Raw genomic sequence first — 45753 nt, 5'->3', positions numbered from 1 at the left:
ATTAAAGTCTTTTGCTCCTTTTTCAATATAGTCTTCGACCTCAACTCGTTGATAATCTAAGCCGATAAATGGGGTGACTTTTGCCTGTGGATTCACTTGGAACGCTCTATTTAAGGTAATGCCAGTACGGAAATGGTTCGCTTTCATCTCACTTTCTGCAGTACGTCCTAAGAAACTAAGATGGCGTTTACCGTCTAAATAGGCTTGTCCAATACCGGCATAAAAATCAATATCCCATTGTGGCGTTAATGCAGTATTACCATATACGCCAACCTGCCAAGTATCGGCTTTTAAGTTATGATTTGCTGCAGAATCATAACTATCCGCATCGGTTTTGAGATAACCCGCGGTTAAACCTAATTTGGTGTTCTCGGTGACACAACGTTCACTACCAATAGCAATACCGCTATGAGTAGCTTGATAGCCAGATAATCCAGATGAGCCATCTCGTTCATTCCATTCTCCTAACACTTTTGCCCATACTTGATTATCACCAGCATCCGCTAAACAACGTCCTGTTGGTATTGCTTTGGTTAAAGTATCAGTGGCTTCCATAATTACTCGGCTGGTACGAATACCTAATAGTGGTTGAAGTTGTTCTACCGCATTCACTACCTCTTTTTCACTGGTTAATGGCATTAATCCTAAAGCAATATCATTTTGAGCTGAGGCTTGAATAATCTTATCTAAACCTGCCGCCATTGGGGTTAAACAATTATCACAAGCTTCTTTCACCAAATGTTCAATTAACCCTGGTTTTGGTTCAGGACTCGGAGTTGGTTCAGGTTCTGGAGCTGGAACCGCTTTGGCATTTAAGTGCATCGCTTGTGGCTCATATAGTGCAGTAAAGTCGAATAAGGCACTATTATCTTCTACTTTCGGATTAAAACGCCCTTTAAGCTCTCCATCAGTAGTTAAGACATTTAAGAAAGTATCATCACCACCACGAAGTTTATCCGCATACACATAAAGTTTGCTGCCCTCTTCAATCACAATATCTTTTGTACTATGTAATTGGCTGTAATCGTTATGGCTATTCACATCGACTTGATAAGTGCCTTTAATTGCTAGCGAATCAACGAGTTGTTTACCACCTGCTTGGGAATACAAAATACCATTTGGATTAACCACCATATCAGTATGAACAATGGTATTTGCTGCTAATGCAATAGTTCCTTCGTTAATAGAAAAGGCAGGACTTGCCGGAATAGTGATATCTACAAAGGTACTAGGAGGATAATTAGCATATAGCTTTTCCTCTTCATGACCAGTAATAATCCCTTCCTCTAACGTACCAAAAAGCGTCCAAGTTCCCGGTCCTTCCTTGGTAATTGTATCGAAAGCAAAAAATTTTTTACCTGGGGTATACTCTACTCCTGATGCATAATATCCAGTTATCTCAATATCTTTAGTAATATTACCAAATTGAGATAAATTAAGAGGGAAAGTCTCCTTACCACTAAGTATTAAGGTATTGCCATTGTTCAAATTACTCTCATCATCTGATCTAATAATCCCTCTAATACTTTTATCTGGATCTGCTGCAAGATTTAAAATTTGACGTTTAGAATAGCTGTCAGATAAATAAGCGCTATTTTGAGGATAAGAAATAAAATGAATAGCAGTATCAGTAAATGGTATAATCTCAGCTGCTCCAGCTACAGTGATTATACTACCGTTATAGGCTCGAATTGCTCCTTGATCTCCATAATCTCCTTGCCAATCAGGTTTTATTATATTCAGTTTACCACCCAAAATATTTACAGATGAATTAATAGACTCTATTCTACCTAATTTATCTCCTATCCCAGAAATAATTAAATTACTGTTTCGAGTCACCCAAAGATCGTTATATATATTACCAGTAAAGTTTTTCCCAAAAATTAGTGTACTTTCATTATGAGCAATAACTTTATAGGATAATATATCAATCTTCCCGTTAAGGGTTATTTCTGAACCATTTACTACTTCAAGTGTTAAAAAACTACCATTTCCTTCAAAAACTACACCAGTAACTTTAGGATGAGCATCGCCTATTCCATTACACTGTCCATCAATCATATAAGTAGTATTAGGTTGTAGACGTATATAATCAGGACATTCCGCAAAAACCGGCAATGACAAACAAGTTAATAGTATTGTAGCAATGAGATTAAAAGAAAATTTTTGAGATTTAGTTAGATAATGAACTGATGAGGGGGGGGGTAATTTGATTATTGGCGACAGTTTTTACTGAGCCTGATTTGCCTTTAGCTCGCGTATTTTCCGCAGCACACTGCCATAACTGCCTAACGGCGTTCCAAACTACACGATAGGTATGATTCATAATCGCTCCTTGTGTTGTGTTACTAAATTGGTTGTAAAAAGAAAGTTAAGTAAATTTGTTGTAACTTATAGAAATAAATTAAAATTAACTAATCTTTATTATCATACGCTTATTTTTTAGTCTTTTGTCAATTTTTTAACAACAAAAACGCTCTTTTTTAAATTTTTTATGAAATACAACACAATTTCTTCACAAATAATGGTAATAGCGAAAAAAAGCAAATGACAAGTACAATCCTTTTGCAGACAAGTACCAGTTTTAGCAAAACAAGATTTTCCTTTTTTAGTACTGCAGAAAAATCTTGTTGGCATTGTAAGATAAGAAGAAAAGAAAATTAGAACAATTGCGCCGTATAGTGTAATTTTTCGATTGCTTGGATTAGCTGTTGATTGGTAACGGTTGGTTTGGCAATAATTTTTACTGTATGTGCATTCATATCGGCTTTAGTTTTTACCACACCATCAAGCGCACGTAGCTCTTTATTCACCAAATAGACACAAAGTTGGCAGGTCATCTCTTTAATATAGAACGATACTTCACGTTCGCCAGTTTGTGTTGTTGCTGCTTGCGCAGTGCTTACATAACTCACATTCAACACTGAAATTGCCAACAATAAACAGCTGAGTATTTTTTTATACATACACTTCTCCTATTCTAAAAACCAAGGTAATACCGTTGGATATGTCAGGAAGAATAAAATCACAATAAACACGATCCAATAAAGAGCAATTAACCATTTACGCGATAAATATTTGGTACAGATAATTTTCTTAGAAAAAATTAACAACCAAAAGCCATAGCCAAAAGCAGCTAACGACAGGATCAACATCGGAATGCGTAAATAGTCAAAGCGATTTAATTCGATTAGCCAAGTAGAAGAAATACCAAACACCAAATAGATCAATGGTGCGATACAACAAAGGGTTGAGGTTACTGCTGCAACCACAGCAGTAACACAACTCACTAAAAATTGATTATTTGATTTCTTTAGAAATGAACTCATAACCAAATTCTTTCGGACTATATGAATTTAATGGATCACCGCCAACTTCTGCATACGGATAACCAAAATTGTTAATTGGTTTTAACTCTGGCGCTGGATAGAGATCAAAATCACGTGCGTGATTAAAGCCGACCCAATTCGCTTCCCAGTTACCAAATAGATATTTCGCGACTGCTTGTGTATCTTTATCATTAACTGATTTTTTCTCTGCTAAACGCATTTTCGCTACATCCGCAGAATCAACTGGCACCCAACCGAAACCAGCTAAATAGAATTCTGCACGACAATGTTGTCCACCATTCTCATTAGCAACACCATCTTTTGCACTACCAAAAGCGGTTTTAGAGTATTTTGACATCTTAGGTGCGGCACCAAGACGAATACCAAAAATTTCACGAGCAGGAATATTAGAAGCACGCGCTAAGGCAACAAAGACTGAATTAATATCAGTACATTTACCTTTTAGCACACCAGTAGTAAGAATTTTTTCTACATCGCCATCACCGCAACCTAATACCGAATTATCACGTTCCATATTGTTAACGATCCACTTGTGAATTAGCTCTGCTTTCTTCAATGGATTGGTTTCTTTACCAACAATTTTGTCAGCATATTCTTTCACAATACCGTCAGTTTTAATGTGCGCAGTTGGTTTTAAATAAGTTTGCACATCAACTGGATATTGAATCTCTTTTGGTGCTTTATAGTTCTTTAATAACCCGGCTGCCATTGGCTCACGATCTTGAGTTTCGATCACCATTTTTACTTTGAGAATACGTTTATCCGCTTTTTCACCCCAATTCGAATAGAGTGTTTTCGCACCATATTGGTTATTTTCGGTGATATACGCATTGCGATAATTCCCTTCAAATTCAATTGATTTCAAGGTTTGATAATCGTTATTAAACGGTAACGGTACCCATAAATTGGTTTCACCTTGTGCCCCTTTTGGCACAACGAGATCATAACTATTGGTAAATTCGTAAGTATGAACAGTAGTATTCGGATTAGTGTAAGTAGAAGGAGATGGATTTGATGCACATGCAACAGTTGAAGCTAGCATTGATGCTAAGAAAACTTTTTTCATCATATTGTAGTACCTTAAAATAAACATAACTTGCTATATTTTAGCGTCCGCAAAACGAACCCAGTTAGGATACTCAGATTTGTAAAAAAAGAAAGGGGTATTTTGTGTAAAAGTGATTGATAAAAAGATTGATAAGAAAAAAGTGCAACAATAAAAACTCTAAAATAGAACCTTTATTGTTGCACTTTGGTAATCGTGCTTAACGTGTTTCGCTTTGCGTTGATAACTGCCTTTACCTTTGCGCTTGCGTTCAATACGTTGTCTAAACAGTTTATCGCTCACTAGTGCTTTGATTGCACTCTCTTGAATTTCACCTCGTTGGTGTTGATAGTTTTGTTTCATACTTTTTCCTTCTTGAGTCATTTAATTTAACACAATAATACCGCCGACTATGCGGCGGTGCGTATTATGGCAAATTTGAGTTTATTCGGCTATAAAATTTCCAATACATTTTCCGGTGGACGCCCAATTCTCGCCTGTTTACCATTAATGACAATCGGACGTTCCAGTAAAGCTGAATTATCGACAATCGCTTGCAATAATTTTTCTTGTTGTTCTGGAATAGTTGGATCAAGACGATCTAATTGTAATAATTTATACAAATCATCTTTCGTTCTCATCATTAAACGCGGATCATCAATTCCCAATTTGACCATTAATGCTTTTAATTCCGGTAATGAAAAGTGATGTTGTAAATAAAGCACCACTTCTGGCTGTACTTGTCGTTCTTCCAATAATTGTAAAGTAGCTCGGCTTTTTGAACAGCGTGGATTATGCAAAATTTGAATTGTCATTTTTCACTCCTTTTTATTAAATAAGCTCATCTACTCTATCACGCCTTTATAAAAATCAAAAAATAAAACAGAAAAATAAAATTTAGCATAGTTTTTTCATTTTGCTTCCTGTATAATCTTGCGACCCTGTTAATTACATCGGTTTTTCCCGCCATGTAATTTTTTTATGCTTAAAATACACTCGAAGGGGTGCTGATTGAGAGCGAAAAGGTGTGTTCAAATTGTTGAACACAGGGTGTTAAATTATTATTTTGGTAATTAATTAATGAAAACTTTTGTAGCAAAACCAGAAACAGTAAAACGCGACTGGTATGTAGTTGATGCGACAGGTAAAACTTTAGGTCGTTTAGCTGCAGAAATCGCAAGCCGCTTGCGTGGTAAACACAAAGCTGAATATACTCCACACGTTGACACAGGTGATTACATCATCGTTATCAATGCAGATAAAGTTGCTGTAACCGGCCGTAAAAAAACTGACAAGATTTATTACTGGCACACTGGCTACGTTGGTGGTATCAAACAAGCGACTTTTGCTGAAATGATTGCTCGCCGTCCAGAACGTGTGATTGAAATCGCAGTTAAAGGTATGTTGCCTAAAGGTCCTTTAGGTCGTCAAATGTACCGTAAATTAAAAGTGTATGCAGGTAGCGAACATAATCACGCTGCACAGCAACCACAAGTTTTAGATATTTAATCACGAGGTTTAGACTATGGCAGATCAAAACTACGGCACAGGCCGCCGCAAAAGCTCTTCAGCTCGTGTATTTATTAGACCGGGCACAGGTAAAATTACTATTAATCAACGTGATATCGACGTTTACTTCGGTCGTGAAACTTCACGTATGATTGTTCGTCAACCTTTAGAATTAGTTGATATGGCAGAGAAATTTGACCTTTATATCACTGTTAAAGGTGGCGGTATTTCTGGTCAAGCAGGTGCAATTCGTCACGGTATTACTCGTGCATTAATGGAATATGATGAAACTTTACGTCCTGCATTACGTGCAGCTGGTTTCGTTACCCGCGATGCTCGTCGTGTTGAACGTAAAAAAGTGGGTCTTCGCAAATCACGTCGTCGTCCACAATACTCAAAACGTTAATACGATTTGTACTATCAGAATCAAAGAAAAAGGGTCGTTATTACGACCCTTTACTTTTTGCTTCTTTTCAAACTTATTCTTTATCTTTTTTCAACATTTCAGCATGCAATTTAGTTTGCTCTTTCATCGCTTTGCTGATTTCTTTACGTTGTTTAGATGCTTCAGCATTACGAATCATATAATCATCAACACGAGCTTCATAATCTTCACGCATATTTGCAATAATGGCACGAATATCCGCTACTGACATATCATCAGTGATGTATTGATTTAAGTTATCTAATAACAACACACGTTTTTGGTTATCGCGGATTTTACGATCATTATCAGCAATATCACGCAAAAGTTTATTCTTTTGACGATACATACGCACATACTCCAAAACATCTTCAAAACATTTTTTGCTTACATTTTCCATAATAAACGCTCTCTTAATGTAATAAATAAAATTCTGCCGCTTACTGTAACGGTTTTTTATGGCATCGTCAAAAAGATATCACCCTTTTTCGTATAGATTACAGTAGCGTGAACAATAATTAACAAACAATACAGAAAGCCGTTGATAATTCATTTCGCTAGTGTTAAAACTAGACAAATTTTAACGAATAAAATAAAGAAGGTAACTATGACAGAAGTCTTTAATTTTAGTGCTGGTCCAGCAATGATGCCAAAGGAAGTGTTACAACGTGTACAAGCAGAATTACTTGATTGGGAATCTTTAGGAACTTCCGTAATGGAAGTTAGCCATCGCGGTGCTAATTTTATGGCATTAGCAAAACGCTCTATCGAAGATTTACGTAAATTGTTTAACGTACCGGAAAACTATCAAATTCTATTTGCACAAGGCGGTGCAAGAGGCCAATTTGCCGCTATTCCAATGAATCTCCTTTCTGAAAATGGCAAAGCACTTTATTTAACCAGTGGACACTGGTCTGGTGCTGCAGCAAAAGAAGCAAGACTATTTGGTGATATTGATGAGATTAATATTCTAACTGAACAAGATGGTAAAACTGGAGTAAAAGAACTCGATTTCAGTGATATTGCAGATCAATATGATTATGTTCATTACTGCCCAAATGAAACCATTAGCGGTGTAGAAATTTTTGATGTGCCTAATGTTGGTAATACGACATTAATCGCTGATATGTCATCCAATATCCTTTCTCGCCCAATTGATATCAGCAAATTTGGTATGATTTACGCCGGCGCACAAAAAAATATGGGGCCAGCGGGAATTACCTTAATCATTATTCGTGATGATTTAATTGGCAAAGCTCGCCGCAGCACGCCATCTGTTTGGAATTATCAAATCCTTCGTGATCACGATTCTATGTTTAATACTCCACCAACTTTTGCTTGGTATCTCTGTTCTTTAGTTTTTGAAAATCTATTAGCGAATGGCGGTCTCGAAAGTGTCGAATTAAAAAATCGTGCTAAAGCAGAATTATTGTATCAATACATCGATCAAAGTCCGTTCTATCGTAACAATATCGCCGAAGCTAATCGTTCATTGATGAACGTTACCTTTACTACTGGTAATGATGAACTTAATGCGAAATTTGTCAGTGAAGCCAATGCTGCCGGTTTACGTGCTTTAAAAGGACATAAAGTATTAGGCGGAATGCGTGCTTCAATCTATAACGCAATGCCAATTGCGGGCGTTGAAGCGTTAATCGCTTTTATGGATAAATTCGCACAAGAAAACCAATAATTATTAATTCATTACAGGAAATATTATGAAATTTTTAGACGTCGCCAATCAAGGCGTGAAGCAGCTATTGCCTTATCAAGCTGGCAAACCAACTGAAGAATTAGAACGAGAATTAGGTATTCACAATATTGTGAAATTAGCATCCAATGAAAACCCATTTGGATTATCAGAAACTGCTAAACAAGCTATTTTAAAAGAGTTAAATCAACTTACACGCTATCCGGATTCAAACGGCTTTTATTTTAAACAAGCAGTAGCAAATAAGTTTAATTTACAAGCTAACCAAATTACCCTTGGTAACGGTTCAAATGATTTACTTGAACTAATTGCTCACACTTTCGCTAGCGAAGGTGATGAAGTCATTTTTTCCCAATACGCTTTCATTGTTTATCCGTTAGTTACTCAAGCGATTAATGCAAAAGCTGTTGTTGTACCAGCGAAAAATTGGGGTCATGATTTAGATGCCTTTTTAGCAAATATTACGGATAAAACTAAATTAATCTATATTGCTAATCCAAATAATCCAACTGGAACATTCTTAACCAGTGCAGAAATTGAAGCTTTCTTAGAGAAAGTCCCTGCACATATTATTGTGGTCTTAGATGAAGCCTATACCGAATTTACTGACGAACAAGAACGTGTGCCATCATTTGCATTACAGAAAAAATTTGCCAATTTAGTCGTTTGCCGTACGCTTTCTAAGGCTTATGGCTTAGCTGGATTACGGATTGGCTATGCTGTATCAAATCCAGAGATCGCCGATCTTTTTAATCGTGTCCGCCAACCATTTAACTGTAATAGCTTAGCGTTAGCAGCAGCTACCGCAGTCATTTATGACGAAGAGTTTTTACATAAAGTAGCCGACAATAACCGCAAAGGAATGCAACAGTTAGTACAATTCTTTGAACAACAAGGATTAGAATATATTCCTTCTAAGGGTAATTTTATTACCGTTGATCTGAAGCAACCTGCACTACCAATTTATAATGCGTTATTACATAAAGGCGTTATCGTACGCCCAATTGGCGGTTACGGTATGCCAAATCATTTACGTATCAGTATCGGATTACCTGAAGAAAACCAAGCCTTTATCAACGCTTTGACTGAAGTTTTAGCCAATTAATCGCTGACCAGAGGACGTTTGTAGTTTATGAATTCTATTACCCTGAACCCCATTGCCCATATCAATGGGGAGATTACTTTACCCGGTTCAAAAAGTTTATCTAATCGTGCATTGTTACTTGCAGCACTCGCAAAAGGAACTACCACTATCACGAATTTATTAGATAGTGATGATGTTCGTCATATGTTAAATGCTTTACGTGCTTTAGGCATCAAGTACCAATTATCTGAAGATAAAACCACTTGTGTTGTCGAAGGTAATGGCGGAGCTTTCCAATGGCAAAATGGATTGAGCCTATTTTTAGGTAATGCAGGTACTGCAATGCGCCCTCTTACCGCTGCACTTTGCCTAGCAAGTAAAACAGGCAACGTTAGTGAAATAGTGCTAACCGGTGAACCACGTATGAAAGAGCGTCCAATCAAAGATTTAGTGGCTGCTTTACAACAAATGGGCGCAGAGATTGAGTATTTAGAACAGGAAGGCTACCCACCACTAGCTATTCGTAATACCGGATTACATGGTGGTAAAGTAGCCATTAGTGGTGCGATTTCTTCACAATTTCTCACTGCATTATTAATGGCAGCTCCTCTTGCACCACAGGATAGTGAAATTCATATTATTGGTGATCTTGTTTCTAAACCTTATATTGATATTACCCTGAAAATGATGGCAATTTTTGGTGTGGAAGTTTCTCATCAAAACTATCAAGTTTTCCATGTTCCAGGTAACCAGCAATATCAATCACCAACCACTTTTATGGTTGAAGGTGATGCTTCCTCGGCTTCTTACTTTTTGGCCGCGGCGGCGATTAAAGGTAAGGTAAAAGTAAAAGGCATTGGTAAAAATAGTATCCAAGGTGATAAACATTTTGTTGATGTGTTAGAAAAAATGGGCGCTAAAGTCCATTGGAGCGATGAATTCGTTGAAGTTGAACAAGGTGAATTACATGGCATTGATATGGATATGAATCATATCCCTGATGCAGCAATGACGATTGCAACCACTGCTCTATTTGCTCAAGGCGAAACTATTATTCGCAATATCTATAATTGGCGTGTAAAGGAAACCGATCGCTTAACAGCAATGGCAACAGAATTGCGTAAAGTAGGCGCAGAAGTCGAAGAAGGTGAAGATTTCTTACGAGTACAACCATTGGCTTTAGAACAATTTAAAAACGCAGAAATCGCCACTTATAACGATCACCGTATGGCAATGTGTTTTGCTCTAGTTGCACTCTCTAATACGCCAGTAACTATTCTGGAACCGGAATGTACCGCAAAAACGTTTCCTACCTTTTTTGATGAATTTACCAAAATTGCTGTAAATTAATTAAGACGCAAAAAACACTTTATCACCAAAGATAAAGTGTTTTTTTGTATAGAAAAAAGATTGTTGGATTACGGTAAAAAATTTAATTTCACCACCTGCTCCGCAATTTTTTGATCAATAAAATCATAAATTTGCACTCCCGCTACTGGCTTTCCTAACATTTGTTGCCATAATTGCACTGTTCTGCTATTCAGCTCTTGAGCATAAACATCGGGATAAGCTAACTCACCATTAGTCGCACTAATATGATTAAGAAATAATTTATCTTTTACCAAACAAGATTGCGCTACATTATGCTGAATAGCGTTAAATTTATCTTCGAGTATTGGCCCATCCCAATCATCTTGCAATGAAATCCATGGATTTTGATGCCAAGGTAACGCCCATTGTTGCTCACCAAGTAGATAAGTTTGCATTGACGGTGGCGAACATTCTAAAGCGACAACTTTTCCAGCCACTTGCGCAAGCGTTGGAAAAACGAACGTTTGCTGATCTTGTTGCCAATGATAAAAGCAAGATTGATATTGTTGAATTTTATCTAACAGCGCTTGTTTATACTCATCAAAGTCGTCTTTTGCTTCATTCGCATTCTGTAAACGAACTAGTATAAACTCTTGTGGATAGCGCTTTAAGAATTGCAAAATTGTATCAAAAATTATCTCTGCACTAATATCGCTAATCCATTCACGATGTGCTGCGACCATTTCTCGCCGTAGACGAAGATCAAAAAAACGCACACCAATTTGAAGTTGTTCCTGTAACGATAACGCCTGTGTTTTATAGTAACGCTGATCACAATCAGCCGTCATTGTATCATGCGTACCCGGAATAAATAATCGATGAATTTGTAGATCTGGTCGGCAAGCCGCCAACCAATTAGCTAAAGAAATAGTGTGCATAGTTTTATCCATTTTTCTGCTTTAATCTGATCATGAGATGTGACATTAATGCAGCAACCAATGCTAATACCGCTAAACCAATAAATGCAGAAGCTAAAATATGAGTGTCTGTTAGGAACTGGGTTGTAATATTACCAGCACTATCTTTTTCTGGTGAAGTTACTAATTTACCCAAAATAGCTGGGGCAATTAATGCTGGGAAATATCCTACAGTAATAGCAAAAGACATTGCTGATGATGAATGTTTCTTCGGTACATTAAATTCTCCAATTGGTGCATAATAAACACCTCGAATCATAAAAATAATGGCTGAACAAACCAACATTAATACAACCAATAACCAAAACATTGTCGATGAAATTAAGTCTGCAGGAGGATTGTCCGGTGCATAAGCCTGTACTTCAGGATGATTAGTAAAGAAGATAAAAGCAATTAATCCTAAAATAATTGCCAAGAAAATTTCAAATGTTCGCATAAAATGCATTGTAGATTTGAAAACTTTCTCTACTAAAATTGTTGAAACTAACGGCAGCATCCGCAATGCAATTACTGTTGTTGCAAATACTGCTGCAACTACTGCGGTAGTACCATAGCCAGCTTGTAGATAACGAGCAAAATACGTTCCCGCTGCAATAAATGAACCATAAATGCAGAAAACATTAATACCTACTAACCATACAATCGGCAATTTTGCAACGTGTCCAACCCCTCTAATTGCTTCCATAGTTGAAGATGTACTAGCATCATCATCTCCTACTTTTTGGTCTTTAGGTACTGCAAAATAAACGACTAACCCCGTTACAATAATTAAAATACAGCTTGTTGCCATCATAGTATGAGCATTTAATTTCATTGCTAACATCACTGTCCACAAAAGAGAAACTAGAAATGCCAATAAACCACGTCCAAACTCAAAGAAACCAAATACTGCACCTTGATGTTCAGCTGTTGTTGAGATTCTTAAAGCTTTAAAATTTGCTGGCTTAAATAATACTTCACTAAAAAATAACATTGAGAAAAAACACGCCAATAAAACAGGCATACTTAATCCTGGTGAGTTTAATGTCAAAAATAGTGAAATAGCCCCTACACCAATGGTAGAAATCAGCATAATATTACGAATAGAAAAACGATCTCCTACCCAACCTAACGCAATCGTTCCGACGATAATGACCAATCCTTGCATTGAATAAAGTTGTCCTGCTTGAGCATCTGTTACGCCTAACGCTGCAGGAAAACCACCTGGTACACTATTCCGAATATCCCAAAATGCATAAATTAATTGTGCATTAATTGTGATAAGAATAATTTGAAAGAAAACTAATGGTGTTAAACCATATTTATTAAGGAAATTTTTCATTGTTGCTCCTTATCGCACTAAAACAGTTACTAACAACAATTATGGTAAAAGTTTTGTGGGAATTGAGATGCTGCATAGCAGCATACTCATAAAGTAATATGTTGAAATTAGTGTGATTTTCTCTTTTCTTGGAATACAACTAAAATTGAGAATAATATTGCCGCAACTACTGACATGAAGTCTGCACCAATCCAGAAATAAGATAAACTTTCAAAGTCATAAACTTTAGCTCCATTCACAATAGTCGTGGTTTTATCAATCATAAATCCGGTTAAGAATTCACCTAATGAAGCACCTGCATAGCCAAATAATCCCATCATACCGAGTGCAATTCCTGATGCTGATTTATGTGAAACATCTGTTGCTAATAAACCACCTAAGAAACATAATTGGATACCTAAAGTAATGCCAAAGATAGATAAAGCAATAATTGAGAACCAAACATTACCACTTGGTGCAAATAAAAATGCTGCCAACGAAATAGTGTTAATTAACGCCACAACCACTGTCATCATATTACGTTTACCATGTAAAAAACGATCTGATAACCAACCAGATACAATAGTACCTAAAATACCAACAATACTATTGACACTGATAATACTTGCAGCCTCTACTGTAGTATATCCCTTCCCATTTTCAAGGAAAAAAACGCCCCAACTATTTACACCATAACGTCCAATATACATACAACAAGATGCTACTGCTAATAACCAAATTGCAGGATTCTTCACAACATCCCATTGATGTTTTAATACTTCTTTGTTATCTAATTTTTCTCCTGTATTCTCCATATGAATAATAGGTTTAAAACCTAAACTAGCTGGTGAGTCTTTCATCCATAAAATAGCAATTAACATACCTAATAAGCCGACAACACCTGAGAATGCAAAACCTAATCTCCATCCAAAATAGGAAATCACTGCTGCAGTAACAACAAAAGTAATTCCTTCACCAACATTATGAGCAACTGACCAATAGCCATAATAAGAGCCACGTTCTTTATCATCATACCAACGAGAAAGAGCTACAACACAAGGTCCAACACCCATAGATTGGAACCAGCCATTGATCCCCCAAATTACCGCTAACACAATCGCGCTAGTATTTAATCCCATCGCAAAATTACAAATAGCAGAGATAAATAAACCAAAAGAGAGAAAACGGGTAATATGTGAATGATCTGCAATCGCGCTATTAACAAATTTACCTACTGCGTAAGTAACAAAAATAGCAGCCCCAATAATCCCTAATTCCGTTGGCGTCACTACCCCTTCTTTCACTAATACTGGTTTTGCAACATTAAATGATAAACGACAAACATAGAACGTTGCATAAGCAATAGAAAATGCCCAAAAGCTTTTCCATCTTACTGATTTAAATGCTTGTTCTGATAAATTTTTCAATGGAATAGCAGGTGATGCTGCAAAGAAACGAAAAATAGACATAATATCCTCCTATTACATTGCTCTCATTAAATCAAGCTGTTGATATACTTGTTGATTTGCAGCTGCTAATACAAAATTACCTTTTAGCAAGCCATCATTTTCTAAAATATTATTGGCTGTACCGCCAGCTTCACGCACAAGTAGCATACCCGCTGCACAATCCCAACAATTCATATGTGGTTCATAATAAGCAAGTAATCTACCAGCAGCGACTTGTGCTAGACTCAATGCACCTGAACCATTACGAACATACATACCACCATCAACTAATAATTGATGTATAAAAGGTAATATGGTTTTTGGTGGTACACGATGTGACATACCTAGGCCTACTAAACCATCTTGAACACTTTCTGCTGGCTCCACAGTATGCATAGGAACATCATTAAGATAGGCGCCACCGCCTAATTGGGCATGAAATAATTCATTATGTAAGGGATCAAACACCATCCCAATCACAATTTCATTTTTATGTAAAACCGCGATAGAAATGCACCAGGCATGTAAACCATTTAAAAAGGGACTAGTGCCATCAATAGGATCAACAATCCAACAAAACTCACTATCTAATCCTGAATAGCCTGATTCTTCACCAAGAAACCCATCTTCTGGAAATTTTTCAGCGATAGCTTGACGGATTTTAGCTTCAACAGATTTATCTGCCATACTAACTTGATCTTGCTTATCACCTTTTTTGCATTCAATCACTAGTTCATTTCTATTGAGATAATAGGATAAAGCGATACTCCCTGCTTGTTTAATAAGATCAATAGAGAATGTATAACGATTTTGAATATTTTCGTTCATAACATCCCTCCTAGGAATAAATAATCTAAAAATTATTGCTAAAAACTAGCAACATTAAAGATACTAGTCCTGAAAACAGAATAATTAAAGAAAATTTTTTCCAAAATGAGATAATGATCAAATAAATTTTCCAAAATTATAAAATTAATTTTTCTATATTCTGTTATAGATGTTAAATAACTCTGTTTTTGGAAAATCTTTTCTGCTCTTAAATTAATTTTGAAGTCAATCACTTACCATAAAGGGGTATCTTTCACTCCAAGATCAAAAAAGTCAGTACTTTTGTTTGCGACTTGTTACCAGATTATTTAAAATTCTTACCGTTTTGATTTTTTTGTTTTTTAATTTGTGGGAATAGCGAAATTTTCGCTGAATTAAAGAGTGATTTATGGCAATTTTGGTGTTAGGTATTAACCATAAAACAGCAACCGTCGCGTTACGTGAAAAAGTAGCATTTAATGATGAGAAACGTCAGGTTGCATTGCAGCAATTACAGACTTCTCTAGCGGAAAGTGCAGTAATTGTATCAACATGTAACCGTACTGAAATTTATCTACATAATCGACAAATTTCACCACTAGAAAATAGCGAACAAAATCAGCAATGGTTAGCCGAAATTAAATTATGGTTTGCACAATTACACCATTTAAGCTTAGAGGAATTGCAAACTGCATTATATATGCAGCAAAATCAACAATGTGTGACGCATTTAATGCGAGTTGCTTGTGGTCTTGATTCTTTGATTTTGGGAGAACCACAAATTTTAGGGCAAGTAAAACAAGCCTATCAATTTAGCGAAACATTCTATCAGCAACAAAATAGAATGATCTCAACTGAACTATCTCGCTTATTCCAAAAAACATTTTCTACTGCTAAACGTGTGCGTACAGAAACTGAAATCGGTGGTAATGCTGTATCAGTTGCTTATGCAGCTTGCAGCTTAGCTCGACAAATTTTTGACTCATTTAAACGCTTACGCATTCTATTAGTTGGTGCAGGAGAAACAATCGAATTAGTTAGCCGCCATTTATTCCAACATGGAGCTAAGCATATTATGATTGCCAATCGTACCCTTGCTAATGCTGAGGCGCTTGCTGAAAGAGTTGGTGGGCAAATGGATATTTTGTCTTTAAACCAATTACAAGAAGGTTTAAATCTCGCTGATATTGTGATTTCTTCTACCGGTAGTTCGGATATTTTAATTACCAAAAATATGGTGGAAATTGCGCAAAAACAACGCCGTTTCGATCCAATGCTAATTATTGATATTGCTGTGCCACGCGATGTCGAAGAGAGTGTACATCAACTAGAAGCTGTTTATCATTACAGCGTCGATGATTTGCAAAATATCATTCAGCATAATATGCAGCAACGTGAGCAAGCTTCTTTAGCTGCAGAAGAGATTATTCATGAAGAGTGTGCTGATTTCTTTTTATGGTTGAAACTACACCAATCATCCAACTTAATTAAAACGTATCGCCAACAAGCAGAACAAATTCGTTTAGAACTATTAGACAAAGCTGCGCTTTCACTACACCAAGGCGTGGATAGTGAACAAGTTTTGCAAGAGCTAAGCTATAAATTAATGAATAGATTACTGCATACGCCAACACAAGTAATGCAAGAATTAGTTAAAGCCGGTGAAACGAAAAGTTTGCAACTTTTTTCTAAATCATTAGGTTTAGATGAGAAAGAGGAAGAGTAAATATGTCAGTATCTCCATTTATTGGTTTTCATCATGTTGCATTAATTGTTTCTGATTATGCATTATCTAAGCATTTCTACGTTGATATTTTAGGCGCAGAAATTATTGAAGAAACTTATCGTGCTGCACGTGATAGTTATAAATTAGATTTGCGTTTTGCTGACGGTAGTCAAATTGAATTATTCTCTTTTCCTTCACCACCCGCCAGACCGACAACACCAGAAGCCTGTGGGTTACGCCATTTAGCATTTAAAGTTGAAAATATTGAAGATACTATTCAGTATTTACAACAACGTGGCGTTAGTTGTGAACCGGTTAGAATTGATGAACTCACTGGAAGAAAATTTACTTTTTTCCGCGATCCTGATGACTTACCACTAGAAATTTATCAATGGAGCGCAGCATAAGCGCTCTTTTTCTTTTATTTAGCAATATTTTTTAAGATCAGTTTAATTCTGTATTATCAGAAATATATCTATACTGACCATTAACCTCTTGCCCAAAATACAGACAAAAAGAAAGCCCCTTGCGGGGCTTTCCAAAGAGTATCTAAAAACGTTCAGATTAGTATGCTAATACTGCACGACGGTCTTTAGCGTAGTCAGCTTCAGTGTGACCTAATACAGCTGGTTTTTCTTCACCGTAAGAGATGGTTGATAATTGACCAGCTTGAACGCCTTTACCTGATAAATAAGTTTTAACTGCGTCAGCACGACGTTGACCTAACGCGATGTTGTATTCTGGAGTACCACGTGGGTCAGTGTGACCTTCGATTTGTACTTTAGCAGAAGAATCTGTTAAGTATTGTGCGTGAGCATCTAATAATTGAGCATATTCTGGTTGGATATCGTATTTATCGAAACCGAAATATACTGTGTTGTAGCGTTGTTGTAATTCTTGAGCAGTCATATTACCGTATAGTTTACCTTGTTGGTCAGCTGCTTTATCTGAGCTGCTACAAGCTGCTAACGCTAATACTGGTGCTGCAACCATTAACACTTTAGCTAATTTTTTCATTTTATTCTCCTTAATTTTGAGTTAAATATGGTGACCAAGCAGGGAATTTAATTTGTCCACCCCCTGAACCTGGTAACCTTGCTTTGAAACGTCCATCAGAGGACACTAATTGTAACACCTTACTTACACCTTGTGTAGAACTATAAATTACCATAGTTCCATTTGGTGCAAAACTCGGGCTTTCATCTAGGAAAGTTGAAGTTAATGCTGTAATACTTCCACTTTCTAAATCTTTTTTCACCAATTTATTACCGTTCACCATAACGACTTCTTTACCATCTGGTGACATCTCTCCACTATAACTGTTACCTGGAGGGCTAAGTAGTGTTGCACCACCACCATTTGCACTCATCATATATACTGCCGGTGCACCGCCACGGTCTGAAGTGAAGATAATAGATGAACCATCTGTTGACCAGCTAGGTTCTGTATTATTACCACTGCCACTAGTTAGTTTTACTGGTGAACCACCACCAACGCCCATAACGTAGATATTTAACACGCCGTCTTCATTAGACGCAAACGCGATACGTGAACCATCTGGTGAAAATGATGGTGCACCGTTATGACCTGGTAATGATGCAATAATTTTACGTGATTTACTAGCAAGATCTTGCAAAACAAGCAAAGATTTTTTCTTTTCAAACACGCTATACGCCAATCTCTTACCATCAGCTGACCAAGCTGGTGACATAATTGGTTGTGAACTGTGGAACACATTGAACGCATTATACCCATCATAATCAGATACTTGCAAATCATAAGAACCTGAATTGTTTTGAATAACATAAGCAATTCTAGTTCTAAATGCACCACGAATACCTGTTAATTTTTCAAATACTTGGTCACTAACAGTATGAGCACCCCAACGAATCCATTGTTTAGTTACAGTATATGAGCCTTGTGCCAATACTGCACCTGGTGTTCCAGAAGCGCCTACTGTATCTACTAATTGATATGAAATTGTGAAACCACCACCTGCTGGAGTAACTTGTCCGACCACAATCGCATCAATACCTAAAGCAGACCATGCTTGTACATTAACTTCACCAGCTGAAGTTGGTTGTTGTGGCATTCTATCTACCGGAATCGGATTAAATTTTCCACTAAAACGTAAGTCAGAAGAAACAATATCTGCAACATCCGCCGGCGGTGTACCCGGTGCATTCCATTTAAATGGCACTACCGCAATTGGTCTTGCACTATCAACCCCTTCATCGATCACAATACGCACTTCAGCAAATGCTTGTGTCGCTTGCATTATTAAGCAGGTAACGCCTAATATCCATGTATAAATAAGCTTTTTCATCATGAGGATTCTCTTCCTATGCCTAATTATCTTAATTTAAAGTCAATCACTGGATTTTGATATTTTCTATACACTGCATCAGATGGTGGCTCTGGCACTTTCTTAGTCAGTGCAACCGCTCTTAACGCAGAAGTACAAATATCATCTGGACCAGAAACTTTATGATAGCTCAAGATTGTTCCATCTCTCGCTAATTCAATTTGTACAGTACAAACTTTATTAGCAAAACTTGCATCTTTCAACCAACGACGTTGAATTTCTCGCTTAATAATCGCGGTATATTGATCACCAACGACATCGCCTTCGCCAGCACCATTACCACCGCTAGAGCCTTCGGAACCCTTACGGCTTTGGTTGCTGCCTTTACTGCTACTTCCGCCACCAATATCGCCATTATTTAAGAAGTCATCCAATGCATTTTGTTGCGCTTGGCGTTGTGCTTTAGCTTCAGCATCAGCTTTGGCTTTAGCGGCTGCTTTTGCCTCTGCTGCCGCTTTCGCCTTAGCTTCGGCTGCTGCTTTAGCTTTTGCTTCCGCATCAGCTTTTGCCTTAGCTTCAGCTGCGGCTTTTTCTGCTTTTTCTTTAGCTTCTTTCTCAGCTTTCGCTTTTGCTTCTGCTGCCGCTTTTTCAGCCTTTTCTTTTGCTTCTTTTTCTGCCTTCGCCTTCGCTTCCGCAGCTGCTTTTTCTGCCTGTTCTTTTGCCTCTTGTTCAGCTTTCGCTTTTGCTGCTGCCGCTACTTTCTCTGCCTTTTCTTTCGCTTCTTTTTCAGCCTTAGCTTTCGCTATTGCAGCTGCTTTTTCCGCTTGTTCTTTTGCTTCTTGCTCTGCTTTCGCTTTTGCTTCTGCTGCAGCCTTTTCTGCCTGCTCTTTTGCAGCTTTCTCTGCTTGTTCCTTCGCGGCTTTTTCTGCTTTTTCTTTAGCTTCTTGCGCCGCCTTTTCTTTCGCCGCTTGTTCCGCTTTCTCTTTAGCTTCTTGTGCTGCTTTTTGTGCTTCTTGGCGCTCTTTCTCTGCTAGCTCTTTACTTTGTTGCTCTCTATCTTTATCTGCAATTTCTTGCTTAGAAGGTGGATTACCTTTTTTCTCTTGTTGTAATCTACCCCATTCTTGAGCAGCAGCACCAGTATCAACCATTATCGCACCTAAAACCTCGCCATTTCCTTCACCGCCACCCATTGGACGTACTTCTTCCAACCTTGATCCAATGAACAGTAATGCAAAAAGCAAGACGTGCAAGACAATTGAAATCAAAACTGCTTTTTTGAATTTCTGTTGCTGATTATATTGCACAATTTTATCCTAATTCTCTTATAGTGGATCTGTCATTAAACCCACACTTTTTATTCCTGCAGTATGCAGTAAATTTAACCCTTTAATGATTTCTTCATATGGCGCATCTTTTGCTCCACCCACTAAAAATAGTGTAGTGTTATCTTTCTCAAAAGCTTCTTTTGCCATTTGAACAACCATTTCTTCTGTCAATTTTTCATTGCGCACACCATCAATCGAAAGTGTATATTCATTCGTTCCATCAACTTCTAAAATGACAGGAGTCTTATCTTCATTTGAAACCGTTTGGCTATCGGTAGAATCTGGTAAATCTACTTGTACACTCTGACTGATAATCGGTGCAGTAGCCATAAAAATTAATAACAAAACCAACAATACATCAAGAAATGGCACAATATTAATTTCAGATTTAATTGATCGGCTCTGACGACGATTGTATTGCATAATGTCCTCTACTTACGACTTCATTAATTAATTATGAAAGTTATTTTGACCAAATACTTTACGGTGCAAAATTGTCGTAAATTCATCAATAAAGTTCGCATAATTTTGTTCAAGTTTATTTACTCTCAAACTTAAACGGTTATATGCCATTACCGCAGGAATTGCAGCAAAAAGTCCGATCGCTGTTGCAATCAATGCTTCTGCAATACCTGGAGCAACCATTTGTAAGGTTGCTTGTTTTACATTACTTAATGCCATAAATGCGTGCATAATTCCCCATACAGTACCAAACAACCCAATATAAGGACTTACTGAAGCCACAGTAGCAAGGAATGGTACAGTATTTTCAACATCTTCAATCTCACGATTCATCGCTAAGTGCATCGCTCTTGAGCTACCTTGAATAATAGATTCAGACGCATTCGGATTAGCTTGTTTTAAGCGTGAAAACTCTTTGAAACCAACAAAGAAAATTTGTTCGCTACCAGATAAACCATCACGACGATTTGATAAACCTTCATAAAGTTTAGTGAGATCTTCACCTGACCAGAAACGTTCTTCAAAACTCATCGATTGTTTTAGCGCCTTAGATAAAATTTTACTACGTTGGATAATAATCGCCCAAGAAATGATCGAAAAGGTGATCAAAATTGAGATCACTATTTGTACAACGATACTTGCCTTAATAAATAAATCGAAAAAATTCAATTCAGACATTTAATACTCCATAATTGTCTATTACGGTCTTTCATATTTAAGTAGTGTTTTGATTTCTTGAGGAATAGCGGTGGGTTTCATGAGAGTTATTTTTACGCAAGCTATGCTAACCTTTGCCGAACAATAAAGTTGGTCACCTTTAGTCAACTTTTGTGTAAAAATCAAACTGGCGTTTTTAACTTCAACTAAAGTCGTTTCGACGGTTAATAAATCGTCTAAGCGAGCTGGGTAGCGGAAATCAATTTCCATCTGTTTAACAACAAAAGCAATATCTTGCTGTTGAATAAGTTCATTTTGAGAGGCACCTTTTTCTCTCAAGAATTCTGTTCTAGCTCGTTCAAAAAAATGAAGATAGCGTGCATGATAAACAACGCCTCCCGCATCTGTATCTTCATAATAGACGCGTACTGGGAAAATAGAGCGATTATTCATTGCTGTGCTATCTGTTTTCTCTATAACAAAAAAGTTTCGCTATTCTAATGAACGGCAAAATTAACTGCAATAGGCTATCAAAAAATTTTTTAATTTTTAAACTAAAAAAAGTAAATCAGCCCTAACGCTACAATTGCAACCACATAAGCAATCATCGGCATAAACAGTAATTTCCAAATCGTTCTATAGATATCTAAACCAAAACCATGAATCCATAATGTTACCACACTCCAAAAGATAATTAAGGTATAAATTGGCGAAATTCCACCCAAATTTAGTGCAAAAATTTCTTTGTGGGTAAAAATAGAGGCGGTTAGCACTAGCGCTAGTACGAACGAAAGGGCTCGTAACGAGCCCTTATTAGTTAATTGATAAAGTGATTGAATCATACTTTCAGATTACTCATCAAATTTTCCAGTTTTTTCAATACTGATATTAATGATTGCAGTTAGACAAACTGCTAACAATACGCCCAAAACCCAAGTTACATAAAACATATTTTTCTCCTTAGTATAATGAGTGTTTGTTATTTTCGATGAAGCTTTCATCGATACGTCCAAACATCTTAATGTATGACCAAATGGTATAGCTCAATAGGATAACTACAAATACAAGTGCAAAACCTAACATTAGAGTTAAGGTTAATTTACTTGAGCTTGAATCCCATAGTAATAAGCTCATTTCTGGATGAGTAATTGATGGCATTAAGAATGGGAACATTGAAACGCCACAAGTTAAAATAATGCCTGCCATTGTCAATGAAGAGAAGAAGAAGGCAAATCCAGAACGGTCTGCTTTAGAAAATACAATATTTAATAACGCAGAAACCACAGCTAATACAGGGAAAATCCAAAGTACTGGCATTTCTTTGTAGTTATTGAACCAAGCACCAGTTTGTACAGCAACTTCTTTACCAAATGGTGAAGTCGGTGCATTGTGATCAATTGCACTTGTTACTACATAACCATCTTTGAATAACAACCATACGCCAGCTAATACAAAAGTCACTAATGTCACAATTGCACCAACTTGAGTCACTACTCTTGCACGATTACGTAAATCTGCAGTGGTTTTCATTTGTAACCATGCTGCACCTTGAGTTGTTAACATTGCCAAGCTAATCACACCGCAAAGAAGCGCAAATGGATTTAATAATTCAAAGAATGTGCCGGTATATTTCACTTGTACAATTGAAGTGAATTCAAATGGCACACCTTGTAATAGGTTACCAAATGCTACCCCAAATACGAGTGAAGGAACAAATCCACCAACAAATAGTCCCCAATCCCAAGCTGCACGCCATGTTGGATTGTTAATTTTGGCACGATATTCTAATCCAACTGGACGGAAGAATAACGCAGCTAAAACTAAAATCATCGCAATATAGAAGCCTGAGAATGATGTTGCATAAATAAGTGGGAATGCAGCAAACATCGCACCACCAGCAGTTAATAACCAAACTTGGTTACCATCCCAGTGTGGCGCAATTGAGTTAATCATAATGCGTCTTTCCACTTCTCTCTTTCCTGCAAAAGGTAGAAGGGTTAATACGCCCATATCAAATCCATCAGTAACTGCAAATCCGATAAGCAACACACCTAAGAGGATCCACCACACAAATCGTAGAAATTCATAATCAATCATGATTTAGGCTCCTGCTTATTTAGTTGATTGTTCAAAATAATAGCGACCTGTTTTCAATGCACTTGGACCAAGTCTGCTGTATTTAAACATAAGATACATTTCAGCAATTAAGAAGATGGTATATAACAAACAGATTAAACCGATTGAGAACCAAAGATCTCCAGTGGTTAATGCTGAGTTCGCTACACCTACTGGTAACACTTCATAAATTGCCCATGGTTGTCTGCCGTATTCAGCCAAGAACCAACCGGCTTCAATACCAACCCATGGAAGTGGAATGCTATAAAGTAACGCTTTAAGCAAGAATTTATTTGATCCCACTGTTTTTCTAACATTAGCAACAAATGCCCAAATGAGTAGAAGAAGTAAGATACCACCAGCAAGCATCATAATACGGAATGACCAGAATGTAGGACCTACATCAGGAATAGTATCTGCTGCCGCTTGTTTGATTTGTGCATCGGTTGCATCAACTACGTTATCAGTATAACGTTTGAGCAATAAGCCATAGCCAAGATCTTTTTCTACTGCTTTAAATTGCGCAATAGTATCTGCATCTTTTTGGCCTGAACGAAGTTTTTCAAGTAAACCATAAGCAGTCATACCGTTACGTACACGTTCTTCATTTTGTACACGTAAGTCATTTAGACCAGTGATTTCTTTATCTAAAGAACGAGTTGCGATAATACCTGCTGCATAAGGAATTTGTAAGGCAAATTCATTACGGCTTTCTTGTGAATTTGAAATAATCGCAACATTCCATGCTGCTGGAGCCGGTTCAGTATTCCACTCACCTTCCATTGCAGCTAATTTTGTTGGTTGCTCTTGTCCGGTTACATAACCAGATTCATCCCCAAGTAATAATACAGAGAAGACAGCAATAACACCGAAAGTTGCACCAATTGAGAAAGAACGTTTTGCAAATCCTAAATCACGTCCTTTAAGAAGATAGTATGAACTTACTGCTAATACAAACACCGCACCTGCAGTATAGCCTGCAGAAAGTGTGTGTAAGAATTTAGCTTGAGCAATTGGGTTTAACCAAAGATCTAAGAAGCTGGTCATTTCCATACGCATAGTTTCAAAATTGAACTCTGCGCCGTGTGGTGCTTGCATCCAGCCGTTAGCAACGAGGATCCACATTGCAGAAAGATTTGAACCGAAAGCGACACAATAAGTTGCTAATAAGTGTTTCGCTTTAGTTAATCTATCCCAACCAAAGAAGAATAAACCAACGAATGTAGATTCTAAGAAGAAAGCAAGTAATGCTTCGATAGCTAATGGTGCACCGAAGATATCACCTACATAGTGTGAATAATAAGACCAGTTAGTACCAAATTGGAATTCCATTGTAATCCCAGTTGTTACCCCTAAGGCAAAGTTAATACCAAATAACTTACCCCAGAACTTAGTCATATCTTTATATACTTCTTTACCAGTCGTTACATAGATGGTTTCCATTATCACAAGAATAAATGAAAGACCTAATGTAAGTGGTACGAATATAAAGTGGTATAGTGCAGTTAATGCAAACTGCAATCTAGAGAGTTCAACGACGTCTAGCATCTCATAACCTCTTGTACCTAATACAACTTCCAAATATAGATTACAAATTTTGTAATCACCCCACATAGCTATCAATTAATTACTAAAAATTAATAAATGAGCTTTTTTCCATATCAAACTCAGACCAAAGATATGATTTATTTCTGTTATTGAAATAAAGGATAACTCTAACCGTTTAATACATCTTTTATTCTACTCCTAAAAATGGGGGATAGGAAACCTTAAAAGTTTTAAATTGATCACAAAATAGCTATTAAAATCAAAAAAATAAATTTAAAGATATCTATTATTTTTGATATACATCAATTTTTATATTTTATTAACATTTTATTAAAAAATATTCTGCAAATTATTTCTTTAATCAGTGTTACCTTTGCACGTAAAAATCATTCAAACAGCTAGACAAGAAAACATTTTTTTGCTATTTTTCTAGCACATTTTTTCAACAACTGTTCAATCATATCTGTTTAGGTTCTTTATGTTTAAACTTTCTTTTTACGCTGCCACTATTTCTTTAGTGCTCTCTTCTAGTGTTTTCGCAGCAACACCAACTAATCTACCAACTCAATGTCAGCAACTTTTCCAACAAACCGATGACTTAATCGCAGAAGCAGAAAAACAACCTGGTACCCATCCACAACTTGCTAACATCAAAAATAAACTTTCTGAAAGTAAACAAAAGATCTTACAAATGAGTGTTGAACACCAAATTAAAAGTTGTGATAAAGGATTAGTTGCATTGAATAATTTGAAAGGTAAAGATGATTAATTAACCTTCGTTAATAAATATAAAGTACAGATTTTATAAATATATTTTGTATAAAATCTGTACTTTTTAATTTTATATTTAATACTTTTATACCTATATTAGATAACGCTTATTCTCTTCTTATTTCATTCCTAAAATAATTTAATATCTTTCTTCTTTTTATATATTTGATTAATTAATTTATCTAAATAATCAATAAAAGCACAAAAAATAAACTATTTCATATTTTCACCAAGCGTTAATTACAAAGTTAAGAATGCAATCAATAGGTTAAGACAATGCCAGATTTTCTCGTTGTGCTAATGCCGTTTCTAAAACTTGACGATTAGTCATCGTGCTATCAATTTTAATATAGGCGCATTGCTCTTCGGGAATAATAATAGCTTCATGAACCCCAGTTTGTTGTAAGAAAAATTCCTGCCAAACTTTAGCATTATTACATTCCGTAAGTTGAATGCGTAAATTAGCCAGATATGGAGGCTCTTTCATCGTAAAAGCAAGTACAAGCCATAAGCATGCTAATAAAGTTGCCGATAAAAACAGTACTGTAATACCTGCATGACCAACAATCCAACCACCTAAACTACCGCCAGCGGCAGCACCAAAAAATTGGAATGTTGAATAAACTCCCATTGCTGTTCCTTTACTCCCTGCTGGTGCCTCTTTACTGATAAGAGAAGGAAGTAACGCTTCCATAAGATTAAAGGCAATAAAGAATAATAATGTTCCTAAAATGAGCACCCACAACTGATCATCCGCTTGCCACAAAGTAGCTTCAGCAGCAATTAGGATGGCAATACACCACAAGAAAACAGCTCGCATCTTGCGTTTAACTTCGGCAATAATAATGCCAGGTACCACACTTACAAAAGAAATCAACATCGTAGCAAGATAAATCTGCCAGTGACGATAAGTAGGAAAGCCCGCACGTTCAAAACAGAGAGGCAAAGCAATAAAAGTTGCCATTAATAGACAATGCATACAAAAAATACCAATATTCAGCTTCATTATCTGCGGTTGCCGTAACACATCTTTTAGACAACCTTTAATCACTGCTGATTCACTATTGCGTACATGATTTTGGCTTTTTGGAATAATAGTTATAGTTAAGAAAATTCCACTAGCAGCTAATACCGCGATAAACCAAAATAGCCCTTGCAAACCAATCTGATGGGTAATAATAGGGCCTGTTACCATAGCAATAGCAAAAGTGATACCAAAAGATATCCCAATAAACGCCATCGCTTTAGTACGCGTTTGTTCACGTGTCAGATCAGATAACAATGCCATAACTGCCGCAGAAATAGCACCACTACCCTGCAATGCACGTCCCAAAATAACTCCCCAAATTGAGGTGGATAACGCAGCGACTACACTTCCTACTACAAAAATTAATAATCCTAATATAATCAAGGTCTTACGTTCTATCTTATCAGACCATAAGCCAAATGGAATTTGAAAGAGAGCTTGCATAAAACCATATATACCGATGGCAATACCAATCAAAGTTTCATTCGCACCTTGCAAATGCATACCATAGGTAGTGAGCACTGGCAGTACCATAAACATACCAAACATACGTAAGGAAAAAATTGTACCAAGTCCCCATGTAGCCTTACGCTCTTCCGCGGTCATGCGGTTATCATTATTAATAACTGTTTTCTTCATGGATGTTTAATAAATTTGCAAATATAAAAAATCTGCCCAGAGGACAGATTTTGGATGATTATTTTAAGTAATTCTACCAAATATTAATTGGTCAAACTAACAACGGCGTGTGCTGGAACCATAAAGTCAATAGACATCATAATATTAAGGGTGAAAATAGTAATAATAGAAAAGACAAATAATTTTCTCGCCCAAACATAGTCATTATTCTCTGCCTTATAACCTGATAGCGCCATACATAACCACCATATACTAACGGTAGTTGCTACTACAAGATATTTATAGCCAGCATAACCGCCTATTGACAACATCAGTGCTGCAAACATAAAGGCAATGATATATAGCAGAATGTGATGTTTAGCAACAGCAATGCCTTTTACCACTGGCAACACCGGGATATTGGCTGCTTGATAATCTTTAAAACGAAAGATAGCAATAGCATAAGAATGGGGCATTTGCCATAAGCTAAAAATCGCTAATAGGATCAATGCTCCCGTATCAAATTCATTACTGACAGCACAATAACCAATCACTGGTGGCGCTGCGCCAGATAAACTACCTATGAGAGTACCATAAACGGAATGGCGCTTCATATAGAGGCTATAGACAAATACATATACCATAAACCCCATCACAGCTAACCACATCGCTAAAGCATTAGCACCAAAATAAAGGATAGCAAATCCTAAAATACCTAATGCAATGGCTAACGCAAAAGTAACCTGTACCGATACTAGACCTTTAACTAATACACGATTTTTTGTGCGTTCCATTTTGCGGTCAATATCTCGGTCTATCAAATTATTAAATGCACAGCCCGATGCCACCACTAGTGATACGCCAACAAGCGTATAAGCAAACAGCATATGATCCATATGCCCTTTGGCCGCTAGCAGGAAACCGCCGACAACCGAAATAAGGTTGCCGACAATAATTCCTGGTTTGGTTACTTGTAGGTAAGATTTAATCATGGCAAATCCTATTAGCCTGCCATCATGTTAGCATTCAAACTCCACATAATCCAAATGGATAATCCCACCAATAATAGAATCACAATGGCAGTGAAGATGAATGATATGAGATTCCAACGTTCATCATGTGAAGTTCCCATATGTAAGAAACATACAAGTTGAACAATTAACTGTATTACGGCAGTAACAGCAATAATAACCAATAACGTGGTTTTAGATGCACTACCATTCATCACCATAAGGAATGGAATTAATGTCAAAACGACAGATAAAACAAAACCAATCAGGTAGCTCTTAACACTACCATGTTCAGTAGTCGCATAATCGTGGTTACCATGACTCATACCAAGACCCCCATCAAGTAAACAATGGAAAAGACACAAATCCAAACAATGTCAAGGAAGTGCCAGAATAGACTTAAACACATTAAACGAGTACGGTTAACAGAAGATAATCCATATTTAACCACTTGTACCATCATTACTACCATCCAAATCAAACCAGCAGTAACGTGTAACCCGTGCGTACCAACTAAGGTAAAGAAGCCTGAAAGGAAACCACTACGATCAGGGCCTACGCCTTGCGCGATAAGGTGATGGAACTCATTTATTTCCATACCAACGAAACTCGCACCGAATAAAAAGGTCACGCCTAACCACACTAAAACTTGTTTCGCATTATTACGATTCATTGCCAAAACAGCAAAACCATAAGTAATGGAGCTGAATAGCAAAAGGAAAGTTTCCACTAATACATAAGGTAACTCGAAAATTTCTTTACCTGTCGGTGCTCCTGCTGTACCTGGTAGCAATACAATATAGGTAGCGAATAGACAAGAAAATAGAATCAAGTCACTCATTAAGTAAATCCAAAACCCGAAAACCTTAATCGGCCCAGTATCGTGGTGCCCATGATGGGCACTCTCATGTATTACAGTATTTGTTGACATTATTGCAGCCCTGCTTGAGATAATTCTTTAAAATGTTTGTTTTCAATCGTTTCAATCTGATCAACTGGAACATAGTAATCCACATCTTGATCGAAACTTTTAGCAATCCATGTGACAATCATACCTACAAAACTTACAATCGCCAGCCACCAGATATGCCATATCATCGCAAAACCGAATACCATAGTGAATACAGCTATGATTAGGCCTGCTGCAGTATTTTTTGGCATATGAATAGGTTCATAAGCTGTTGGTTTAGCATAAGCCACACCTTTTTCTTTGTTATCCCAGAAAGCATCGCGATCTTCGACGCGTGGAGTAACCGCAAAATTATAGAATGGAGGTGGTGAAGAAGTCGCCCATTCAAGTGTACGACCGCCCCAAGGGTCACCAGTTGTATCTCTGTTTTTATTTCTATCGCGGATAGATACAGCGATTTGGATAAATTGACAAGCAATACCACAAGCAATAATTACTGCACCAAGTGCCGCTACACCGAGTAATAAGTGATACTCTGGATCAATTTGTTGGCTCAAACGACGAGTCATACCCATAAAACCTAAGGCATATAATGGTAAGAATGCGACAATGAAACCAATTTGCCAGCACCAGAATGAACGTTTACCCCATTTTTCATCTAAGGTGAAACCGAATGCTTTAGGGAACCAGTAGTTCAAACCAGCAAATAGACCAAATACCACACCACCAATAATAGTGTTATGGAAGTGAGCAATTAAGAATACACTACCATGTAATACGAAGTCAGCAGCTGGTACCGCTAATAACACCCCTGTCATTCCACCGATCGCAAAGGTAACGATAAACCCAATGGTCCATAACATAGGTACAGTAAGTTTGATACGTCCTTGGTACATCGTGAACAACCAGTTGAAAATTTTCACCCCTGTTGGAATAGAAATAATCATGGTCGCTATACCGAAGAAAGCATTAACATTCGCTCCTGATCCCATTGTGAAGAAGTGGTGCAACCAAACGATGAAAGACAAAATAGTAATACATACAGTTGCCCACACCATAGAGGTGTAACCAAACATTTTCTTACGAGAGAAAGTTGCGGTAACTTCTGCATATACCCCAAACATAGGTAATACAAGAATATATACTTCAGGATGTCCCCATGCCCAAATTAGGTTGATATACATCATCATGTTACCACCCAAATCATTGGTGAAGAAATGGGTACCCAAATAACGATCTAATGTAAGTAAAGCAATACTTGCAGTTAAAATTGGGAATGAAGTTAAAATCAATACATTAGAACAGAAAGATGCCCAACAGAAAATTGGCATTTTCATCAAGCTCATGCCCGGTGCACGCATTTTAAGGATAGTGGCGATAAAGTTAATCGCACTCAAGGTCGTCCCTATCCCCGATATCTGCAACGTCCATATCCAATAATCCACCCCGACATCAGGACTGTATTGCAGCTCCGATAATGGCGGATAAGCTAACCAACCGGTTTTAGCAAATTCACCAATCCCTAAAGATAGGTTAATCAATACCACACTAACAGCAGTAAACCAAAAACCTAAATTATTCAAGAATGGATAAGCAACGTCACGAGCACCAATTTGTAGTGGAATAACAAGGTTCATTAAACCAATTACAAATGGCATAGCAACAAAGAAAATCATAATCACACCATGAGCCGTAAATATTTGGTCATAGTGTTCTGGTGGTAAGAAGCCTTCATGCCCTCCTGATGCTAAGAATTGTTGACTACGCATCATAATCGCATCAGCAAAGCCACGTATTAACATAACGATAGCTAAAAAGATATACATTATACCAATACGCTTATGGTCAACTGTGGTAATCCAGTCACGCCATAACGGTCCCCACAATTTAAAATAAGTTAAAGCGATAAGGACAGCAATACCGCCCAAAATAATACCGCTAACCGTTACCATCACAATAGGTTCATGAAACGGTATCGCGTCTAATGATAATTTTCCTAACATAGTTATATCCTTCGACTATTCAGTAGTTGCTACTGATGACTCATTGTGCGAAATATGTGCGCCATGCATATCATGTGTATCATGCTCATGCATATTATGTGTATCTGGCTTATGCATATGAGGGCTGCCAAATTTTGCCATAATTTCATAAAACAGATTCGGAACAACACTAGAGAAATACTTCGGTTTATCATATTTGCTTGGTGTAACCACTTGGTTATATGCATCCATAGTATCTAAAGCATCAGGTGATTGTTTCACTTTAGCAACCCAATCTTCAAAAGAAGCCTCATCTGGGGTAGCAATAGCATTGAATTTCATACCTGAAAAACCAGATCCACTATAACTAGCAGAAATACCCTTATAAGTACCCGGTTCATTAGCAATTAAGTGTAGTTTAGTTTGCATACCTGCCATGGCATAAACTTGGCTACCTAATTGAGGAATGAAGAAGGAGTTCATCACTGTATCTGAAGTGATTTTAAATTCAACAGGGGTATTTTGTGGGAAAGCTATTTCATTAACCGTAGCAATACCTTGTTCAGGATAAATAAACAACCACTTCCAATCTAGAGAAACTACCTGAATAGTTATTGGTTTTTTCTCATGTTCTAGTGGACGATAAGGGTCAAGAGAATGGGTGGTTTTCCACGTGATAGTTCCTAAAATAAGAATGATGATGACAGGGATACCCCAAACAACCATCTCAATCTTATTAGAGTGTGCCCAGTTTGGAGTGTATTTAGCATTTATATTACCTTCTCGATATTTTCGAACAAATACAATTGCCATCACAATTACTGGAATTACAACGAGCAACATTAGACCAGTTGCAACAAGGATAAGATCACGTTCCGCCATGCCGATTTGACCTTTAGGATTGAGCAATACAGCATTCTCACAGCCACTCAGTAAAAAAGTGGCACAGGCAAGCATAAAGCTCCATTTGGCATGTTTACTACTCAGTTTCATAAATAATAACCTCAATACAGAAACAAACTAAAGTTTTAGAGAATGAAGCACAAGATGTTTAATATGCTGGCGGACAAAATAACAGCAGTTTTGTGCGTGCAATCATGACTCTGCTTCTTAGGATTATATAAAATTAAAACGGGACGCCATATTAACATTTTTCTCATATTTCCGTCACTTTTTTGTACAATTTAAGTAGTTTTTTTAAAGTATTATGAATGAGATTAAAATAAACTGAATAAACAAATAAAAATCGACATAAATCGATAGGTTACATTACTAGATAACTAAAAATAAGTATTGGTTAATTGTATCCGCTAAACATAATAATTATGAAGTTTACTATTAACATTACCTTGTAATTTGTTACGGATAGATTAAGAGAATTGTTAATAACAAAGGTAAAAAAATAGCCCTAAAACAAATTTGCTTTAGGGCTACCAAAAAATATTGTGAAAATTAGCGACGTAAACCTAAACGATTGATTAAGTTAGAATAGCTTTCTAAGTTAGTACGTTTTAAGTAGTCTAATAATTTACGACGACGTGAAACCATACCTAATAAACCACGACGACCATGGTGGTCTTTTTTGTGAACTGAAAAGTGTTCTTGTAAGTGGTTAATTTGTGCAGTTAATAATGCAATTTGAACTTCTGATGAACCAGTATCTTTTGCATCACGACCGAATTCAGCAACAATTTTTGCTTTTGCTTCTGTACTTAGAGACATAATAAACTCCTAAAAAGTTAAGTTGTTACACATACATCGTTGGCCGATCTCTAATCCAGCCACGACAAGAGTGCGCATTTTACCTTTTCTCCAATCGAATGGCAAAAAGATTTTTGCTTACTCCTGAATTAAATCAAATTGCTGCGGTTGCGTATCTTGCTGGGTTTCATTTGCCGCAGCGATAACTTCAATCTCCGCATTAAATTGTACCCCTCTTGGTAACGCCGAACCTCTGCGGCCACGTTCACCACGATAATTAGCCAGATCTACCGCACTCACTGTCACTTTACGCTTACCAGAACGAAACATTAAGCCACTACCTTCGGCAATTAATAAAACTCTCGCTAATAATTCTTCGCGTGCTTTTGCTTTTGCCGCAGGAATATTAATAATCTTATTGCCTTTACCTTTTGCCAATTCAGGTAACTCGCTCAACGGGAAGACCAACATACGGTTTGCCGTCGTAATTGCCACTAACAATGCGGATTTATCTTCCACAACAACCGGCGGTAGAACTTTCGCATTTTCTGGCAAGCTGATAATTGCTTTACCAGCTTTATTACGAGAAACCAGATCTTCCGTCTGACAAACAAAGCCATATCCAGCATCTGACGCCATTAATAGTGGTAATTCAGGTTTATTCATCAACACTTGTTCAACCGTAGCTCCAGCTGGCAAAGTCAATTTACCAGTAATTGGTTCGCCTTGTGATCGTGCTGATGGTAAAGAAAGCGTATCTAAACTATAACTACGCCCTGTACTATCCAAGAAAATTACGGGTTGATTAGAACGACCAAAAGCGTGAGTTAAATACTTATCCCCAGCTTTATAACTCAAGCTTGTTGGATCAATATCATGCCCTTTAGCACAACGTACCCACCCCATTTCAGATAAAATTACCGTTACCGGTTCTACTGGCGCTAATGCACTTTCTGAAATCGCTTTCGCCTCTTCACGTTCCACAATTTTAGAACGACGTGGACTAGCAAATTTTTCCGCATCTTGCTCAATTTCTTGTTTGATCAATTGATTAAGATGTTGCTCTGATGACAATAGATCTTGCAATTGCGCACGCTCTTCAGCTAATTGTTGTTGCTCTGCTTTAAGCTCGGTTTCTTCTAATTTTGCTAAATGACGTAAACGCAAATTTAAAATCGCCTCAGCTTGCTCTTCAGATAAATTAAAGCGTGCCATTAATACAGGTTTTGGCTCATCTTCATGACGAATAATCGCAATCACTTCATCAATATTTAAAAAGGCAATCAATAATCCTTCCAAAATATGTAAGCGCGCCAAGACCTTATCTAAACGATACTGCAAGCGACGAGTAACTGTCTGACGACGGAAACTTAACCATTCCGTAAGAATAGTATGCAAATTTTTCACTGCCGGCTTCCGATCCAAGCCAATCATATTCATATTGACTCGATAGCTTTTCTCAAGATCGGTTGTCGCAAACAAATGCGCCATTAATTCATCTTCATTAACACGATTAGAACGTGGCACAATGACGATACGGGTTGGATTTTCGTGATCTGATTCATCTTTAATGTCATCCACCATTGGCAATTTTTTATTGCGCATTTGTGCGGCAATTTGTTCGATGATTTTTGCCCCTGATGCTTGATAAGGAATGGCAGTAATCACAATTTCACCATCTTCTTTTTTCCAGACAGCACGCATCTTTAATGAGCCTTTGCCTTGCGTATAAATTTTCTGTAAATCTTCTTTTGGTGAAATAATCTCCGCTTCAGTTGGAAAATCTGGCGCCTTAACAATCTTTAATAGATCGGTAATGGTCGCATCAGGTTTATCCAATAATAAAATTAACGCTTTCGCAATTTCATTAATATTATGTGGCGGAATATCTGTCGCCATTCCAACCGCAATCCCTGTTGTACCATTTAATAAAATATGAGGTAAACGAGCTGGTAAATATTGCGGTTCATCAATCGTACCGTCAAAATTCGGCTGATAATCTACGGTACCTTGCCCCAATTCAGAGAGGAGCAACTCTGAAATTTTGGATAAGCGCGATTCGGTATAACGCATCGCCGCAAAAGATTTCGGATCATCTGGTGCACCCCAGTTTCCTTGCCCATCAACCAAAGGATAACGATAAGAAAAAGGTTGAGCCATCAATACCATTGCTTCATAGCAAGCGGTATCGCCATGAGGATGGAATTTACCTAATACATCGCCGACTGTTCTTGCTGATTTTTTATATTTTGCCGTAGCATTTAACCCTAACTCTGACATCGCATAAATAATGCGGCGCTGTACAGGTTTTAAACCGTCACCAATAAATGGTAAAGCACGATCCATAATTACATACATTGAATAATTGAGGTAAGCATTTTCCGTAAAATGCCCGATAGGCATTTGCTCAACCCCTTCATAATTAATAGTTGTCATTATTTTCTCTCTACTCGTAAGGTTTAAACGCTAAGTTCGGCATGATCGCCTTTTTCTTGTAACCAATTTTTACGATCATCAGCACGTTTTTTCGCTAATAACATATCTAAAATTTCCAGCGTTTGATCTGGTTCTTCTTGTTCTGCTTGATTTGGTTGATACACCAATTGCACCAAACGACGTGTATTTGGATCCATTGTTGTTTCTCTTAATTGCAATGGATTCATTTCACCCAAGCCTTTAAAACGCTGTACATTGGCTTTACCACGCTTACTTTGTAAACGCTCTAAAATGGCCTCTTTTTCGCCCTCATCTAAGGCATAATAAACTTCTTTACCTAAATCAATACGATACAATGGCGGCATTGCCACATAAACGTGTCCTTCTTCGACTAATTTAGGGAAATGGCGCAAGAATAAAGCGCATAATAAGGTGGCAATATGTAAACCATCTGAATCCGCATCCGCTAAAATACAGACTTTGCCATAACGTAATTGAGAAAGATCATCGGAATCCGGATCGATCCCTAATGCCACAGCTATATCGTGGATTTCTTGTGAACCTAACACCTGATCGCCAGCCACTTCCCAAGTATTAAGAATTTTTCCACGCAATGGCAAGATTGCTTGGTATTCACGATCACGAGCTTGTTTAGCTGATCCACCCGCAGAATCCCCCTCAACTAAAAAGAGTTCGGTTCGCGCAAGATCCTGTTGCGTACAATCCGCTAATTTCCCCGGTAATGCCGGTCCACTCACTAATTTTTTACGTACCACTTTTTTCGCACTACGCAAGCGACGTTGCGCTGAAGCAATTGCCATTTCAGCAATCTGCTCTGCTTGTTGTACATTTTGATTCAGCCATAAACTAAAACTATCTTTGACTACACCAGTAACAAATACTGCACTCTGACGTGAAGATAAGCGCTCTTTAGTTTGCCCTGCAAATTGAGGATCTTGCATTTTTAATGAAAGGATATAGGCACAACGTTCCCAGAGATCGTCTGCCGTTAGTTTCACTCCACGCGGTAATAAATTACGAAACTCACAAAATTCCCGCATTGCATCTAATAAACCTTGACGCAAACCATTAACATGAGTGCCACCTAATGGAGTTGGGATTAAGTTAACATAACTTTCCCCAACAATATTGCCTCCCTCTGGAAGCCAAAATAATGCCCAACTTACCGCTTCGGTAGCGCCTTTAAATTCACCAATAAAAGGTTTTTCCGGAACAGTTTCAACGCCATCAACGGCTTCTAACAAGTAGTCTGATAAACCATCTTGATAACACCAAACATCTTCCGTTTGATTGACTTTATCAGTGAACTTGATCTCTAACCCTGGGCAAAGTACCGCCTTTGCTCTTAATAGATGACGTAAACGAGTAGCGGAAAATTTTGCCGAATCAAAATATTTTGCATTTGGTAAAAACTTAACCGTTGTTCCGGTTGTTCTTCGCCCACAGCTGCCAATAACAGTAAGTTCTTCAACCTTTTTACCATCAGCAAACGCAATATGATACACCTCGCCATTACGTTTTACCGTAACATCAACACGTGCTGACAACGCATTAACCACAGAGATACCAACTCCATGTAAGCCGCCAGCAAACTGATAATTTTTATTGGAGAACTTACCACCGGCATGCAATTTAGTCAGAATCAATTCGACCCCAGAAATTTTCTCAACAGGATGAATATCAACCGGCATTCCTCGTCCATTATCAATCACCTCTAACGATTGATCTGGATATAAAATCACTTCGATTTTACTGGCATAACCTGCTAAAGCCTCATCGACACTATTGTCGATAACTTCCTGTCCGAGGTGGTTTGGTCTGGTAGTATCAGTGTACATTCCCGGACGTAATTGCACCGGTTCGAGATCTTTAAGAACCGTTATATCGTTAGCGTTATAAATCTCTTGACTCATTGTTTTTCAGCTACTGTTAATCACAAAGGGCTAGATTCTAGCATTTTTTGTCACTACACAAAACCACCCTTCTTAGCGTATCGTTGCCACCACTAACATCACTAAAAAATAAAAAGAAATTGCAAACTCTACCAATCCGGTCTGTTTTACTGATAACTTACGTTTGGGTAATAAAATCGCACGCAACAACGGTACGCCAAAAGCACAACTCAACAATATATTCGGTAATAGCAATGGTAATAAGGTACAAAGTAGATGAAATATAATTGAAGCATAATAATAGGTTGGATTTTTCCGCTCCCGCATTACACTTTTTACATACAAAGTAGTGCCAATAAAAAACAGGCTTGGATACAGCGCTATTTCAATTAAATGAATATCCCATTGTTGGGTAGGAAAATAGTAAGCCGCCATACCTGCAATTGCGAAAATTACAATTGCAGCAATATCATTAGCTAGCGCTCGTTCATTTTTCGTTTTCGTATAATAAATATTAATGAAAACAAACGGTAACATTGCCACTAAAAACCACAAAATACGTGGATTATAAATAATCGTTGGTATAGCAAATAACAAACTCACTACGCCATAGATCAATGTCCAACGCCAATATAACGAAAGATTTCGTCCTTTAAATAAAGCCAAAAAAGGATAGGTCATTAGATAGAGAGAAAACCAAGCTAGTAATAAGCAAATGTGTAAAGTAATTGGTGTTGATAACCACATTCCATATAAAAAGGGCAACAAGGCCATCACAATCGCACCATGCTGATTAGAAATTAATAGTTTCATTTTGTTACCTAACAGTTGATAATAGCTCGGGATTTTAACCTTAATTCAAATCATGATATATAACTTAAAGGAGTATTTATGAAACATATTGATGCAGGAGCACGTTTATCAGAAGCTGTCATTTATGGTGGTATCGCTTATCTTGCAGGACAAGTACCAGAAGATACTTCGCTTGATGCGTACGGACAAACCAAACAAGTATTGCAATTTATTGATAATCTTTTGGAACAAAGCAACTCTGATAAATCACGTATTTTACGTGCTGAAATCTTCCTTGCCGATATGAGTGATTATGCGGAAATGAATCGTGCGTGGGACGAATGGGTAATTGCTGGCGCTGCGCCTGCTCGTTCTACTGTTGAAGCTAAATTGGCTAATCCAGAATGGAAAGTGGAAATTGTGATCACTGCGGCATGTAAATAATCACCGCTTATGTCATAATAAGTTGTCTTTAACTTCCTCTAATTCATTGAAAATTATGTTATTTATTGAAAACTTTTCCATTTATATGCAGTTTTTTATTGGTCTGCTTGCGGTAACGAACCCGTTAGGTTCTTTGCCTATTTTTATGAGTATGACAAGTAACCAATATGAAGCGGAACGACAAAAAACAATGCTGGTGACTTCAACTGCCATTGGTATTGTTTTATTAACTAGCTTATTTATTGGGCAAGCATTACTAAATTTCTTTAGTATTTCGCTAAGCTCATTCCGCGTTGCTGGCGGTATTCTTGTTATTTCCATTGCAATGACAATGATTGGCGGTAAATTAGGGGAAGAAAAACAAAATAAAGAAGAACGAGCAACTGATTTTTCTGATAACGAAAGTATCGCAGTTGTCCCGTTAGCAATGCCATTAATCGCTGGCCCAGGGGCAATTAGTTCTACCATCGTTTGGGCCTCACGCTACAATAGTTGGGTGGATTGGCTCGGTTTTGCCATTGCTATTATTATCTTCTCTTTTTTATGTTATGCCATTTTTCGCTCTGGCCCAATGATTATGAAATATCTCGGCAAAACAGGCAGCAACGTAGTAACCCGTATTATGGGGCTAATTTTGATGGCGCTCGGTATTGAAATTTGTGTTGCTGGTATTTCTAACTTATTCCCAGGATTATTGCATTAATGAAGATTTTCAACTTAAGCAAGTTATTCACCATAACTTGCTGTTTTCTTTTTTTGACTACAGCTTGTGATCAACAGCAACCGTCTAAAACCGTCGTTCAACAACCTACGGAACCAACACCAGCTTCAACCACTACTCTCATTCGAGCTGGTGAATTTACACAATTTCTATTAGATCCTCATCAAGTTAATGATTTGCAAAATACCGCGCTGTTATACGATTTATACGAAGGTTTAGTCAGTTACGATATTCATGGCAATATCATTCCAGCAATTGCACAATCTTGGGAAAGTAAAGATCAAAAAGTGTGGTTATTCCATTTACGCCCTGAAGCCAAATGGTCAGATGGCAGCCCAGTTACTGCGAGCGATTTTGTACAAAGTTGGCAAAACTTATTAACCAGTAAAGCTACATTAGCGAAATATTTAGGCTTTATTGCACTGCAAAATGCAGAAAAAATTCTTAGTGATAAATTACCTGCTACTGCGTTAGGACTACAAGCGATTGATGAGCACACACTACAAATTCAATTAGATAAAGCTAATGCGCATTTACCACTAATGCTTGCGCATATTGCATTAATGCCTACTAAAAAAGCGCTCTACAATGGCGCTTATCAACTAATGGAAATTGATGAACAGAAGATCAAACTAACAGCAAACCCTTATTACTGGAATAAAGCACACGTTTCGTTTCAGAATGTCGAATATTGGCGTAATAATCTCTCTTCTACGCAAATTGATTGGCAACTAGCGACCAACCGCACCGGTACAGAAATACAATTAGTACCTAAATTATGTAGTTACTATTACGAACTGAATCCACATCACCCTACATTGCAAAATGTTGCAGTACGACAAGCCTTAATCAGTTTAATTTCTAGCCAATCCGCAGTAGCAAATGTCGCCATCAATGGTAAAGCCTCCGCCAGCTTATTACCGAAATCAATGTTATTTGGTGCTTACCTGAACTTACCGCCGGCTGAGCAATTACTAAAGCAAGCTAATATTAATAATCAACACCCATTGCATCTCAATTTAAGTTACGATGATTCACCGGCCAATCGACAAATTGCACAAAATCTTGCACGACAATTTGCCCAATCTGATCTTATTCGCGTAACCTCACAAGCGAAAACCAGCCAACAATGGGCAAACGAACATATACAACAACAATTTCAATTAATTCGTAGCGGTTGGTGTGCAGATTACAATGATCCTTCTGCATTCTTAAATATTTTTCACTCTAAAAGCCCTGATAATTTAATGCACTACCATAATCCGCAAATTGATCAGTGGCTAGAACAGGCAATGGTTGAGACTGAAGCAGAAAAACGACAACAACTCTATCAACAAGTAGTAGATACATTAGCGCAAGATGCCATTATCTTGCCATTATTCCAATATTACCTACCTGTTTATATTGCACCCAACTTAGCTGGTTATGATTTAAATAATCCAACGCAAATTTTTTATAGCAAAGATCTCTATCGTTTAGTGCAATAAACCGGCATAAAAAAAGTGTGGATTTTCATTCCACACTTTTCCTAAATTTATCATTAATTAAGTGGTGGTTTAACGTCTGGCGCTGATTCTGGTTTTTCTAACTCTGGGAAAGTTTTACCTTGACCATTTGCTACCACTTTTGCAATTTCCGCAGCTTGTTTATCTAAATGCAATTCTGTATAAGCTTCTTGCAACATTGGCAATGCGTAATAAGCATAGCTTGTTTCAGGATATTGGCGTAATAAGATATCTTGAATACGATTCACTACCGCAACATAAGCGCCACGTTTTTGATAGAACTGCGCAATTTCATATTGATGTTTTGCTAAGCTCTCACGAATATATTGCATACGTTTTACTGCATCTTTCGTATATTCACTATTCGGGAAATAACGAGCCAACGTTTCAAAATTACCATACGCATTTTCTCTTGGTTTAGTTTCGCGTGATGAACGGTCAACACCAAAGAAATCTTGGAATAAATTGTCACCCAATGCCATATTGGTTAAGCCAGCAATATATAACACATAATCTAAATGCGGTCCTTGCGGATATTTTTGCAAATAACGATCAGCGGTTGATAACGCATTGACATAATCTTCACTACGATAATAAGCATAAATCAAATTTAAATCTGCTTGTTGCGCATATTCACCATATGGGAAACGATTATCTGTGGCTTCGAGATAACGAATTGCTTGACGATAATTTTCATCTTGTAAATATTCTTGCGCTTTTTGATATAACTCTTGTGCGGGAGCTTGTTCTACTTGCTCTTTAGAATTAGAACAAGCGGTTAATACCAACGCAGATAAGGCTGTTATCGCAATAGCTTTTATCTTATTCATACTCATTATAGATCCTTAATTTTTTTGGGTGAGCTGTTTGATGAATTCATCACACAATATATTTCAATCTGTAAACTCGCTGACAGTTAAGGTACAATCACGACTTTGACATCAATTCTTTGCTGTTATTGTATAGTGTATCAGCAAATAATTAAATGGTTATGTTACTGGATTTATAGTTACTATGGAACACCTTAAATTAACAGCAGAGGTTCAACCTCATCAATTAGGTCAGCGTTTAGACCAAACTTTAGCAGAATTGTTTCCAGAATATTCACGTTCACGCATAAAAACTTGGATCGAAGCCGGATTAGTACAAGTTGATGGCAAAGTCGTTACCGTCCCAAGAGAAAAAGTATTTGGCACAGAACAAATTATTATGCAGGCGGAAATTGAAGAAGATACACGTTTCACGCCACAAGAAGTGCCTTTAGATATTATTTATGAAGATGATCATATTTTAGTGATCAATAAAAGCAAAGACTTAGTTGTACATCCTGGCGCTGGTAATCCAGATAATACCGTATTAAATGGTTTGTTATACCATTATCCGCCGATTGCCGAAGTGCCTCGTGCTGGTATTGTGCATCGTCTAGATAAAGATACAACTGGTTTAATGGTCGTCGCTAAAACAGTGGAAGCGCAAACCAAATTAGTACGCGCCTTACAAAAACGTCAAATCACCCGCGAATATGAAGCTATTGCCAGCGGCATTATGACCAAAGGCGGAACTGTTGATCAACCAATGGCGCGCCACCCAACCAAACGCACGCATATGGCAGTTCATCCAATGGGAAAACCAGCAGTAACACACTACCGTATTATGGAACGTTTCCGTAATTACACTCGCTTGCGTTTACGTTTAGAAACCGGACGTACTCACCAAATTCGTGTACATATGGCGCATATTGCCCACCCATTATTAGGTGATCAAACTTATGGCGGTCGTCCAAAACCACCAAAAGGTGCAAGCGAAGAACTATTAAGTGTATTACGCCAATTCCAACGCCAAGCGTTACACGCCATTATGTTACGTTTAGAACACCCAATTACTGGCGAATTAATGGAATGGTATGCGCCATTGCCAGATGATTTTGTTGAATTAGTTGAAGCGTTGAAAGCCGACTATGAATTACACAAAGATGAGTTAGATTATTAATGAAAGCACTTTATCCAAACTGGCAAGTCCCTAACAATGTTCACGCATTAAGCACTTTACGCGCTGGCGGTCATAGCTGTGGTGTATTTGCCGGATTAAACTTAGGGGATCATGTTGGTGATGATCCCGCATTAGTACAACAAAATCGCCAACAACTGGTAGAACAATTTCATTTACCGCAAACGCCGATTTTTCTGACACAAGTGCATGGCACTGCGGTAAAACAAATTCATCAGTCGGATACCAATTTAACCGCTGATGCGTGTTATACCAATCAAGCCAATCACGTCTGTTTAATTATGACCGCTGACTGTCTGCCAGTCGTGTTTGCAACGGACAATGGCGAAGAAGTTGCTGCGGCTCACGCTGGTTGGCGCGGCTTAGCTGCTGGCGTATTGGAAAACACGCTTGCGCAATTTAGCGCTGATCCAGCCATAATCAAAGTGTGGCTTGCCCCAGCAATTAGCGCACAAGCTTTTCAAGTTGGAGAAGACGTATTTACCGCTTTTTGCCAACAAGATCCTAACGCGCAACAAGCATTCAAACCCGATCCACAACATTCAGGTAAATATTTCGCTGACATTTATCAACTAGCGCGTTTACGCTTACAGCGCTGCGGTATTTTGCCGCAACATATTAGCGGCGGTGAATATTGCACTTATTCCGATCCTGAAAATTTTTACTCTTATCGTCGTGATGGGCAAACCGGCAGAATGGCAACATTAATTTGGTTCAGCGAAAAATAACACAACGGACAAGGCGGCATGATTTTTTATAGTAATTTTTTAGTTTCTTTGACACTGCTATTCATCTATTACGTTTTACAAACCACACTAATTAGAAAATGGATGGTGAATAAATTTGTTGATCCGCAATTATTCTCACAACCGGAACATCAACAATCATTCTCACGAATGTGGCGTATGGGTTATCGTTATGACGCCAAAATTAGTGCGATTTTACTTGCTATTCCATTTATTATTGGCGCCATCTTACTCGCCTTTTCCTTAGTCAAGACGTTACTTTTTGTTTTTAGCTGTTATCTTTTTATCGTTTCTTTGCTGTTTACTGGCGTTAATCTCGGTAATTACTTCTATTTTAAGACTTATAAAAGTTACTATAATATTTTTATGTTTGGGATTGTTGAAGATGATACCAAAGCGGTCTTAAACAATATTTATGAAGATTATCCAGTTATCAAACTCTCATTATTAACGCTCGTTGCCGCCCTGATTCCAACCTATATTTTTTACTATTTTCTAACAGCACAACCGCTGCCGTTGTTACCTTCTGCCGTTATTTATGGCTATGCCATACTTGCATTGATCTATTTAGCCTATGCGGCGCGAGGTTATTTCTTCACGCACCCATTGGCAAAAATGCATGCACAAGTCGCTTCACTAAGTATCATTAACCAAATGGTGCCAAATGGCGTTATTGCGATGAAATGGGCGTTTGAAGATAGAAAACGCGATATCCAATTTAATCCAGTTAATTGGCAAGATGGTGCAAACTTAATCAACCAAGTAAAACAACTTGTACCAACGACAACACCATTAGCAACGCCAGATAATGTAACCGAGTTCTTTACCGCAAAAACGGCGAAAAATGATTTCTTAGCTAATAATCCGCCACACGTTGTAATGGCATTAATGGAGAGTTTTGGTAATAACTTTTTACAGTTTGATGATCCGAAAACCAACGATCTATTAGGTAAGTTGCGCCCTTATTTAACACAAGATTATTGCTTTCAACGCTTTAGTTCAGATTATAACGGCACCGCACCCTCATTGGCTTCGCTCTATTTTCATAGTCCAATCCAAAATATCAGCCAATCTATTGCTCAAGGTGTCAGCTTAAAACAAACGCCATTCTTTACCTATAAAGCGCAAGGTTATAAAACCATTTTTATTACTGCCGGCAATATTATGTGGCGCAATTTAGCTAATTATCTGCCATTACAAGGCATTGATGAGCTTTACGATCAAAACAGCATTGTCGATCGTTTTCCTGCGGCGAAAAGTTCGCTCTCTTACTGGGGTGTCGCTGATGAATATGCGTTTAAATTGGCGGAACAGTTATTACAACAAAGTGAACAGCCGTTATTTATTAATATTCTCACAATGACTAATCATCCGCCATTTAAGGCGCCTGATCATTATCAACCTTTTCCAGTTAATCCAGACGTATTAACAGGTAAAATTTTGGCGAAAGATCGACAAGAACAGCAAAATATTCTGCAAGCCTTTCAATATGCGGCGAATGCCTTGGGCGAGTTTATTGACAATATTGCACAAAGTCCTGTTGCCGATAGCACCATCATTGCCGCTTCGGGCGATCACCATATGCGTGCGATGGAGAATCATTTTCCAACCGATCTGTTTTTAGATAAAACCGTTCCTTTCTTTGTACATCTTCCAGACGCAATCAAACAACATTGTGCGGTTGATTTCCAACCTTACCGTTTAGGTTCACATAAAGATATTATGCCAACACTATTTTCATTCAGTTTATCTGATTGTGAATATTGGCATCTTGGCGGGCGTAATCTGTTGTCAGCTGACGCTGAACAGAATTTTAATTTTGCCTTTAATGAAACTGTGGTTACTACGCCAACAGCGATCTATGACATTCATACTGAAAATATTATTAAGTATGAATGGAATCTAACAACAGGGGAAACAACAGCTTTACAGCCAATATCCGCAGAGGAAAAAACACAGATCAATGCCTATAAACAATTACTTTATTGGCAAATTAATTATCAGATTGCAGGTATTGCAAACTAATTATCGTGTTTTAAAAATGGCTATAAACAAGGAGTAAC

46 protein-coding genes and 1 pseudogene are annotated in these 45753 nt (G+C 37.5%); 14 read left to right on the top strand and 33 right to left on the bottom strand.

What is annotated here, in order from left to right; all coding sequences use genetic code 11:
* The 7 genes and pseudogenes from QS62_RS01985 to arsC all read right to left on the bottom strand — a co-directional run.
* On the bottom strand, window positions 1-2061 hold a 2061-nt coding region (locus QS62_RS01985), incomplete at its 3' end, for an autotransporter outer membrane beta-barrel domain-containing protein (protein ID WP_156550032.1).
* A 112-nt stretch (window positions 2062-2173) separates the two neighbouring features.
* A complete protein-coding gene (locus QS62_RS11845; RefSeq protein WP_082966112.1) occupies window positions 2174-2326 on the bottom strand; it encodes an ESPR domain-containing protein in 153 nt (50 codons plus the stop codon).
* 334 nt (window positions 2327-2660) lie between these two features.
* Window positions 2661-2966: a heavy-metal-associated domain-containing protein gene (locus QS62_RS01980; RefSeq protein WP_066105100.1), complete on the bottom strand. Its 306-nt coding sequence runs from the start codon at window positions 2964-2966 to the stop codon at window positions 2661-2663.
* A 9-nt stretch (window positions 2967-2975) separates the two neighbouring features.
* Complete coding sequence (locus QS62_RS01975; protein ID WP_066105096.1) at window positions 2976-3329, bottom strand: mercuric transporter MerT family protein; 354 nt, start codon at window positions 3327-3329, stop codon at window positions 2976-2978.
* Complete coding sequence (locus QS62_RS01970; RefSeq protein ID WP_066105124.1) at window positions 3301-4416, bottom strand: transglutaminase-like domain-containing protein; 1116 nt, start codon at window positions 4414-4416, stop codon at window positions 3301-3303. Before QS62_RS01970 ends, QS62_RS01975 begins: the two co-directional genes overlap by 29 nt.
* 186 nt (window positions 4417-4602) lie before the next feature.
* Window positions 4603-4758, bottom strand: a pseudogene (locus QS62_RS01965) (alternative ribosome-rescue factor A); the annotation flags it as partial.
* Between the two features lie 89 nt (window positions 4759-4847).
* Window positions 4848-5210: an arsenate reductase (glutaredoxin) gene (gene arsC / locus QS62_RS01960; protein ID WP_066105091.1), complete on the bottom strand. Its 363-nt coding sequence runs from the start codon at window positions 5208-5210 to the stop codon at window positions 4848-4850.
* A gap of 265 nt (window positions 5211-5475) precedes the next feature.
* On the opposite strand from arsC, the gene rplM reads away from it, so the two are divergent.
* Window positions 5476-5904, top strand: a complete 429-nt coding sequence (gene rplM, locus QS62_RS01955) for a 50S ribosomal protein L13 (protein ID WP_066105088.1) — start codon at window positions 5476-5478, stop codon at window positions 5902-5904.
* A gap of 16 nt (window positions 5905-5920) precedes the next feature.
* Window positions 5921-6310, top strand: a complete 390-nt coding sequence (gene rpsI / locus QS62_RS01950; RefSeq protein WP_066105085.1) for a 30S ribosomal protein S9 — start codon at window positions 5921-5923, stop codon at window positions 6308-6310.
* 73 nt (window positions 6311-6383) lie between these two features.
* On the opposite strand, the gene QS62_RS01945 is transcribed toward rpsI, so the two are convergent.
* A complete protein-coding gene (locus tag QS62_RS01945) occupies window positions 6384-6728 on the bottom strand; it encodes a DUF496 family protein (protein WP_066105083.1) in 345 nt (114 codons plus the stop codon).
* 207 nt (window positions 6729-6935) lie between these two features.
* Between QS62_RS01945 and serC the strand changes: the two genes are divergently transcribed.
* Genes serC through aroA form a run of 3 tightly spaced genes read left to right on the top strand, consistent with a single transcriptional unit; the run spans window position 6936 to window position 10473 of the window.
* Window positions 6936-8021: a 3-phosphoserine/phosphohydroxythreonine transaminase gene (serC, locus tag QS62_RS01940; protein WP_066105080.1), complete on the top strand. Its 1086-nt coding sequence runs from the start codon at window positions 6936-6938 to the stop codon at window positions 8019-8021.
* A gap of 25 nt (window positions 8022-8046) precedes the next feature.
* Window positions 8047-9144, top strand: a complete 1098-nt coding sequence (gene hisC, locus QS62_RS01935; protein WP_066105077.1) for a histidinol-phosphate transaminase — start codon at window positions 8047-8049, stop codon at window positions 9142-9144.
* Window positions 9145-9171: 27 nt separating this feature from the next.
* On the top strand, window positions 9172-10473 hold the full coding sequence (gene aroA / locus QS62_RS01930; protein ID WP_066105074.1) for a 3-phosphoshikimate 1-carboxyvinyltransferase: 1302 nt from the start codon (window positions 9172-9174) through the stop codon (window positions 10471-10473).
* Window positions 10474-10541: 68 nt separating this feature from the next.
* Here aroA and QS62_RS01925 read toward each other — a convergent pair whose 3' ends face one another.
* From QS62_RS01925 to QS62_RS01910, 4 genes are all read right to left on the bottom strand, one after another.
* Window positions 10542-11384: a phosphatidylinositol-specific phospholipase C domain-containing protein gene (locus QS62_RS01925; RefSeq protein ID WP_231923666.1), complete on the bottom strand. Its 843-nt coding sequence runs from the start codon at window positions 11382-11384 to the stop codon at window positions 10542-10544.
* Window positions 11377-12732, bottom strand: a complete 1356-nt coding sequence (locus QS62_RS01920) for an MFS transporter (RefSeq protein ID WP_066105071.1) — start codon at window positions 12730-12732, stop codon at window positions 11377-11379. Before QS62_RS01920 ends, QS62_RS01925 begins: the two co-directional genes overlap by 8 nt.
* Before the next feature lie 107 nt (window positions 12733-12839).
* Window positions 12840-14180 (bottom strand): MFS transporter, encoded by a 1341-nt coding sequence (locus QS62_RS01915; protein ID WP_066105069.1) that lies wholly within the window; start codon window positions 14178-14180, stop codon window positions 12840-12842.
* 12 nt (window positions 14181-14192) lie between these two features.
* Window positions 14193-14987 carry an inositol monophosphatase family protein gene (locus tag QS62_RS01910; protein ID WP_066105066.1) on the bottom strand — a complete coding sequence of 265 codons (795 nt, stop codon included), beginning with the start codon at window positions 14985-14987 and terminating at the stop codon, window positions 14193-14195.
* Window positions 14988-15375: 388 nt separating this feature from the next.
* On the opposite strand from QS62_RS01910, the gene hemA reads away from it, so the two are divergent.
* Both hemA and gloA2 read left to right on the top strand, forming a co-directional pair.
* A complete protein-coding gene (hemA, locus tag QS62_RS01905; RefSeq protein WP_066105063.1) occupies window positions 15376-16692 on the top strand; it encodes a glutamyl-tRNA reductase in 1317 nt (438 codons plus the stop codon).
* Between the two features lie 2 nt (window positions 16693-16694).
* On the top strand, window positions 16695-17099 hold the full coding sequence (gene gloA2, locus QS62_RS01900) for an SMU1112c/YaeR family gloxylase I-like metalloprotein (protein ID WP_066105060.1): 405 nt from the start codon (window positions 16695-16697) through the stop codon (window positions 17097-17099).
* A 157-nt stretch (window positions 17100-17256) separates the two neighbouring features.
* On the opposite strand, the gene pal is transcribed toward gloA2, so the two are convergent.
* From pal to QS62_RS01855, 10 genes are all read right to left on the bottom strand, one after another.
* Window positions 17257-17709 (bottom strand): peptidoglycan-associated lipoprotein Pal, encoded by a 453-nt coding sequence (pal, locus tag QS62_RS01895; protein ID WP_066105058.1) that lies wholly within the window; start codon window positions 17707-17709, stop codon window positions 17257-17259.
* A 10-nt stretch (window positions 17710-17719) separates the two neighbouring features.
* Complete coding sequence (tolB, locus tag QS62_RS01890) at window positions 17720-18970, bottom strand: Tol-Pal system beta propeller repeat protein TolB (protein WP_231923667.1); 1251 nt, start codon at window positions 18968-18970, stop codon at window positions 17720-17722.
* Window positions 18971-19044: 74 nt separating this feature from the next.
* A complete protein-coding gene (gene tolA / locus QS62_RS01885) occupies window positions 19045-20304 on the bottom strand; it encodes a cell envelope integrity protein TolA (RefSeq protein WP_066105055.1) in 1260 nt (419 codons plus the stop codon).
* 18 nt (window positions 20305-20322) lie between these two features.
* Window positions 20323-20748, bottom strand: coding sequence for a colicin uptake protein TolR (gene tolR, locus QS62_RS01880; protein WP_066105053.1), 426 nt, complete (start codon window positions 20746-20748; stop codon window positions 20323-20325).
* Between the two features lie 27 nt (window positions 20749-20775).
* Window positions 20776-21465: a protein TolQ gene (gene tolQ / locus QS62_RS01875; RefSeq protein WP_066105049.1), complete on the bottom strand. Its 690-nt coding sequence runs from the start codon at window positions 21463-21465 to the stop codon at window positions 20776-20778.
* Window positions 21466-21486: 21 nt separating this feature from the next.
* Entirely contained in the window at window positions 21487-21897 is a 411-nt protein-coding gene (gene ybgC, locus QS62_RS01870; protein WP_066105046.1) for a tol-pal system-associated acyl-CoA thioesterase, read from the bottom strand.
* Window positions 21898-21998: 101 nt separating this feature from the next.
* Window positions 21999-22286, bottom strand: a complete 288-nt coding sequence (locus QS62_RS01865; RefSeq protein WP_066105043.1) for a cyd operon YbgE family protein — start codon at window positions 22284-22286, stop codon at window positions 21999-22001.
* Between the two features lie 9 nt (window positions 22287-22295).
* Complete coding sequence (locus QS62_RS11965) at window positions 22296-22394, bottom strand: cytochrome bd oxidase small subunit, CydX/CbdX family (RefSeq protein ID WP_156536708.1); 99 nt, start codon at window positions 22392-22394, stop codon at window positions 22296-22298.
* 10 nt (window positions 22395-22404) lie between these two features.
* Window positions 22405-23541, bottom strand: a complete 1137-nt coding sequence (cydB, locus tag QS62_RS01860) for a cytochrome d ubiquinol oxidase subunit II (protein ID WP_066105040.1) — start codon at window positions 23539-23541, stop codon at window positions 22405-22407.
* A 15-nt stretch (window positions 23542-23556) separates the two neighbouring features.
* On the bottom strand, window positions 23557-25107 hold the full coding sequence (locus tag QS62_RS01855; protein ID WP_066105038.1) for a cytochrome ubiquinol oxidase subunit I: 1551 nt from the start codon (window positions 25105-25107) through the stop codon (window positions 23557-23559).
* 478 nt (window positions 25108-25585) lie between these two features.
* Here QS62_RS01855 and QS62_RS01850 point away from each other — a divergent pair, with 478 nt between their 5' ends.
* Entirely contained in the window at window positions 25586-25876 is a 291-nt protein-coding gene (locus QS62_RS01850) for a DUF5339 domain-containing protein (protein ID WP_066105036.1), read from the top strand.
* Window positions 25877-26146: 270 nt separating this feature from the next.
* On the opposite strand, the gene QS62_RS01845 is transcribed toward QS62_RS01850, so the two are convergent.
* From QS62_RS01845 to QS62_RS01800, 10 genes are all read right to left on the bottom strand, one after another.
* Window positions 26147-27544: an MFS transporter gene (locus QS62_RS01845; protein ID WP_231923665.1), complete on the bottom strand. Its 1398-nt coding sequence runs from the start codon at window positions 27542-27544 to the stop codon at window positions 26147-26149.
* Between the two features lie 83 nt (window positions 27545-27627).
* Entirely contained in the window at window positions 27628-28515 is an 888-nt protein-coding gene (cyoE, locus tag QS62_RS01840) for a heme o synthase (protein ID WP_066105030.1), read from the bottom strand.
* Between the two features lie 11 nt (window positions 28516-28526).
* Window positions 28527-28859, bottom strand: coding sequence for a cytochrome o ubiquinol oxidase subunit IV (gene cyoD / locus QS62_RS01835; RefSeq protein WP_066105027.1), 333 nt, complete (start codon window positions 28857-28859; stop codon window positions 28527-28529).
* Window positions 28856-29464: a cytochrome o ubiquinol oxidase subunit III gene (locus tag QS62_RS01830; protein ID WP_066105024.1), complete on the bottom strand. Its 609-nt coding sequence runs from the start codon at window positions 29462-29464 to the stop codon at window positions 28856-28858. The genes cyoD and QS62_RS01830 overlap by 4 nt, the downstream gene beginning before the upstream one ends.
* The gene (cyoB, locus tag QS62_RS01825; RefSeq protein WP_066105021.1) at window positions 29464-31446 is read right to left on the bottom strand and encodes a cytochrome o ubiquinol oxidase subunit I; all 1983 of its coding nucleotides are present in this window, start codon (window positions 31444-31446) and stop codon (window positions 29464-29466) included. The genes QS62_RS01830 and cyoB overlap by 1 nt, the downstream gene beginning before the upstream one ends.
* A 15-nt stretch (window positions 31447-31461) precedes the next feature.
* Window positions 31462-32418: a ubiquinol oxidase subunit II gene (gene cyoA, locus QS62_RS01820; protein ID WP_066105018.1), complete on the bottom strand. Its 957-nt coding sequence runs from the start codon at window positions 32416-32418 to the stop codon at window positions 31462-31464.
* Window positions 32419-32877: 459 nt separating this feature from the next.
* On the bottom strand, window positions 32878-33147 hold the full coding sequence (gene rpsO / locus QS62_RS01815; RefSeq protein WP_066105015.1) for a 30S ribosomal protein S15: 270 nt from the start codon (window positions 33145-33147) through the stop codon (window positions 32878-32880).
* A 117-nt stretch (window positions 33148-33264) separates the two neighbouring features.
* A complete protein-coding gene (gene parC / locus QS62_RS01810) occupies window positions 33265-35562 on the bottom strand; it encodes a DNA topoisomerase IV subunit A (protein WP_082966110.1) in 2298 nt (765 codons plus the stop codon).
* 23 nt (window positions 35563-35585) lie between these two features.
* Entirely contained in the window at window positions 35586-37496 is a 1911-nt protein-coding gene (gene parE / locus QS62_RS01805) for a DNA topoisomerase IV subunit B (RefSeq protein ID WP_066105013.1), read from the bottom strand.
* Between the two features lie 72 nt (window positions 37497-37568).
* Complete coding sequence (locus QS62_RS01800) at window positions 37569-38288, bottom strand: YwiC-like family protein (protein WP_066105010.1); 720 nt, start codon at window positions 38286-38288, stop codon at window positions 37569-37571.
* 78 nt (window positions 38289-38366) lie between these two features.
* On the opposite strand from QS62_RS01800, the gene QS62_RS01795 reads away from it, so the two are divergent.
* The 3 genes from QS62_RS01795 to QS62_RS01785 are packed head-to-tail and all read left to right on the top strand — an operon-like array spanning window position 38367 to window position 40919.
* Complete coding sequence (locus QS62_RS01795) at window positions 38367-38711, top strand: RidA family protein (RefSeq protein ID WP_066105008.1); 345 nt, start codon at window positions 38367-38369, stop codon at window positions 38709-38711.
* A 55-nt stretch (window positions 38712-38766) separates the two neighbouring features.
* On the top strand, window positions 38767-39414 hold the full coding sequence (locus QS62_RS01790; protein ID WP_066105005.1) for a YchE family NAAT transporter: 648 nt from the start codon (window positions 38767-38769) through the stop codon (window positions 39412-39414).
* On the top strand, window positions 39414-40919 hold the full coding sequence (locus QS62_RS01785; RefSeq protein WP_066105002.1) for a peptide ABC transporter substrate-binding protein: 1506 nt from the start codon (window positions 39414-39416) through the stop codon (window positions 40917-40919). The genes QS62_RS01790 and QS62_RS01785 overlap by 1 nt, the downstream gene beginning before the upstream one ends.
* A 53-nt stretch (window positions 40920-40972) precedes the next feature.
* On the opposite strand, the gene bamD is transcribed toward QS62_RS01785, so the two are convergent.
* On the bottom strand, window positions 40973-41767 hold the full coding sequence (bamD, locus tag QS62_RS01780) for an outer membrane protein assembly factor BamD (protein ID WP_066105115.1): 795 nt from the start codon (window positions 41765-41767) through the stop codon (window positions 40973-40975).
* 184 nt (window positions 41768-41951) lie between these two features.
* On the opposite strand from bamD, the gene rluD reads away from it, so the two are divergent.
* The 3 genes from rluD to QS62_RS01765 all read left to right on the top strand — a co-directional run bounded on the left by rluD (window position 41952) and on the right by QS62_RS01765 (window position 45715).
* Window positions 41952-42926: a 23S rRNA pseudouridine(1911/1915/1917) synthase RluD gene (gene rluD / locus QS62_RS01775; protein WP_066104999.1), complete on the top strand. Its 975-nt coding sequence runs from the start codon at window positions 41952-41954 to the stop codon at window positions 42924-42926.
* A complete protein-coding gene (gene pgeF / locus QS62_RS01770; RefSeq protein ID WP_066104996.1) occupies window positions 42926-43672 on the top strand; it encodes a peptidoglycan editing factor PgeF in 747 nt (248 codons plus the stop codon). The genes rluD and pgeF overlap by 1 nt, the downstream gene beginning before the upstream one ends.
* Before the next feature lie 102 nt (window positions 43673-43774).
* Window positions 43775-45715 carry an LTA synthase family protein gene (locus QS62_RS01765; RefSeq protein WP_231923664.1) on the top strand — a complete coding sequence of 647 codons (1941 nt, stop codon included), beginning with the start codon at window positions 43775-43777 and terminating at the stop codon, window positions 45713-45715.
* The last annotated feature ends 38 nt before the right edge of the window (window positions 45716-45753 follow it).

This window comes from Gallibacterium salpingitidis, from assembly GCF_001678495.1.
Classification (GTDB): domain Bacteria; phylum Pseudomonadota; class Gammaproteobacteria; order Enterobacterales; family Pasteurellaceae; genus Gallibacterium; species Gallibacterium salpingitidis.
This window is presented reverse-complemented; position numbering and strand designations above follow the sequence as displayed.

What these genes read in the sequence shown, in the direction of transcription:
- QS62_RS11845 (WP_082966112.1), bottom strand. Translation starts at nt 2,326, where the DNA reads ATGAATCATACCTATCGTGTAGTTTGGAACGCCGTTAGGCAGTTATGG.
- QS62_RS01980 (WP_066105100.1), bottom strand. Translation starts at nt 2,966, where the DNA reads ATGTATAAAAAAATACTCAGCTGTTTATTGTTGGCAATTTCAGTGTTG.
- QS62_RS01975 (WP_066105096.1), bottom strand. Translation starts at nt 3,329, where the DNA reads ATGAGTTCATTTCTAAAGAAATCAAATAATCAATTTTTAGTGAGTTGT.
- QS62_RS01970 (WP_066105124.1), bottom strand. Translation starts at nt 4,416, where the DNA reads ATGAAAAAAGTTTTCTTAGCATCAATGCTAGCTTCAACTGTTGCATGT.
- arsC (WP_066105091.1), bottom strand. Translation starts at nt 5,210, where the DNA reads ATGACAATTCAAATTTTGCATAATCCACGCTGTTCAAAAAGCCGAGCT.
- rplM (WP_066105088.1), top strand. Translation starts at nt 5,476, where the DNA reads ATGAAAACTTTTGTAGCAAAACCAGAAACAGTAAAACGCGACTGGTAT.
- rpsI (WP_066105085.1), top strand. Translation starts at nt 5,921, where the DNA reads ATGGCAGATCAAAACTACGGCACAGGCCGCCGCAAAAGCTCTTCAGCT.
- QS62_RS01945 (WP_066105083.1), bottom strand. Translation starts at nt 6,728, where the DNA reads ATGGAAAATGTAAGCAAAAAATGTTTTGAAGATGTTTTGGAGTATGTG.
- serC (WP_066105080.1), top strand. Translation starts at nt 6,936, where the DNA reads ATGACAGAAGTCTTTAATTTTAGTGCTGGTCCAGCAATGATGCCAAAG.
- hisC (WP_066105077.1), top strand. Translation starts at nt 8,047, where the DNA reads ATGAAATTTTTAGACGTCGCCAATCAAGGCGTGAAGCAGCTATTGCCT.
- aroA (WP_066105074.1), top strand. Translation starts at nt 9,172, where the DNA reads ATGAATTCTATTACCCTGAACCCCATTGCCCATATCAATGGGGAGATT.
- QS62_RS01925 (WP_231923666.1), bottom strand. Translation starts at nt 11,384, where the DNA reads ATGGATAAAACTATGCACACTATTTCTTTAGCTAATTGGTTGGCGGCT.
- QS62_RS01920 (WP_066105071.1), bottom strand. Translation starts at nt 12,732, where the DNA reads ATGAAAAATTTCCTTAATAAATATGGTTTAACACCATTAGTTTTCTTT.
- QS62_RS01915 (WP_066105069.1), bottom strand. Translation starts at nt 14,180, where the DNA reads ATGTCTATTTTTCGTTTCTTTGCAGCATCACCTGCTATTCCATTGAAA.
- QS62_RS01910 (WP_066105066.1), bottom strand. Translation starts at nt 14,987, where the DNA reads ATGAACGAAAATATTCAAAATCGTTATACATTCTCTATTGATCTTATT.
- hemA (WP_066105063.1), top strand. Translation starts at nt 15,376, where the DNA reads ATGGCAATTTTGGTGTTAGGTATTAACCATAAAACAGCAACCGTCGCG.
- gloA2 (WP_066105060.1), top strand. Translation starts at nt 16,695, where the DNA reads ATGTCAGTATCTCCATTTATTGGTTTTCATCATGTTGCATTAATTGTT.
- pal (WP_066105058.1), bottom strand. Translation starts at nt 17,709, where the DNA reads ATGAAAAAATTAGCTAAAGTGTTAATGGTTGCAGCACCAGTATTAGCG.
- tolB (WP_231923667.1), bottom strand. Translation starts at nt 18,970, where the DNA reads ATGCAAGCGACACAAGCATTTGCTGAAGTGCGTATTGTGATCGATGAA.
- tolR (WP_066105053.1), bottom strand. Translation starts at nt 20,748, where the DNA reads ATGCAATACAATCGTCGTCAGAGCCGATCAATTAAATCTGAAATTAAT.
- tolQ (WP_066105049.1), bottom strand. Translation starts at nt 21,465, where the DNA reads ATGTCTGAATTGAATTTTTTCGATTTATTTATTAAGGCAAGTATCGTT.
- ybgC (WP_066105046.1), bottom strand. Translation starts at nt 21,897, where the DNA reads ATGAATAATCGCTCTATTTTCCCAGTACGCGTCTATTATGAAGATACA.
- QS62_RS01865 (WP_066105043.1), bottom strand. Translation starts at nt 22,286, where the DNA reads ATGATTCAATCACTTTATCAATTAACTAATAAGGGCTCGTTACGAGCC.
- QS62_RS11965 (WP_156536708.1), bottom strand. Translation starts at nt 22,394, where the DNA reads ATGTTTTATGTAACTTGGGTTTTGGGCGTATTGTTAGCAGTTTGTCTA.
- cydB (WP_066105040.1), bottom strand. Translation starts at nt 23,541, where the DNA reads ATGATTGATTATGAATTTCTACGATTTGTGTGGTGGATCCTCTTAGGT.
- QS62_RS01855 (WP_066105038.1), bottom strand. Translation starts at nt 25,107, where the DNA reads ATGCTAGACGTCGTTGAACTCTCTAGATTGCAGTTTGCATTAACTGCA.
- QS62_RS01850 (WP_066105036.1), top strand. Translation starts at nt 25,586, where the DNA reads ATGTTTAAACTTTCTTTTTACGCTGCCACTATTTCTTTAGTGCTCTCT.
- QS62_RS01845 (WP_231923665.1), bottom strand. Translation starts at nt 27,544, where the DNA reads ATGAAGAAAACAGTTATTAATAATGATAACCGCATGACCGCGGAAGAG.
- cyoE (WP_066105030.1), bottom strand. Translation starts at nt 28,515, where the DNA reads ATGATTAAATCTTACCTACAAGTAACCAAACCAGGAATTATTGTCGGC.
- cyoD (WP_066105027.1), bottom strand. Translation starts at nt 28,859, where the DNA reads ATGAGTCATGGTAACCACGATTATGCGACTACTGAACATGGTAGTGTT.
- QS62_RS01830 (WP_066105024.1), bottom strand. Translation starts at nt 29,464, where the DNA reads ATGTCAACAAATACTGTAATACATGAGAGTGCCCATCATGGGCACCAC.
- cyoB (WP_066105021.1), bottom strand. Translation starts at nt 31,446, where the DNA reads ATGTTAGGAAAATTATCATTAGACGCGATACCGTTTCATGAACCTATT.
- cyoA (WP_066105018.1), bottom strand. Translation starts at nt 32,418, where the DNA reads ATGAAACTGAGTAGTAAACATGCCAAATGGAGCTTTATGCTTGCCTGT.
- rpsO (WP_066105015.1), bottom strand. Translation starts at nt 33,147, where the DNA reads ATGTCTCTAAGTACAGAAGCAAAAGCAAAAATTGTTGCTGAATTCGGT.
- parC (WP_082966110.1), bottom strand. Translation starts at nt 35,562, where the DNA reads ATGACAACTATTAATTATGAAGGGGTTGAGCAAATGCCTATCGGGCAT.
- parE (WP_066105013.1), bottom strand. Translation starts at nt 37,496, where the DNA reads ATGAGTCAAGAGATTTATAACGCTAACGATATAACGGTTCTTAAAGAT.
- QS62_RS01800 (WP_066105010.1), bottom strand. Translation starts at nt 38,288, where the DNA reads ATGAAACTATTAATTTCTAATCAGCATGGTGCGATTGTGATGGCCTTG.
- QS62_RS01795 (WP_066105008.1), top strand. Translation starts at nt 38,367, where the DNA reads ATGAAACATATTGATGCAGGAGCACGTTTATCAGAAGCTGTCATTTAT.
- QS62_RS01790 (WP_066105005.1), top strand. Translation starts at nt 38,767, where the DNA reads ATGTTATTTATTGAAAACTTTTCCATTTATATGCAGTTTTTTATTGGT.
- QS62_RS01785 (WP_066105002.1), top strand. Translation starts at nt 39,414, where the DNA reads ATGAAGATTTTCAACTTAAGCAAGTTATTCACCATAACTTGCTGTTTT.
- bamD (WP_066105115.1), bottom strand. Translation starts at nt 41,767, where the DNA reads ATGAATAAGATAAAAGCTATTGCGATAACAGCCTTATCTGCGTTGGTA.
- rluD (WP_066104999.1), top strand. Translation starts at nt 41,952, where the DNA reads ATGGAACACCTTAAATTAACAGCAGAGGTTCAACCTCATCAATTAGGT.
- pgeF (WP_066104996.1), top strand. Translation starts at nt 42,926, where the DNA reads ATGAAAGCACTTTATCCAAACTGGCAAGTCCCTAACAATGTTCACGCA.
- QS62_RS01765 (WP_231923664.1), top strand. Translation starts at nt 43,775, where the DNA reads ATGGTGAATAAATTTGTTGATCCGCAATTATTCTCACAACCGGAACAT.